The sequence below is a fragment of the Streptomyces sp. NPDC047022 genome, assembly GCF_040644155.1.
Taxonomy (GTDB): Bacteria; Actinomycetota; Actinomycetes; order Streptomycetales; family Streptomycetaceae; genus Streptomyces.
In genome coordinates this window covers 1-56604 of record NZ_JBEYVV010000025.1, presented here as the reverse complement: position 1 = coordinate 56604, position 56604 = coordinate 1, and the positions used below count along the sequence as shown (strand labels likewise).

Sequence of the window (56604 nt, the reverse complement as noted above, 5' to 3'; positions counted from 1 at the left end):
GCGAGACCGTGCAGCATCGCCTGGACGCCGCCGCCGACGAGGGCGAGCACGAGGATGTCGTACGACTCCTTCGCCATCTCGCGCAGGAACTCGACGGCGGTGACCTCGCGGAGCGAGTCCGCGCGGACGCCGACCTCATTGAGCTGGCGGGCGGTGGGCGTGGCCCGGCCCCGCAGGAGGAAGCCGTCGAGCCGGAGGTCCGCGTCAGGCACTTCGGACACTTCAGCGGATTCGGACAGCTTTGCGGACTTCGCGGATTCCTTCGGAGAAATGCGATTCGCGGTGAGCGCGCCCCATTTCCACCGGGTGTCGGAATCGGCTAGGACGGCGACCCGCAGGGACTTCGAGGTACTTGCTGGCACATCGAAGACGCTAGGAACCCATTCCGAGGACGAGCCCAACCGGAATGCAACAAAGGGTTAACAGCACATCGCCGAATGGCGAATCGGCTTGCGAAACGCCGGGGAAACAGTTGGGTTCACTATTCCGCCACGCGTCGTTCACCTGACATCAAGCCGCCGGTCAAGACGAAATCCGGGCCGCCGCCTAACGTCACAGGCGTGGTCAAGCTCTCCGTCATCGTGCCGTTCTACAACGTGCAGCAATACGCGCCCGACACCCTGAAGAGTCTGCGTGCGAACGCACGCGACGACTTCGAATTCATTCTCGTCGACGACTGCTCCCGCGACGAGACCCCGGACATCCTCGCGCGCGCCGAGCGCGAGCTGCCAGGCGCGGTGTATGTCCGGCACGAGAAGAACGGAGGGCTGGCGACCGCGCGCAACACCGGGATCGACAAGGCGCGCGGCGAGTACCTTACGTTCCTGGACGGGGACGACTGGCTCGCACCCGGCTACTACCCTCGGCTCGTGGCCGCCATGGACGAGCTGGGCTGCGATTTCGTCCGCACGGACCATGTCCAGTGCACCGGGCGGACGCGCGCCATCCACCGGGTGCCGCACGGACGGCGCGGCGTGGTCATGAACCCGCGTGACGCGATCCTGCCCGCCGACCGTTCGACCTCCGTCGACTATGCGTACGCATGGGCGGGCGCGTATCACCGCCGGCTGGTGGACCGGGGCCTTGTGCACTTCACCGACGGACTTCGCACGGCCGAGGACCGGCCGTGGATCTGGAAGCTGCACCGGGAGGCGGAATCCTTCGCGACGGTGAGCCTGATGGGCGTCTTCTACCGGCGCGGCGTCGCGTCCTCGCTCACCCAGATCGGTGATGTGCGGCAGCTTGATTTCATTCGTGCGTTCGACCAGGTGGTGGCCGAAACCGCGAAGGACCAGGATGCGGAGAAACTGCTCCCGAAGGCCGTTCGCACATATTGCGCAATCATTTCCCATCATCTGGGATCCATCGAAAGGTTCGAGCCAGCGGTGGCACGGAAACTGAAGTCGATGAGTGCTGTCGCGTTGCGGCGCATGCCGCAGGACGTGCTCGAGGACGCCCTCGACTCCATGGACATCGAGCGGGCCTCGCGCCTGCGCCGACTGCGCCGCCGGCCCGTCTCCTCGGGGGTGGCGGCGTGACGACGCAGATCTTCATGGCGTCGACGCTTTACGGCACGGCGACGCTGGCCGCAGCGCTGGACAGCGAGTGCTTCGGGCCCGCCGACCGGCGCATACTCCTGGTCTCCAACAACGCGGCGACGCCCGAGACCTCGGCCGCCCTGGACGAGATGCCGGGCTTCGAGCAGCTGCGGGGACGCTTCGGCGAGGTGATCTCCTGGAACGAGACCATCTCCCCCTTCCACCCGGGCGGCTGGGCTCCCCGTCCGGACGACGCACCGCTGTGGGAGAGGTACCTCAGGCTCCTGTGGGACCTCGGTGACGACGAAATCGAACTGATCGTCGAGTCGATCCAGGTCAACCCCGCGCTCGGCTTCTGCCAGATCTTCACCGGGGCGCCCGTGACCGTCTACGCGGACGGTCTGATGAGCTACGGCCCCACCCGCAACAAGATCGACCCGCTGGTCGGCACCCGGGTGGACCGGCTTCTGCACCTGGACCTGGTGCCGGGCCTGAAGCCGCTGCTGCTCACCGAGTTCGACGTCGAGCCGGAGATCGTCCCCACGGACGCGTTCTCCAAGGTCCTCACGGAGCTCGAGGCGACCGGGGACGCCCTGCCGTCCCTCGACGCCCCGGCACTGCTGCTCGGGCAGTACCTGTCGGCGCTGGAGATACTGACCGCCGAGGAGGAGGAGAACCTCCACGTACGGATGCTGAAGGGCGCCGTGGCGCTCGGCCACACGCGGATCGTGTTCAAGCCGCACCCCTCCGCGCCGGCCCGCTGGTCACGCGCGCTGGAGAGGGAGGCCGAGAAGCTGGGCGCCGAGCTGAGCGTGCTCGACACCCCGGTCCTCGCCGAAGTCCTCTACCAGCGGATGCGTCCCGCGCTGGTCGTAGGCTGCTTCTCCACCGCCCTGCTGACCGCGTCCGCGTTGTACGGCCTGCCGGTGGCCCGGATCGGCACCGGCCCGCTCCTGGACCGCCTCGCGCCGTACGAGAACAGCAACCGCGTGCCGGTGACCATCGTGGACGCGCTGCTGCCCGACCTGTCCGACCGCGCGGCGGTCGAGGAGCAGCGCCGGGCCATGGACGTGGCGGACCTGGACGCGCTCGTGCGCGCCGTCGGGTACGCGATGCAGCCCAAGATCTACCCGGATCTGCGCCCGGACGCCGAGCGGTATCTGACGCGGCACCTGACGCAGTACACCTGGCGCTACTTCAAGCGCAGGCGCCTGACGTCGCTGGCCCTGCCGGGCGCGGTCCCGTCCCAGCTGGCCTTCATCCCGCGCAACGCGACGGTACGCCGGGTGGCCCGCCGAGCCCGCTCGTTCAAGCGTGCGGTGCGCGGCTGAGGCGCGGATCGGCACATCCGAGAAGGCGGGGCCGGGTCACCACGACCCGGCCCCGCCGCTCTTGCTCGGGGCTCCCCCGACGCACCGGTCGCTCATAGGTGAATTCCTGTCAACGGCGAGGCGAAGACCCCCCTTGAGGGGGTAAGTAACCCCGAATATCGGACTAACGTGCTGTGGTCTGGCCGAGTCCCATCGAGGGGAACCCTGTGATCGACACGCCTGCCGACCCTCTTGGGGCCTCAACGGGCACCGCAGTCCGCACCGTTCTTCCGCCCGCCGCCGAGGCATCCTCCCAGGCGTCCTCCGCCGTGTCGCCGGCCGCGCCCTCCGTCGCGTCGCACACCGCCGGGCCGCCCGCCCCGGCCAAGCCCGCGAAGCCCCGTGAGTCGCGGCTGCGCGCCCTGGACGGGCTGCGCCTGGTCGCGGCGCTCATGGTGGCGTGCTATCACTACGGCGGTCGCGACGGCGATGTCTCACGGGCCTGGGGCACCTCACCACGGCACCAGTTCCCCGCGCTGCACCACCTGTTCGCATACGGCTGCCTGGGCGTGCAGGTGTTCTTCGTGATCAGCGGCTTCGTGATCTGCATGAGCGGCTGGGGGCGCCCGCTGCGCTCCTTCTTCGCCTCCCGCGCCTCCCGGCTGCTGCCCGCGTACTGGGCCGCGATCCTCATAATCACCGCGGTGTTCTCGCTGCCGATGGTCGCCTACAAGGCCCTCTCGCCGAGCGACACCCTGGTGAACCTGACGATGCTCCAGATGCCCCTGGGCGTCAACCGCGTGCTGGGCGTGTGCTGGACCCTGTGGGCCGAGGTGCGCTTCTACGCCCTGTTCGCGCTGTGCATCGTGCTGCCGGGCGCCAGCCGGCGCCGGGTCATCCTGTTCTGCGCCGGGTGGACGCTCGCCCTGGCGATGGCTCAGGGCGCCAAGATGCCGCTGCTCGACATCGTCCTTATGCCCGAGTACGCGCCCTTCTTCATCGGCGGTGTCGGCCTGTACCTGGTGCACCGCAACCGGCGTGACGCGTACGCCTGGGGCATCGTCGCGATCAGCTGGCTGATCGGCCAGCACTACGCGGTGGCGGGCCTGTGGCACTCCCCGAGCGTGCACGCGTTCTCCTACCGCAGCGCATGGAGCATCATGCTCATCGTCAGCCTCGGCTTCGCCGCCGTCGCGGCGATCGCACTCGGCTGGCTGGACTGGGCCAACTGGCGATGGCTGACGGTGGCGGGCGCGCTGACGTACCCCTTCTACCTCGTCCACGAGCATCTGGGCTGGGTCGTCATCAAGGTGCTGCACCAGACGCTCGGCATCCCGTCGTACGGCACCTTCCTGCTGACGGCCGCCCTCATGCTGCTGCTGGCGTGGCTGCTGAACCGGTACGTGGAGAACTGGCTGACTCCGAAGCTGCGCACGGTCCTGTCCCGGCCGCTGTAGAGCTTCACCCCGGGGAGTTGGCCCGCCGTTCACCTCATCGCACGTTTGGGCGAGTATCCACGGGCAGACGCTGAACAGTCCCGCGCAAGCTCTGTTCGAACCAGCACAAAGGAGTGCTACGTCCTCATGGCGACAGCAGCAGAAACGATCCGACCGCCCCACCGGCTCGACGACGTCCCCGGGTGGTTCCCCGTGCTCGACCAGACGCTCTTCGCATGGTTCCTGGAACGGCAGGAGTCCGCGGGGCTGCGGGGCGACCTGCTGGAGGTCGGGGTGTACATGGGCAAGAGCGCGATATTCACCGGTCTCCACCTTCAGGACGGCGAGCGGTTCACGGTGTGCGACCTCTTCGAGGGCGACGCGCCGGACGAGGCCAACAACGCGGAGGCGACCAAGTCCTACAGCTCGCTGACCCGGCGTGCCTTCGAGGAGAACTACCTCTCCTTCCACACCGCGCTCCCCCGTGTCCTCCAGGGCCCCAGCTCCCTGGTGCCGGGCGAGGTCGCCGCTCGCTCCTGCCGGTTCGTACACATCGACGGCTCACATCTGTACGAGCATGTGCGCGACGACATCACTGCCGCCCGTGACGCGCTGCTGCCCGGCGGAGTCGTCGTCCTCGACGACTTCCGCTCGGAGCACACTCCCGGCGTCTCCGTGGCCGTCTGGGAAGCGGTGCTCAACAACGGACTGCGCCCCGTCTGCCTCAGCACCCAGAAGCTGTACGCGACCTGGGACGATCCCGAGCCGGTCCAGGAGCAGCTGCTGACGATGGTGCGGGGGCGCGACGACCTCCACCTCAGCGTCCAGCATGCGGCCGGGCACCGCCTCGTGCGCGTCAAGTCCAAGAAGGGCATGCGAGCCCCGGACTTCCCGGCCTCCCGCCACGCAGAGGCTCCCGCACCCGCGACGCCGGAGCCCCTCTCCCCCAGGCCCGCGCCCGCCGCGCCGCAGCGCACAAGCGGACACGGCCGCAGCCGCGCCCGCCGCCTCGCCGTCGATCTGCTGCCGCCCCTGGTAACCCGGGCGATCCGCACCGCCCGCGCGAACAGGCACGCCACGGCACGATGACGCGGTTCGGGGGCGGCTCAGCCGCCCCCGTACGCCGCCCGCACGGCCCGCGGAACCGGCGTCCTCCTGATCCGCCCGGACGGCTGTGCGGGCCGGGCGGGCGAGACCGCCGAGGGGCCGGCTGAGTACGCGGCGCGGGTCGCCGCCTGCCCGGCCCCTTGAGGACGGCTCAGGTGCTCGCCATCGACAGCTTGACCGCGAAACCCAGGAAGAGGGCGCCCGCGGCCGAGGTGGCTCCCGCCGACAGCCGCTTGCGGCGGCGGAACGCATCCGCGAGGCGCGTACCGCTGAATATCAGTGCGCTCAGATAAAGGACGCTGACGAGCTGGGCGAAGGCGCCGAGCACGACGAAGGACAGGGCCGGGTAGGCGTACCCGGGGTCGACGAACTGCACGAAGAAGGCGACGAAGAACAGGATCGCCTTGGGGTTGACCAGGCTGACGACCAGGGCGCGGCGGAAGGGCCGCTCCTCGGCGGGGGCCCCGCCCGTGCCCGGGTCCGTCTCCTCGGCCTGCTCCCGCCGGGCACGCCACATCCCCCAGGCGGCCCGCAGCATCCCTATCGCGAGCCAGGTCAGATAGGCGGCGCCCGCGTACTTCACGATCCCGAACAGCACGGCGTTCGCCTTCAGCAGCGAGGCGACCCCGGCCGCGGACAGCGTCATCAGCACGGTGTCCCCGCACCAGACACCCGCCGCGGCGGTATATCCGGACCGCACCCCGCGGCGGGCCGCGACGGAGAGGACGTACAGCGAGTTGGGCCCTGGGAGGAGGACGATCAGAACGAGTCCTGCCAGGTAGGTGGGAAGGTCGATGACGCCGAACATGGAAAGGAGTCTCGCACGGGGGTCTGACACCGCTGCCTCGGGTCCCAGTGGGCGAGACCGCCGGCCGCCGTCGCGAACGATGCCGACGCAGAACCGACGCCGACACCGACGCTCCGCGGCAGCGGCACACTCCGGCCAAGGGCAGGTCAGAAGACGTCCGAGGGCACGTACGACCCCCAGACCTCCCGCAGCGCGTTGCACACCTCGCCCACCGTGGCGCGGGCTTTGAGGGCCTGCTTCATGGGGTACAGAACGTTGTCCGTGCCCTCCGCCGCCTTCCTCAGCTCCGCGAGGGCCGCGTCGACCGCTCCCTGGTCCCGCTCGGCGCGCAGCCTCGCGAGGCGCTCCGCCTGCTGGGCCTCGATCGCCGGGTCGACGCGCAGCGGCTCGTACGGCTCCTCCTCGTCCAGCTGGAAGCGGTTGACGCCGACGACGACCCGTTCGCCCGAGTCCGTCTCCAGGGCGACGCGATAGGCGCTGCGCTCGATCTCGTTCTTCTGGAAGCCCTGCTCGATCGCCGCCACCGCGCCACCGAGGTCCTCCACCCGCTGCATCAGCTCCAGCGCCGCCGCCTCGACGTCGTCCGTCATCCTCTCCATCACGTACGAGCCCGCGAAGGGGTCGACCGTCGCCGTCACATCGGTCTCGTAGGCCAGGACCTGCTGGGTGCGCAGGGCCAGGCGCGCGCTCTTGTCCGTGGGCAGCGCGATGGCCTCGTCGAAGGAGTTCGTGTGCAGCGACTGGGTGCCGCCGAGCACTGCGGCCAGGCTCTGGACGGCGACCCGGACCAGGTTCACCTCCGGCTGCTGCGCCGTGAGCTGGACACCCGCCGTCTGGGTGTGGAAGCGCAGCATGAGCGACTTCGGGTTCTTCGCCCCGAACTCGTCCCTCATCACCCGGGCCCAGATCCTCCGGGCCGCGCGGAACTTGGCGATCTCCTCCAGGATCGTCGTGCGCGCCACGAAGAAGAAGGACAGCCGCGGAGCGAAGTCGTCCACGTCCATGCCCGCCGCGACGGCCGTACGCACGTACTCGATGCCGTCCGCGAGCGTGAACGCGATCTCCTGCGCGGGAGACGCCCCCGCCTCGGCCATGTGGTAGCCGGAGATCGAGATCGTGTTCCACTTCGGGATCTCGGCCTTGCAGTACTTGAAGATGTCCGCGATCAGGCGCAGTGAGGGCTTGGGCGGGAAGATGTACGTCCCGCGCGCGATGTACTCCTTCAGGACGTCGTTCTGGATCGTGCCCGTCAGCCGGCCGGCCTCGACGCCCTGTTCCTCGGCCACCAGCTGGTACAGCAGGAGCAGCAGGGCCGCCGGTGCGTTGATCGTCATCGACGTCGACACCTTGTCCAGCGGGATGCCGTCGAACAGGATCCGCATGTCGTCTACCGAGTCGATCGCGACACCCACCTTGCCGACCTCGCCGTGCGCGATCGGCGCGTCGGAGTCGTGGCCCATCTGGGTGGGCAGATCGAAGGCGACCGACAGTCCCGTCGTGCCGTGGGCGATCAGCTGCTTGTAGCGCGCGTTCGACTCCACCGCCGTGCCGAAACCGGCGTACTGGCGCATCGTCCAGGGCCGCCCGGTGTACATCGACGGGTAGACGCCGCGCGTGAACGGGTATGCCCCCGGTTCCCCCACCTTCTCGCGGTGGTCCCAGCCGTTGAGGTGGTCCGGCCCGTACACCGGCTCGATGGGCAGTCCGGACTCCGACTCGCGCGCCATGTTGTGTGCCTCCGCGTTCCCTCGATACCCGTCTCTGGTGGCCTGGGCTCCTGACTCACAGCCATGCCCCGTGCTCACAACCATGCCCCTTGGTTCGCGAGCGGTCACGCGTGGGGAGCATCTCAGGTGACACGGCGGGACACCGGGACCGGTGAGACGACGGGGGTGGGCATGCGCGGCAAGGGCATGGGAAGTCGGACGGCCGTGGCAGCCTGGGGCTGTGCGCTCGCCGCGCTCGCCGCGGTCACCGCGGTCGCCGGCTGCACGGCGGGGCCCGCGGACGCGAAGGGCGGGCAGCGTTCCGCGGTACACATCGGGATCCCGCACTCCTCGCCCGCCACCGGCGGGGCGGTCACCAAGCCGAAGCCCTCACCCGGCGCCCTGTGGAAGCGGGACGACTCGGGTCCGGGCGTGCGCAAGCTCCAGGCCCGGCTGCGTCAAGCCGACTGGCTGTTCGACGGCCCGACCGGGACGTACGACGACCTGACCGAGAACGCCGTCAAGGGCTTCCAGGGCAAGCGCCGACTGCCGCGGACGGGGCAGGTCGACTCCGTCACCTGGCAGAGGCTGCTGCGGATGACGCGCAAGCCCGGCACATGGGAGCTGTACCTGATGGGCGGTCAGCCCGCCGCGGCTCCGGATCCTCGCTGTATGACGGGCCGGGTGCTGTGCATCAGCAAGAGGAGCCGGACGCTGCGCTGGATGGTCGACGGACGGACACTCTCGACCATGGCGGTCCGCTTCGGCACCCAGTACTCACCCACCCGCGAGGGGGTGTTCCACGTCTACTGGAAGTCGCGCCACCATGTGTCCACGCTCTACCACTCGCCCATGCCCTACGCGATGTTCTTCAGCGGGGGCGAGGCGGTGCACTACTCGTACGACTTCGCGGCACGCGGATACGCCGGGGGTTCGCACGGATGCGTGAACGTACGGGACGAGGCGGCCGTCTCCGCGCTGTTCTCCCAGGTGCGGACCGGCGACAAGGTGGTCGTCTACTGGTGACAGCAGCCATGTGCGGGGCGCGGGCGGGACCGGGGGAACGTGTCCCGCCCGCGCCGAGGTGCACTGAGCCGTGGGTACGGGGGGAACCCCGGCTCTGTGCGGCAGCCGATGACCAGTCGGCTCACTCAGTACTGCGCCTCGGCGCCCGAAAGTGTCACACCCACCGCGAGAAATTTCTGGGAACCCAGAAAACCGCAGGTCGGATGGGGGTCGGTGGGGCGTGGCTCAGCCCGCTGAGGTGCTGGTCCCGGAAGGCCGCGGCGCGCTGAACGACGGGCTCGGGTACTTCGTCCCACCCGGCACGAGCGGAGCCAGAGGGTGGAATGCGCCCGGCAGAGGGCTGGCCATGCCGTTGCCGCCCGGCCATATGTGGCCCTCGCCGTCATCGCCGCCACTGTGGTCACCGCCCTGGTCACCGTCGCCGCCGTGGTGGCCCCTGCCGTCCCCGTCGCCACCGGAACCGTGGCTGCCTCCGGAGCCCGGACCGCCGTGGTCGCCGAGAGCGAGCTTGCAGAACGTCTTCACCCGTCCGCTGCCGCCTGCCGCGTCTTCCAGACCGCGCATCCGCTGTGCGCCGACGTCCTTGCCCCCGGCCATGTCGCGGCAGGCGGAGCGCACGGACGCCCACCACTCCTGGCTACGGCCCGTGGTGTCGTGCGTGCCCTCGAAGCCGGGCCGGCCGGTGGCCATGGAGCCGCCGCTCGCCTCGCCGGCCGAGGAGCCGTCCCCCGTCGGCACGCCACTGACGCCGCCCGGGTCCGCCGGCCGTGTCGGCAGGCCGTCGGCCTCGTTCGTGCCGGGCGTCGGGGAGTTCACCAACTGTCGCGCGGTCGCGTCCGTCGACACGGACGCGGCGGGCCCCGGATCGTCGCTGAACGGCGTCGGCAGCACTCCGCTTCCGGCCGCTACGGCGACTCCGCTGATCATCCCGGCGGCCATCGCCGCGGCGAGGCCGAGGCGCAGGGGGCGGCCGAAGCGAGCCTTGCGGCGGTCCGCGACGGGACGCCCGAGGCGGACCAGCCCGGCGTCCGCGGCCTCAACCGCGTGGTGCCCGTGGGCACCCCGGCCATCGGCGGACGCCGCGTCCACTGTCCGGGCCTCGCGCGCGGCGCGGAACGCGGCCAGCGCGGCGGCCTCGCCCGGGAGTTCGGCACCGGCCCGCGGGGGTGCCGGGACGAGTGCGTCGAGGGCCTCGGTGAGCCTGTCGGCGCGGGCGCGGGTGTCGTCGTCGACGAAGTTCAGCGGCTCCCCACGCAGCACCTGCTCCGCCGCGTCACTACTCAGCCATCTGTGCTGCTCGTCGGCCATCACATGTCCTTCTGCGTCCGCGAACGCATATGCGTCACACCGGCGGACGTCACCGTGCGCCGGTGGGCGCCTCTCTGGGGTGGCATCGCGCCGAGAGCGCCCACCGATTCCGGATCCCCCTCCGCGCCCGGGCCGATCAGCTCCGCGAGGCGCCTCAGGCCGCGGTGCGCCGCGGTGCGCACGGCTCCCGGGCGCTTGCCGAGCGTCTCGGCGGCGGTCTTGGCGTCGAGGCCCACGACCACGCGCAGCACGACGGCCTCCGCCTGGTCCTGCGGGAGCTGCGCTATGAGGGAAAGGGCACGTCCTGTGGCGAGCGCCTCCAACGCCTCACCGGCGGTGTCCGACTCGGCCGCCCTCCCGGTCAGTTCCGTCTCGTCGCCGCCCACCGCCGGGCGCCGCCCGCGCATGCGTATGTGGTCGAGCGCGCGGTTGCGGGCGATCCTGGCCGCCCAGCCGCGGAACCGGTCGGCGTCACCGCTGAACCGGTCGAGGTCACGCGAGATCTGGAGCCACGCCTCGGAGGCGACGTCCTCCGCGTCAGGGTCGCCGACCAGTGTCCGTACGTACCCCAGCAGCCTCGGATGCACTGCTCGATACACGGTCCGGAACGCGGCCTCGTCCCCGTCCTGTGCCGCTAGCACCGCGGCCGTCAGCTCCGCGTCGTCCGCCAGCACCCCGAACTGCCCCTCCGTGCGCCCGATCCGGCACCGCTCGCGCGGAACGGATTCTCGCTCTCGTGATTCCTCATCGTTGGTGCGGTCTGAGTCCGCTCGTGGTCTGCGGCGGTTGTATCACCCGTTTTACTGGTCGTCCGCGGTCGGCGCGAAAGGCACGTTACGGCGTGAAACCGGTCCACGTCCATGTTCGTACAATGTGCAACCAACCCGTGACGCGGCGAGGTGTGACACAAAACGCATCCACGGCGCTGTAGAGAGTACGGGCCGCCGCGCGACCCGTGACGCGCGACGGCCGGGGCCTCTCCTGTGGGGGGTGGTGGCCCCGGTCGTTGCCATCTAAGGCCAGGAGCCCGCGCGTTGAGCGGTCCGGCCGGCGCCCGGTCCCGCGGGGACGGTGCGCGTCTTCTCTCCCCCTTCTTACTCCGTTCCGCCTATCCGCTCCGCTTCTTCACCGGTTCGCGCGGACTTCTTCGCCGATGCTCCGCACGGGCTTCGCAGTGGGCCTGGCGTTCGTGGGCGGGTTTCGCCGGGAAGCGACGGCGGCCCCCGCCGAACGCGCCGCCCGGGAGCACCACGAGCAGGGTGCGCGGCGTGCGCCCCGAACCGCGCCGCGCACGCGGGCGCCAGTCGTCGCACCGCCGGATACGCACGGGCCGCGCGCGCTGGTGCTCCCCGCGCGCCTCCCGGAAGGCGGCGGGGGCGCGCGCCACCGTTCGCCCATGACCGTGCCCGTCCCTGACCCTGCCGGGCTCGCGCTCATTCCGGCTCCCCCAGCGTCCCCGCGCCGCCATCCGTCACACCCGGGGTCCCGAACTCGCGCGCCAGCCGCTTCAGTCCCCGGTGGGCGGCGGTACGGACCGCGCCGGGTCTCTTTCCGAGCACACGGCCGGCCGCGGGCGCGTCGAGGCCGACGACCACGCGCAGCAGCACCGCCTCCGCCTGGTCGCGCGGCAGCCGGGATATCAGCTTCAGCGCATGCGCGGTGGAGAGGGACTCCAGCGCCTCGTCGTGGGTGTCGTGGCCGCCGGGCAGATCGAGGACGTCGCTGTCGAGCGTGGTGGACCGCGGGCGGACACGCCGGCGGCGCAGATGGTCCAGCGCCCGATGCCGGGCGATGGTCGCCGTCCAGCCGCGGAAGCCCGCACCGTCGCCCCTGAAGCGGGTCAGATCGCGGGCGATCTCCAGCCAGGCGTCGGACGCCACGTCCTCCGCGTCGTCACCGACCAGCCCGCGCAGATAGCCGAGCAGCCCCGGCTGCACGATCCGGTAGGCGACCGCGAAGGCGGTCTCGTCCCCCTGCTGCGCGCGAGCGACGGCCGGACCCAGCTCCGCGTCGTGCGCCCCCGCGCGGCGGGGCTCCCCTCCCTGGCCCAACGCTGTCCTCGTCCGTGGCGATCGGTCCCGCGTCCCCGGACGTGGCCCACTCCGTTCGGACCACGCCCCCCAGGGGCATCAGCGTCGGCGCACGGGGAAACGTCACTGGCCGCCACACGGCCACGTCCGCCCGGAGGAGCCTCAGGCCCCGGCGCCACGCACCGCGTCCCGGCACAGCAGCCGCAGCGAGCCGTCGCCCCGGTAGCAGCGGCGGGCCTCGTCGACGGGGTCCCACAGCCGGCCGTCCGGCGTGCGCACCCAGTGGTCGCCGCCGGTCGCCCACCACTCTCCGCCGGTCAGCCGCACCACCACCTCGCCCGCGTACGCCCCGAACCCGCGCAGCACGGTCTCCACGGCGGCGTACGGCGCGCCCTGACTCCGTATCTCCTCGATCGTCCGGTCCACCCGCCACAGGCTCTGCGCGGAGTAGTCGAGCCGCAGCCGGGCGCCCTCGCGCATGGCCGTGACGACGTCGGCGGCCCAGCGCGCAGGCTTGTTCGCGGCGTGGGGCCTGATCACCTCAGTTGCGTTCACAACCGGAAGAGCGTCCGCCGGGCGCCGCGCGTCACGCCGTTCGGAAGGGGTTTCCCACACCGGCGCAGGACCGCCGCACGGCGCTACAGGACGGCCACAGGATCCTTGCACGGACCGGGTTTACGCGGGCCGGTCCACACAGGCGGGAAGCGCCCAGGGCGCGACACCGCCCACCACTGCCTACGCGCGGCCGCGCGCCCGCCGGGAGACCACGGCCCGCAGCACCCGGCGGCCCTCGGTCGACAGGTCCAGGGCCTGCCGCAGCCCGGTCGTGCCATGGCTCGTGACCAGTTCCAGAATGGCCGCCTGGCGCCGCAGTTCGGCGGCGACGAGCGGCGACATGCCGTCCGTGCGGCCCTCTCGGCGCGCGGCCGCCGAGGACTCGTCGTCGTTGTCGGTGGGGTCCAGCAGCCGGTGGATCCGGAGCGCGGCCACCGAGCAGGCGTCGGCCCACTCTCGTACGGCGTCGGCGGAGGGCCGGGCGGGAACCTCATCGAGCATGCGGCGGGCGAGCTGCGCGGCCTCGGCCTCCGAGGCGCACTCCGCTTCGCCCTCCGTCTTGTCCGCGTCCGCCAGTTCGGCCCGCGCCTTCGTGAGCCGTTCCTCCCACTCATGGCCCTCGACGAGGCTCGCCCACAGCGGGCGCAGGACCTCGTCGTCACCCCCGAGAAGCGGAACACACCGATCCAAACAAGCCAGCCCGCTCGCCGCGAGCGCACGCTCATCGGCCCCCGCGATCAGGTCCACCAGACTCATCACGCCTCCTCGAAACGCCGCTTCGGGGGCGCCTCACATCTACGGAGCCCGTACTTCCCCTTACTGCGTGCAACCTACCGGGAGTGTCACAGGGACACCACGCCCTGTCGCAGCGGAGTTCGAATGAGAGCGTTTTCGGCCAATCCAGGTTGCCCCCCTGTTCACTTCAGGGGCCCCTCACCCGTCCAGCAACCGCCGCGAAACTCTCCCATCCGGGTGAAATCCGGTCAGCCGTTGGACGGCGCCCCGACCGCCACGGATAACGTGGCCGCGCACTCCCGCACCTTCCCCTGCCGATCCCCACGTGCCGTCCCCACGACGACACGCCGCCTCACGCCGAGGACCCACGCTGCCTTCGCACCGTCTTCCGCATCTCCCCGGCTCCGCCACCCTGCCGGCGCAACGCCGCTCCCAGGTCCCCGCCGGCCTCGAGCGGTTCAACGCCGCGCCCGCCGACGACGTCCGGCGCGCCCTGCTCGCCTGCTGCGGCAGCCTGCGCTGGGCGTGCCGCGTGGCCGACCACCGGCCCTACCCGGACCTGGACTCGCTGCTCGCCGCGGCCGACGAGGCGGCGTACGACCTCGCACCCTCCGACCTCGCCGAGGCGCTGTCCTGCGAGTCGATCACCCCGCTCCCGGCCGACATCTACTCGGCCGCACGTACCGCCCTGAGCGCGGCCCACGCCGCCTACGAAAGCCGTTTCGGACACGTATTCGTCATCTGTCTGGACGATGTGTCACCCGACGAGGCGGCCGACCGGGTACTGGCAGCCATCCGGTCACGATTGGCGAACGATCCCGAGGACGAGCGCCCGCTGGCGGCGGACGAGCTGCGACGCCTGGCGCGGGGCAGGCTGATCCGCCTGGTGCGCGACTACTCGGGCGCGCCCGCGCGGACGGAACACGCCCACTGAGGCGTCCACCCGGGTGGAACACGGGTGGAATATCCGACCGGCCAATAGCCCGTCCGTGCTCGTTTGATTGCCAGTTTGATCACATAGGTAGGGCCGCCGTAAGAGTCAGGACAACACGTCGCTACGATGCTGGGGGCCGGTGGACCGTACCCGGCCGGGCCCGACCGACACAGAAGCCGGCGCGGCCCTAGTCCCCGCTCCCGGAGGGTTCTTCCGTGCCGGCTGGAACGCTGTACCGCGGCCGGGAAGGAATGTGGTCCTGGGTGGCTCACCGAGTCACCGGCGTCCTCATCTTCTTCTTCCTGTTCGTACACGTGTTGGACACCGCACTCGTCCGTGTCTCCCCAGAGGCCTACGACAAGGTCGTGGCCACGTACAAGACGCCGATCGTCGCGTGCCTGGAGTACGGCCTCGTCGCCGCCATCCTCTTCCACGCGCTCAATGGCCTCCGCGTCATCGCCGTCGACTTCTGGTCGAAGGGCCCGCGCTACCAGAAGCAGATGCTCTGGACCGTCGTCGGCGTCTGGGTCCTGCTGATGATCGGGGCCATCTACCCCGTCCTCGGCCACGCCGCTCGTGAAGTGTTCGGGAGCTGACGCGCATGTCCACGACTGAAACCACCGCCTCGGGCATCGGCCCCGTCGAGGGCGCCTCGCTGTACGACGTCGACAACCCGGCGCCGTTCATCGAGCCCCCGCGCAAGCGGACGGTCAAGACCCCCAAGTCGACCCGCGGCAACTTCGAGATGTACGGCTGGCTGTTCATGCGCCTGTCCGGCATCGTCCTGGTCGTCCTGGTCATCGGCCACCTGCTGATCCAGCTCGTGCTGGACGGCGGTGTCTCCAAGATCGGCTTCGCCTTCGTGGCCGGCCGCTGGGCCTCCCCCTGGTGGCAACTGTGGGACCTCGCGATGCTGTGGCTCGCCATGCTGCACGGCGCCAACGGCCTGCGTACCGTCGTCAACGACTACGCGGAGCACGCGAGCACCCGTCTGTGGCTGAAGGGCCTGCTGTACACCGCGACGGTGTTCACCATCCTGCTGGGCACGCTGGTGATCTTCACCTTCGACCCGAACATCCGCTAGGCACGGGGCTGCGAGAATCATGAAGATCCACAAGTACGACACCGTCATCGTCGGCGCCGGCGGCGCCGGCATGCGCGCCGCGATCGAGGCGACCAAGCGCAGCCGCACCGCCGTGCTGACGAAGCTCTACCCGACCCGCTCCCACACGGGCGCCGCGCAGGGCGGCATGGCCGCCGCGCTCGCCAACGTGGAGGAGGACAACTGGGAGTGGCACACCTTCGACACGGTCAAGGGCGGTGACTACCTGGTCGACCAGGACGCCGCCGAGATCCTGGCGAAGGAGGCCATCGACTCGGTCCTCGACCTGGAGAAGATGGGCCTGCCGTTCAACCGGACGCCCGAGGGCCGGATCGACCAGCGCCGCTTCGGCGGCCACTCCCGCAACCACGGCGAGGCCCCGGTCCGCCGCTCCTGCTACGCGGCCGACCGCACCGGCCACATGATCCTCCAGACGCTGTACCAGAACTGCGTCAAGGAGGGCGTGGAGTTCTTCAACGAGTTCTACGTCCTGGACCAGCTGATCACCGAGGTCGACGGCGTCACGAAGTCGGCCGGCGTGGTGGCGTACGAGCTGGCGACCGGCGAGATCCACGTCTTCCAGGCGAAGGCCGTGATCTACGCGTCCGGCGGCTGCGGCAAGTTCTTCAAGGTGACGTCGAACGCGCACACCCTGACGGGTGACGGCCAGGCGGCGGTGTACCGCCGTGGCCTGCCGCTGGAGGACATGGAGTTCTTCCAGTTCCACCCGACCGGCATCTGGCGCATGGGCATCCTCCTGACCGAGGGTGCGCGCGGTGAAGGCGGCATTCTCCGCAACAAGGACGGCGAGCGCTTCATGGAGAAGTACGCGCCGGTGATGAAGGACTTGGCGTCGCGTGACGTCGTGTCCCGCTCCATCTACACGGAGATCCGCGAGGGCCGCGGCTGCGGCCCCGAGGGTGACCACGTCTACCTGGACCTCACCCACCTGCCGCCGGAGCAGCTGGACGCCAAGCTGCCCGACATCACCGAGTTCGCCCGCACCTACCTGGGCATCGAGCCGTACACGGACCCGATCCCGATCCAGCCGACCGCGCACTACGCGATGGGCGGCATCCCGACGAACGTCGAGGGCGAGGTCCTGTCGGACAACACCACGGTGGTCCCGGGCCTGTACGCGGCCGGCGAGGTCGCCTGCGTGTCCGTCCACGGCGCCAACCGTCTGGGCACCAACTCCCTGCTGGACATCAACGTCTTCGGGCGCCGTGCGGGCATCGCCGCGGCGGAGTACTCGCAGACGGCGCAGTACGTCGAGCTGCCGGAGAACCCTGCGGAGCTCGTGATCGGCCAGATCGAGAGCCTGCGGGCCTCGACGGGCACCGAGCGCGTGGCGGAGCTGCGGCGCGAGCTGCAGGAGACCATGGACGCGAACGTCATGGTGTTCCGCACCGAGCAGACGATCAAGACGGCCGTCGAGAAGATCGCCGAGCTCAGGGAGCGCTACAAGAACGTGGCGATCCAGGACAAGGGCAGGCGGTACAACACGGACCTGCTGGAGGCCGTCGAGCTCGGCAACCTGCTGGACCTGGCCGAGGTCATGGCGGTCTCGGCGCTGGCCCGCAAGGAGTCCCGCGGCGGTCACTACCGCGAGGACTACCCGAACCGCGACGACGTCAACTTCATGCGCCACACCATGGCGTACCGCGAGGTGGGCGACGACGGTACCGAGTCCATCCGGCTCGACTACAAGCCCGTCGTCCAGACCCGCTACCAGCCGATGGAGCGTAAGTACTGATGGCAACGCCCGTTATGGACAAGGTGGAGGCGGACGCGAAGGCCTCTCCCTACATCACGGTCACCTTCCGGATCCGCCGGTTCAACCCGGAGGTCTCGGCGGAGGCGACCTGGGAAGATTTCCAGCTGGAGATCGACCCCAAGGAGCGCGTCCTCGACGGTCTGCACAAGATCAAGTGGGACATCGACGGCACGCTGACGTTCCGCCGCTCCTGCGCGCACGGCATCTGCGGCTCGGACGCCATGCGGATCAACGGCAAGAACCGTCTGGCCTGCAAGACGCTGATCAAGGACATCAACCCCGAGAAGCCGATCACGGTCGAGCCCATCAAGGGCCTCACGGTCCTCAAGGACCTCGTCGTGGACATGGAGCCGTTCTTCCAGGCGTACCGGGACGTGATGCCCTTCCTGATCACGAAGGGCACCAACGAGCCGACGCGCGAGCGTCTGCAGTCGGCGGAGGACCGCGAGCGCTTCGACGACACCACGAAGTGCATCCTGTGCGCCGCCTGCACGTCGTCGTGCCCGGTGTTCTGGAACGACGGCCAGTACTTCGGCCCGGCGGCCATCGTCAACGCGCACCGCTTCATCTTCGACTCGCGTGACGAGGCCGGCGAGCAGCGTCTGGAGATCCTGAACGACAAGGACGGCGTGTGGCGCTGCCGCACGACGTTCAACTGCACGGACGCCTGCCCGCGTGGCATCGAGGTCACGAAGGCGATCCAGGAGGTGAAGCGGGCGCTGATCACGCGCCGCTTCTGAGGTACGTCTTCCTGTTCGACGGCTGAGGGCCCCCGTTTCCACTGAAACGGGGGCCCTCAGCCGTGCGCGCCACGATCGGGTGAAGCATCGTGATCGGGACGAATCCGGGGTCCCCCGCCTACGATGATGCTCTCGACACCAGCGCCCAGGAGGCACCCGATGTCAGCAGCAGCTGTCGAGCGGCCTCATGACGATTCACTGATCGATGAGGTCGAACCGGATCATGGACCGCCTCCCGGGCTACCGAGTCGAGATCATCGGAGGCCTGATCCTGTTGTCTCCGCCACGGGACGGCGCCCACGCTCGCGCGCTGACCACGCTCATGCGCCCGTTCATCACGGCAGGTCTCGACGACGGCGAGACGGCGGTGCTCCAAGGAATCGGCCTGTGGCTCCGCTCCGGCGAGGACTGCTCCATCCCCGACCTGGCCGTCATCGATGCCGACTTCGAGGAACACCTCGTCGAGAACAACTGCTACGACCCCCTGGCCTTCCGCCTCGTGCTGGAGGTGACCTCCAGCAATCACCAGAATGATCTGCGCGCCAAGGTCGCCGCATACGCCCACGCCGGGGTCCCGGTGTACGTCATCGTCAACAGACAGCACCAGAGCGTCCACATCCTCACCGACCCGCGAGACGGCGACTACACCACCCACCGCGTCCATGCCCCCGGCGAACTGGCCACCCTCCCCGACTCCCTCGGCGCCAAGGTCACCCTGGATGTCGCGGAGATCCTCGACGCTGGACGGCGAAGGCAGCAGCCCGTCTAGGCACTCCCTCCGCCACCCCCTGCCGAACCGTCAGATCCAGCTCAGCCGCCACAGCCGGAAGACGCCGGTGCCGTCCGACAGATACTGTCCGCCGCCGATGTCCTCGCTGGTGACCACGTACTCTTTGCGCTGCCACAGGGGAATCACCGGAGCGTCGCGGGCCACTTTCTCCTGGATCTGCTGGAAGTCGGCGGAGGTCCGGCTGCGGTCCGAGTACCGCTGGCTGTCCAGGATCAGATTGTCGACGTCCTTGTTGCTGTAGCCGTTCTTCATGCTGTTGCCGGTGCCGATGAGCGGGGCGCCGAAGGTGTCGGGGTCGGGGAAGTCGGCGACCCAGCCGATGGCGAACGCGTCGAGCTTGCCGCTCGCGTACACCTTCTGGAAGGTGGTCCACTCGTACCCCTTGAGGTCCACCTTGAACAATCCGCCCGCTTCGAGCTGCCGCTTCAGCTCGGTGGCCTCGTCGGTGGCGACACCGGTGCTCTTGGCGTAGCCGTAGGTGAGGTGGACGGGCAGCTGTACTCCCGCTTCGGTGAGCAGGGCGCGGGCCTTGCTCGTACTGGGCTTGGGGTACGCGTCGAAGAACGAGGTGGTGTGCCCGGTGATGCCCGCCGGGATGAGCGAATACAGCGGGTCGGTGGTGTTGTCGTACACCTTGTCGACCAGTTCCTCGCGGTTGACCAGCGTGGCGGCGGCCTGACGGACGTGAAGGTCGTGGAACGGCGAGCCTGCGTTGGTGTTCAGGACCAGATTGCGGATCTCCGCGCTGTCCGCCTCGCTGACCCGCTGATTCGGGTCGCTCGGTGAGAGACCGGCCAGCATCGAGGGCGGCAGCTGCTGCGTGGCGACGTCGACGTCCTTCGCCTTCCACGCCTTCTCCAGGGCGGCGGAGTCGGCGTAGTAGCGCATCACGACGGGACGGCCGGTGTTCTTGACATCGCCCCGGTAGTGCGGGTTCGGCGCGAGGTCGGCCTCCTTGTTCTTCGTGTACGCCGTCAGGGTGTACGGCCCGCTCCCGTCGACCGCGTTGTCGGTCCGCAACGCGTTGGCCGGGTACTTGGTGCGGTCGACGATCGAACCGGCGCCGGTGGCCACCCTGAACGGGAACGTGGCATCGGGCGAGACCAGATGGAAGGTGACGACGAGCCCGCTCGCGTCCACCGAACGCAGGGTCTCCAGCACGGACGCCGGGCCCACGAGCGAGTTGATGCGCTTGACCCGGTCGAAGGAGTACTTGACGTCCTCCGCGGTCACGGCGCGCCCGCTCGGGAACGTCAGGTCCTTGCGGAGGGTGCAGCGGTACGTCTTCAGGTCCGTGCCCACGAACTGACAGCTGCCGGCGGCGTCCGGGACGGGTTCGACCCCGTCCGATTCGAAGGTCATCAGCGACTGGAAGACGCTGCTGTACAACGCCCAGGACGCCGCGTCGTAGGCTCCCGCCGGATCGAGTGATGTCACGGCGTCCGACGTGCCGACCGTGATGGTCTTGTTGGTGTTCTCCTTGGCCGGCAGCAGTTGCCACCCGCCGACTCCCGCAGCCGCAAGTACCAGCACGATCGCGAGAATCCGCATGCGAGCCGATCGCATCGGCGCCCCTCCCCAGGCCCTCAGCGCACGCCACTCCCCAGTGGCGTAGATCACCTAATCACAGGAGTTTCATCCGGGGGAAGAGGGATTTGTTGAGATGAGAAAGAACTTACCGTGACGCATTTTTCCCCTGTTTTCCGGCGTTCGCGGACTGCCGGGACCCGCCCCCAGCCGTCGCCCGCGCCGGTGCGGGTCACATACTGGCAGGGCACCAACCTCTCCGCCCGAAGGACGATTCATGAAGCTCACTCGACCCGTCTCCTGGTTCCTCGCGGCGTTCGGCGTGTGGTCATGGGTGATCTGGGTCACCTTCACCAAGAACCTCTTCGCGGACGCGAGCGGGCTCGCTTTCGACCACGGCAAGCCCACGGCCTACCTCTGGGTTCACCTGACGCTGGCGGTCGTCTCCTTCGCCCTGGGAACCGTCATCGGTGTCATCGGCCTCCGCGGGATCCGCGCGTCACGCCGCGAGAGCGACTGAGCGCTCCGCTGGAATCGCTTCGCCGGTCCCGCTCAGGTCCTTTCGTCCGGCTCAGGAAAGGCTCATCGTGGGGGGATCGCTCCCTGGGCGGACAGCTCGGCGATCTCGGCGGGGCCGAATCCGAGCTCGGCGAGGATCTCGTCGTTGTGCTCGCCCAGGTCCGGGGCCCGCCTGGCCGGGACCTTCTCGACGCCGCGCACGTTGACCGGGGCATTGATGGTGTACTCCATCCCGCTGACCCCCTCCATCGGTACGACGATGTCGTTCGCGCGCAGCTGCGGGTCCCGTGCGGCCTCCTCCGGACTCTGGATGAGACTGAACGTGACACGTTCCCGGGTCAGGGCGTCCTTCCAGTAGGCGAAGGGCTGTGAGCGGAATCCGGCGTCGAGCAGCCCGGTCAGCGCGACGGAGTTCTCGGCGAAGCCCTCGATGCCGGCGAACCGGGGATCCTCGAGCAGCTCGGGATGGCCGATGACCCGGGTCAGTCCCGGCCAGTGCGAAGACGAGGCGGCCAGCATGAACCACTTGCCGTCCGCGGTCCGGTAGGAGTTGCTCAGAGGGTTCGCCGGCGCCGTGCGGTCGTGCAGCTGGAACGGCGTGCCGCCCGCGAGCGCTCCGGCCACGAGCGTTCCCGTGGCCCAGATGCCCGCGGCGAGCAGCGACGTCCCGACGCTGGCCCCTTCCCCGGTCCGCTCGCGCCGGTACAGGGCGGTCACGATCGCGGCGTAGATCGCGATCGCCGACATGTAGTCCCCGCTGCCCCAGACGGGCACTGTCGGCGGGGCTCCCGCGTCCCTGGTGGAAGCCAGCAGCCCGCTGCGCGACCAGGCGGCGGTCACGTCGAAGCCCGGCTGCCCGGCGTCGGGACCGGCGTCCCCGTAGCCGGTGATGTCGGCGTAGACGACGGACGGGTTCCAGCCCGCGACCTCGTCGTAGCCGAGGTGCAGCCGCTCGCGCGTTCCGTGCGGGAAGTTGGTGATCACCACGTCGGCCCACTGGACGAGCCGCTTGAGTACTTCGGTGGCCGCCGGGGACTTCAGGTTGATCGCCATGCCGCGCTTGTTGCGGTTGGTGAGGTGCCAGCCGTAGTTGGCGTCGGCCCGGGGGCTGGGCGGCACAGAGCTCAGCATCCGCTGGGGGTCGCCCCGTCCCGGAGGCTCGATCTTGATGACGTCCGCTCCGAAGTCGGACAGCACGGTGGCCGCGGCCGGTGCCGCGATGAAGCTCGACGCGTCGAGCACCTTCAGGCCGGTGAAGACGGATTCGGCGGCCATGCCCGTCACCTCACGAAAGCGCTCAGGCCGCCGGTCACGGCTCGTCCGACGATGAGGGCCTGGATCTCCCGCGTGCCCTCGTACGAGTAGATGGCCTCCGCGTCGGCGACGAAGCGGCCGATCTTGTAGTCGAGGACGATCCCGTTGCCGGCCATCAGCTCCCTCGCCCAGCCCACGCTCTCGCGCATCCGCACCGTGCACTGGGCCTTCGCGAGCGCGGACTGCTCGTCCCGGTAGACCGAGGCGTCCTGCAGCTGGGCCAGGCGCGTCACCATTCCGCACGAGGCAGTGGCGTTGCCGAGCATCTTCACCAGCAGGTCCTGCACGAGCTGGAAGCCCGCGATCGGACGTCCGAACTGCTCGCGCTCCTTGGCGTACTGCAGGGCGATCTCGTAGGCGGCGAACATCACTCCCACCGCCTCCCACGCCACCCCGCTGCGCGTCTGGCGCAGGATCGTGGCGGTGTCCTTGAACGAGTTCGCGTTCTGCAGCCGGTTGGCCTCCGGAACGCGGCAGCCGTCCAGCACGATGTCGGCGTTCTGCACGATCCGCAGCGCCATCTTGTTCTCGATCTTCGTCGCGGTGAACCCGGGTGTGTCCTTCTCCACGACGAATCCCAGAACATGGTGCGTCTCGGCATCGCGGGCCCAGATGACGACCAGGTCGGCGAAGGTCGCGTTGCCGATCCACCGCTTGGCTCCGTCGAGGATCCATCCATCGCCGTCGCGGCGCGCGGTGGTCAGCAGGCCGCCGGCCACGTCGGAGCCGCCGTGCGGCTCGGTCAGTCCGAAGGCACCGATCTTCTCGAAGCGGCTCATCGCCGGCAGCCACCGCCGCTTCTGCTCCTCGGAGCCGCAGGCGAGGACGGTGCCCATCGCCAGCCCCGTGTGCACGCCGAAGAACGTCGCCAAGGAGGCGTCGAAGTGCGCGAGCTCCAGCGCGATGAAGCCCGAGAAGAGGTTGCTCGGCCTGGATTCCGCGGAGTCGGGGTCGGCCCAGGCCGTCAGGCCCAGGTCCCGGAAGCCCTCGACCAGCTGGAAGGGGAACTCGGCCCGGGCCCAGTAGTCGTCGACGATCGGTGCGGCCTGCGTGTGGAGAAACTCACGGACGGCCTCGATCTTCTCCCGCTCGCGTTCCGACAGCAGATCCTCGTAGGCGTAGAAGTCCGAGGGGAGCAACCCCTTGTCCAGATAGGGACCGGATGGAGTCGGCAAGGTGGTGATCCCGCTCAATGCGCTCTCCCTCGAGACTGTGTGCAGGGCCAGGAGATCCGTGCCGGCCGGCCCGCTCCTGCGCGGCGGCTCGGTTCGCCGGCACGATTCAACGCCGATCCGGGCCGGTTTCCCGGATCCGCGCCGCGAGGGGTGGCCGTTGTCACCCTCAATCACCCCAGTGGCTCGTCGCAGTCCGGTACGGCAAGGGCCGGTACGAGAGAGCGGGAGTGAACTCGCAGAGACGACAGTGGCGTTGGCGCCGCACGATGCCGGGGTCGCAAGCCGACCGCTCACGGTGCTGTTGTTCCTGATCGGCCCGCGCCGCCATGAGTTCTTCGAAGCCGGGCGCACGACCTCGGATCCGAACCGGGCTTTTCGTCGTCTTCAGACCTGTGCGCAACCACGCAATCCCGGCTGCCCGCCGGTCACTCCCGGTAGCCGACCGTGCCGGTGCCATTGGTGCAGTGATCAAGTTGTACGTCCTCAGCAGCGCAGAGAAAGGGATCCGGATGACCCAGCTCCACGACCCGGAGCCGAGAAGGAACCAGCAGACCGGGCGGCTGGGCCTCATGGATCCCGTATCGCGGCCGTCCGCCGGACGCCCCGCGCGGAGTACGGGGCCGGGGCCGGACGAAACGCCCCGGCACGCGCCCGGTACCTTCGCGTCCGTGTCCGCCTCGAAGACCCCGAAGACCTTGAGAGCCGCGAAGACCTTGCGAACCTGGAAGAAGCCCGCCGGGAGCCGCCTGGCGCTGGCGTCCGCCGCAGCCGTGTCCCTCTCGCTCGCCACCACGCCCGCCATCGCCCTCGCGGGCACGCGGAGCCCGGATGTGTCGCCTCCGGCCATGATGTCGACCGTCGGCGGTGTGCAGCTGGGCAGGCCCGGCACCCAGGCGAACCTCGGCAGTGGTGCCCCCGTGCTCCCCAAGGACGTCACCGCGCGCTCCTGGATCGTCGCCGACGCCGAGTCCGGCGACGTCCTGGCGGCCCACAACGCGCACTGGCGGCTGCCCCCCGCGAGCACGCTGAAGATGCTGTTCGCCGACACCGTGCTGCCCAGGTTCCCGAAGACCGAGCAGCACAAGGTGGTCCCCTCCGACCTGGCCGACATGGGCGAGGGGTCCAGCCTGGTCGGGGTCAAGGAGAACGAGACCTACTCGGTCCACGACCTGTGGCTCGGCGTCTTCCTGCGCTCCGGCAACGACGCGGTGCATGTGCTGGCCGCGATGAACCACGGCGTCGGGCAGACCGTCAAGGACATGCAGGCCCACGCCGAGGAACTCCAGGCCCTCGACACGCACGTGGTCACCCCGGACGGCTACGACGAGACGGGGCAGGTCTCGTCCGCGTACGACCTGACCCTGTTCGCCCGCTCCGGGCTGCAGAAGAAGGACTTCCGGGAGTACTGCTCGACGGTCCGGGCGCAGTTCCCGGGCGCGACCACGGTCAAGAAGGGCAAGAAGTCCCGCGGGAGCTTCGAGATACAGAACACCGACAGGCTGCTGTCGGGCGACTACGACATCACCCCCTACCGGGGCATCGCCGGCGTCAAGAACGGCAACACCACCAACGCCGGAGCGACCTACACCGGGGTCGCCGAGCGCAATGGCAGGGTGCTGCTCGTCACCGTCATGAACCCGGAGAAGAAGGATCACAACGAGGTCTACCGGGAGGCCGCCCGGCTGCTCGACTGGGGCTTCTCCGCGGCCGGCAAGGTGAAGCCGGTGGGCGAGCTCGTCGCCCCCAGGAGCGCGCAGCCCGGTTCGGGGCCCGGGGCGAAGCCGTCCGGCGCGAGCGCGGGCAAGGGGTCCGCCGGGCAGACGGCCGCCTCGGCGGACAAGGACGGCTCCCGCGGCATCGGGGTGGCCCTCGGCATCACCGGCGGCGTGCTCGCGCTGCTCGCGGCGGGGGTGTTCCTGGTCAACCGCCGCTGGCCGCTGCCCGACCTGGTGCGCCGCCGGTCCCGTCCCTGACCCAGGGGTTCGTGCTGCCGCGCGTCGCCGTCCAGGCGGCGCAGTACAGCACGAGTTTCGCGGTGAAGTTGATCCACAGGAGCAGCGCCACGGGCACTCCGAAGGCGCCGTACATGCTCTTCGAGGCGACGCCCTGGATATAGCCGCTGAGCAGCAGCTTGAGCAGTTCGAAGCCCACGGCGCCGATCAGGGCGGCCATCAGCACCCGGTTCCGTGGGGGTTCGACCCCGGGCAGCAGGGTCAGGACGTACAGCAGGACCAGCAGGTCGGCGAGCACGGCGACGACGAAGGCGGCGATGCGCAGCAGGATGCTGCCCCAGCCGCCGCTGCTGAGGCCGATCTCCTTGGCGATCCAGTCGACCAGCGCGGAGGCGACGGCCGAGAGGGCGAAGGTGACCAGGATCGCGCCGCCGAGGCCGATCAGCACCACGGCGTCCTTGGCCTTGCGCAGGAAGGGGTTCTCGTCGCTGTCGGGCAGTACCCACACCGCGCGCAGACAGCCCCGCATCTGGGCGACCCAGCCGAGGCCGATGAGGAACAGCGTCACACCGGCGATGACGCCGACGGTGCCGGCGTTCTGGGCCAGGCCATGGATGTTGAGCTGGTCGGAGATGCCGGGGAACTGCTCGGCGACCTGGTGCTGCAGCTTGTCCTGCCGCGCCGGGCTGAGCGTCGCGGCAGCGATCGCGGCGGCGACGGTGAGCAGCGGGAAGAGCGCGATGAAGCTGACGAACGTCATCGCCGCCGCGAGCCGGGTCCACTTCACCTGGTCCAGGCGTTCGTACGAGCGCCAGGCGTGCGTGGTCATGAGACTCACGACCAGCGGACCGATGACGGGGAGTCTCTTCAGCCAATCCATGATCAGACTCTCCCCTCATCGCCCTCGTCCAGTCTCCGGATACCCCGCGAACGCGAGATAACGGCACGCTCGAACGCGTTCGCTTACTCACCCGTTCGATGAGGGACGGCGGGGGCGCGTGGGACCGGCGCGCGTGGGACCGGGGCGCCGGGAACCGCGCGAGAACCGGCTGACCGTCTGATCCAAAAGAGAGGCCCTAAGCCAGCGGCAGCGTCACGTCCGCCGGTGCACTGGCCTGCGGCGGCACCACGGCCCCTCCGAAGGCGAACTCCCGCAGCTTGCGCCAAATCCCGTCCGGCCCCTGCTCGTACAGCGCGAACCCCAGGCACGGCCACTCCGCGTCGTACCCGGCGAGCTCCTCGTACGCGCGGTCCATTCCCGCCTCGTCGATACCGTGCGCCACCGTGACATGCGGGTGGTAGGGGAAGAGCAGGTCCCGAGCGACCGGCCCGGAGGCGTCACGGACCTGCTTCTGCAGACGGGCGCACGCATCGGCGCCGGCGACGACCCGGACGTACACCACCGGCGACAGCGGCCGGAACGAGCCCGTCCCGGACAGCCGCATGGGGAAGGGCCTGCCGACCGCCGCGAGCTCGGCCAGATGCGCCTCGATCGCGGGCAGCTCACAGGCGTCGACCTCGGTCGGCGGCAGGAGGGTGACATGCGTGGGGATGCCGTGAGCCGCGGCGTCGCCGAAGCCCGCGCGCAGCTGCTGGAGCTCGCTGCCGTGAGGCTCCGGGACCGCGATCGACACACCGATCGTTACGGTCCCCACGTCGTCTCCTGTCGTCGTGTTGGTGTGCGTGCCCGGGGGTCGGAACGTGCTGCCGATCCGGTGCTCGGCGTCCGATTCGACTGTACGACCACGCCCCTGCCGCCGGGCAGGCGCAAGAGGAGTGGAGTGCGGCATTCCACAACGCGCCGGTTCCCCGCCGGAGGCGGAGCGGCCGGGGCGGGTCAGTGCTTGGCGGGCAGGAAGCCCACCCTGTCGTACGCCTGGGCGAGGGTCTCCGCGGCGACTGCGCGCGCCTTCTCGGCACCCTTGGCCAGGATCGAGTCGAGCGTCTCGGAGTCGTCCAGATACTGCTGGGTGCGCTCCCTGAACGGCGTCACGAAGTCGACCATGACCTCGGCGAGGTCCGTCTTGAGCGCCCCGTAGCCCTTGCCCGCGTACTTCTCCTCCAGCTCCGGGACACCGGTCCCGGTGAGCGTCGAGTAGATGGTCAGCAGATTGCTGACGCCCGGCTTCAGCTCCGTGTCGTACCGGACGACGGTGTCGGTGTCCGTGACGGCGCTCTTGACCTTCTTGGCGGTCGACTTCGGCTCGTCGAGCAGGTTGATCAGGCCCTTCGGCGTGGACGCCGACTTGCTCATCTTGATCGACGGGTCCTGAAGGTCGTAGATCTTCGCCGTTTCCTTGAGGATGTACGGCCGCGGGACGGTGAACGTGTCGCCGAAGCGGCCGTTGAAGCGCTCGGCGAGGTCCCGGGTGAGCTCGATGTGCTGCCGCTGGTCCTCACCGACCGGGACCTCGTTGGCCTGGTAGAGCAGGATGTCGGCGACTTGGAGGACCGGGTAGGTGAACAGGCCGACGCTCGCGCGGTCGGCGCCCTGCTTGGCGGCCTTGTCCTTGAACTGGGTCATCCGGCTGGCCTCGCCGAAGCCGGTGAGGCAGTTCATGACCCAGCCGAGCTGGGCGTGCTCGGGGACATGGCTCTGCACGAACAGCGTGCACCGCTCCGGGTCCAGCCCGGCCGCGAGGAGCTGGGCCGCCGCCAGACGCGTGTTCTCGCGCAGCTCCTTCGGGTCCTGGGGGACGGTGATCGCGTGCAGGTCGACGACCATGTAGAACGCGTCATGGCTGTCCTGCAGGGCCACCCACTGGCGCACGGCGCCGAGGTAGTTGCCGAGGTGGAACGAGCCTGCCGTGGGCTGGATCCCGGAGAGCACGCGGAGCGGGCGGTCTGAAGCCATGTTCACCATTCTCTCAGGTCCGGGAGGCTTCCCCGGAACCGGAGGGCAACAGGTACGACCCGAAGCGTCACCGAGGGTGTAACGAACCGCATGACAACGCGGGGCGCAGGAGTCCGGCCCGCGGGCGATGCCGGCGGAACACGCTCCGGCACGCCGCCGAGCGGCGGTCTCCTCGGTGGGGTTCACCATCGAGGAGACCGCCACCGCGTCAGCCGAGGTCGATCTCCGGGTACAGCGGGAACGGGGTCAGCAGGTCGCTCGCGCGGTGGGCGATCTCGTCCGCGATCTTCGGGTCCAGGACGTGCTGTGCCTTGGACGGGGTGCCCTTGCCGGTCGTGCCGGGGACGGCAGTGGTGAGGACGCGGTCGATCAGGCCCGCGATTTCGTCCATCTCCTCCGTGCCGAGCCCCCGGGTGGTGAGCGCGGGCGTGCCGATGCGGATGCCGGAGGTGTACCAGGCGCCGTTCGGGTCGGCCGGGATGGCGTTGCGGTTGGTGACGATGCCCGACTCCAGCAGGGCCGCCTCGGCCTGGCGGCCGGTGAGACCGTAGGAGGAGGCCACGTCGATCAGGTTCAGGTGGTTGTCCGTGCCGCCCGTGACCAGGGTCGCGCCCCTGCGCATCAGGCCTTCCGCGAGCGCGCGGGAGTTGTCCACGATCCGCTGGGCGTAGTCGCGGAAGGAGTCCTGCCGGGCCTCCGCCAGGGCCACCGCCTTCGCGGCCATCACATGCGGCAGCGGGCCGCCCAGCACCATCGGGCAGCCGCGGTCGACCTGGTCCTTGAGCGAGTCGTCGCACAGGACCATGCCGCCGCGCGGGCCCCGCAGGGACTTGTGGGTCGTGGTCGTGACGATCTGGGCGTGCGGGACCGGGTCGAAGTCACCGGTGAGCACCTTGCCCGCGACCAGACCCGCGAAGTGCGCCATGTCGACCATGAGCGTCGCGCCGACCTCGTCGGCGATCTCCCGCATGATCCGGAAGTTCACCAGGCGGGGGTAGGCGGAGTAGCCGGCCACGATGATCAGCGGCTTGAACTCGCGGGCCGAGGCGCGCAGGGCGTCGTAGTCGATCAGGCCGGTGGCCGGGTCGGTGCCATAGGAGCGCTGGTCGAACATCTTGCCGGAGATGTTCGGGCGGAACCCGTGGGTGAGGTGGCCGCCCGCGTCCAGGGACATGCCGAGCATGCGCTGGTTGCCGAAGGCGTGGCGCAGTTCGGCCCAGTCCGCCTCGGAGAGGTCGTTGACCTGGCGCACGCCCGCCTTCTCCAGCGCGGGGGCCTCCACGCGCTGGGCGAGCACGGCCCAGAAAGCGACGAGGTTGGCGTCGATGCCGGAGTGCGGCTGGACGTAGGCGTGGCGCGCGCCGAACAGTTCCCTGGCGTGCTCGGCGGCCAGGGACTCGACGGTGTCGACGTTGCGGCAGCCGGCGTAGAAGCGGCGGCCGATGGTGCCCTCGGCGTACTTGTCGCTGAACCAGTTGCCCATGGCGAGCAGGGTGGCGGGGGAGGCGTAGTTCTCGGACGCGATCAGCTTGAGCATCTCGCGCTGGTCGGCGACCTCCTGGCCGATCGCGTCGGCCACGCGCGGCTCGACGGCGCGGATCACGTCGAGGGCGGCGCGGAAGGCGGTGGACTCGGTGGAGAGAGGCTGCTCGGGCATGGGGACCTCCGGACGGCGTGCGTTCAGTGTTCTCGGTCGGCCCAGGCGCACGGCACACGATCGCTCGGCTCAGGCCGCTCCCCGATGGTCGGTCCCATCCCAGCGCGCCAGTCACGGCCCACCGATCACCCTACCGGCCACGCGGGCGGCTTGATCTCCCGTCCGCGATGCGGGCGTCGGGTGAGTCGAGCGGTGGGCCCCCCGGGGTACTCCGATGAATCTTCAGGCTGCCCCCGCGCAACTCGCGGCAGTGAACTCCATATGATCGTTCGTGTTGTTCACCGATCGGCCAACAGAGGGGGAGACGGCTGGTCATGGACGGCGAGGGCGCCCACTGAGCCCATGGTTCGACTGGAGAGACGATGATCAAGCGAGTGGGCTTCCACCGGGAACTCGGTGGGCATAACGCCCCGTGGGCCTCCTGCCCTTCACTCCGCGACGCGGTCAGGGGTACCGGTGAACGGGACGAGGACCAGATCGTCGCCTATCTGGAATCGTCCACCGAGATCTACTCCACCATGGGCGCCGAACGGGACGTCATCACCGGCGACGCCTGGATTCCCGGCGCCGGATCGCTGGTCACGGACGGGACTTGGTTGTGGCCCGTCGAACTGGCGCACTACGTGCGCAACCATCACGTCGCTCTCCCCGGCGGCTTCGTCGAACACATCCGCGCAGGCGGCTACGTCAGTCCCGCGGTGTCCCCCGGGCAGGTCCGTGGAATCCTCGGGGAGCAGATGGGCTGGGGCACCCCGGACGGCGCCGCCTCACCACGTTCCGTCCCGAGACCGTTCTTCACGTGGTACCTGCCCGCGCCGACCGGCACGTCGAGCCGGGCGCTTCTCGCGCGGCTCGAAGCGGCGGGCCTGTCTGCCGCGCATCCGCTCACGGGCGCTCTGATCGGTTTCCAAGAGACCGCGGAGAGCAGGAGGACGCCCCTCGTAGGCGGTCCCGACGTGCTGGCCGCGTCCCTGGCCGACGGTCGGTACCGCGACGTCGAGATCCATTGCTGGATGGGCCCCGACCAGTGCCTCGCGGCACAGGTACGGCGCATCGGCCCGACCGTCCAGAGGTTCACCTTCCAGATCGCCGATGTGCCGGAGGCCGACCGGGGGCAGGCCGTCGCCGCTCTGGTACGAACGCTCGACCAGGACGCGGCGCATTGCCTCGGATTCGTCATCGACCGCTCGGGAGCCTCCGAAGGACAGGACTGGGACGGCATCCTCACCGGTTCCGGCGGGCGACTGGCCGTCTGGCCGGACATCGTCGGGATCCAGCGGGACCGCCTGCCCAGCCATCCGGAGCTCGCCGCCGCGAAGCCCACGGAGTACGGCGGGCTCGCGGTGTTCCACCGGCGTGAGCGGTGACAACCGCGGCTCTGATATCTCGTCGCGGCTCCGTCTAAAGGATCACGTGGGGTACGAACCGCGCGTACTCGTCCGTCACCAGGCCCGACGACTCACGGATGCCGAGGCCCGCCGACTCGTTCTCGACCACCCAGGCGCCGAGGACCACGTGGTTGTCGTCGAAGGACGGCAGCGGGGCCAGTTGCTGGTAGCAGACGGGTTCGTCGGGGTCGGCCGTCGTGCCCGGACTGTGGATCGTCACGCCCTCGCCCTCGCGGCCGAGCAGGGGCTTGGTGACGTAGCCCGTGGTGCGGGCCAGTTCGTGGGGGCCGTCGAGGTAGGCGGGGAGCAGGTTCGGGTGGTCCGGGTACAGCTCCCACAGGATCGCCAGGAGCGCCTTGTTGCTGAGCAGCATCTTCCAGGCGGGCTCGATCCACAGGGTGCTGCCCGTGCCGCCGCCGTTGTCGAGGGTGGCCAGGACGTGCGGGCCGAAGTCGTCCGTGGTGAGCCACTCCCACGGGTAGAGCTTGAAGCAGCTGCGGATGAAGCGGAGCCGGTTGTCCACGAACCGGCCCGACAACGGGTCCCAGCCGATCTCCTCCATGGAGATCCAGTCGGTGTCGATCCCCGCCTGTTCGGCGGTCTCCTTGAGATACGCGACCGTCATCAGGTCCTCGCCCAGCTCGTCGTCGGACGAGTGCGCGAAGTGGAGCGGGCTGCCGGGCGGGAGGAGGGCGGCCTGCTTCTTCCAGGCGGCGACCAGGCGTTCGTGCAGGGAGTTCCACTGGTCGGCGCCCGGGAAACGGTCCTGCATCCAGAACCACTGCGGGCTGGCGGCCTCGACCAGTGACGTGGGCGTGTCGGCGTTGTACTCCAGCAGCTTCGCGGGGCCCGTTCCGTCGTAGCGCAGGTCGAAACGGCCGTAGACGGAGGGGAGTTCGGCGCGGCGGTGCCATGCCTCCGCGCCCGCCCGGGCTACGCGCGGGTCCCTGATGCCGAGGTCCGCGAAACGGTTCGCGGCAACGATGTGTCCGGCCGCGGCCAGGCACATGCCGTGCAGTTCCTCGACGGTCTCCTCCAGGGCCTCCACCTCGGGGAGCGAGAAGACGTAGTAGGCGCTCTCGTCCCAGTAGGGGCGCAGCGAGTCGTCCGGGTGGCGGGTGAGCGGGTAGATGAGGCCCTGTGCCTCGACCGTCTGCTGCCAGCCGGGGCGAGGCTCGATGGTGCGGCGTTCCACGAGTGCTCAGCCGCCGCTCGAACCGTGGTGGCCGCCGAAGCCGCCCCGCTTCACCCCGCTGTGGCTGCCGGACGAACCGCCGGACCCGCGCCCGGGCTTGGTGAAGGTTCCGCCGTCGACCCAGCCGCTCTTCTTGTTGCCGCCGTAGTACCAGCTGCTGTGGGTGCCCGTCGTCGATGATGTGCAGTTCTTGTCGGCGATGACCCTGTAGCCCTGGCCGAGCCTGTAGCTGTCGGAGTCGACGCAGCGCTTGTCCGGCGCCGAGGAGCAGGAGGTGAGGGCTGCCGCGAGCAGCCCCATACCGCCGAGGACGACCGTGCCCGAGCGCATCGTGCGGTGCGTGTCCGCCATGTTCGCGTTCCCCCGTGAGTGAGACTTCGGATAGATCGTGGTGAGGATTTTCCTGGACGACACACTAGAGAGCGTCACTCTGGCGTTCGAGCCCGCCCCGCCCTTCCCACGGTCCCCTACAGTCACTTCGTGTTCTTCGGCATGGTGTGCGCGCTCGGCGCGGCGGTCTGTTTCGGTACGGCGACGGTGTTGCAGGCGGTCGCGGCACGCGCGGCGGGCGGGGGCGGAGGCGGGGAAGCGGCGCTGCTGCTGCGAGCCCTGCGGCAGTGGCGGTATCTGGCGGGGCTCGCGCTGGACGGGGTCGGGTTCCTGCTCCAGATCGCGGCGCTGCGGTCCCTGCCGATCTACGTGGTGGGGGCGGCGCTCGCGGCCAGCCTCGCGGTGACGGCGGTGGTGGCGGCCAGACTGCTGCGGGTACGGCTGACCGGGAGCGAGTGGGCCGCCGTCGCCGTGGTGTGCGCGGGGCTCGCGATGCTCGGCCTGGCGTCCGGCGCGGAGGGAGACCGGGCCGGGTCCACCGGGCTGAAGTACGCGATGCTGGGCACGGCGGTGGCGGTGCTGCTGCTCGGGCTCACCTCAGGACGGCTGCCCGCGCGGGGGCGGTCGCTGCTGCTGGGCCTCGGTGCCGGGTTCGGGTTCGGCGTGGTCGAGGTGACGGTTCGGCTGATCGACTCGCTGGCGCCCGTCTCGCTGCTCACCAACCCGGCGACGTACGCACTGCTGCTGGGCGGCGGCGCGGCGTTCCTGCTGCTGACCACGGCGCTGGAGCGGGGCTCGGTGACGGTGGCGACGGCGGGCCTGGTCGTCGGCGAGACGGTGGGGCCAGCTGCGATCGGGGTCGTGTGGCTGGGCGACCGCACCCGCGAGGGTCTGGCCTGGCTGGCGGTGCTGGGCTTCGCGGTGGCGGTCGCGGGGGCGCTGGCGCTGGCGCGGTTCGGGGAGGCGCCGGTCGCCGAGGAGGGGTGAGCGGGGCCGGCCGTCAGCCGCCGGAAGGCCGGAGAAAGCCGGTGAAATCCGGAGACGGCCGGAGGGCTGGTGAAGCACTGCCGGAGGAACACTCACGGCAGCACCCTGCACAGCGCCTGCAGCGCTCCCGCCCACGCGTGGTCCGGCGGCGTCGCGTACCCCACTACCAGCGCGTCCAGCGGGCCGGCGGTCGCGTCCGGGTGGCGGTGGCGCTCCAGACCGTGCAGGGCCAGGCCCTCCCATGCCGCCGCCTGCACCACGGTCCGCTCGGTTCCGGGCGGCAGCCGCAGCACCGCGTGCAGTCCCGCCGCGATCCCCGTGACGCGGACATCGGGGGCGCGTTCCGCAACGGCCCTCACCAGGGCGTCGCGGCGGCGCCGGTAGCGCAGCCGGGCGGCGCGTACGTGACGGTCGTACGCGCCCGATGTGAGGAACTCCGCCAGCGTCAGCTGGTCCAGCGCTCCGCAGGAGTCGACCGCGCCCTTCAGGCCGGCGACCTCCTCCACCAGCTGCGGCGGGAGCACCATCCAGCCCAGGCGCAGCCCCGGGGCGAGGGACTTGCTGGCGGTGCCCAGGTAGACCACATGGCCGGGGTCGAGTCCCTGCAGCGCCCCGACCATCTGGCGGTCGTAGCGGAACTCTCCGTCGTAGTCGTCCTCGAGGACCAGCCCGCCGGTGCGCCGCGCCCACTCCACGACGGCAGCCCGCCGGTCGGGGTGCAGCGGCACGCCCATCGGGAACTGGTGGGCGGGGGTGAGCAGTACGGCGCCCGCGCCGGACAACTCCTCGATGCCGGTGCCCCGTTCGTCGAACGGCAGGGGGACGGTGCGCAGTCCGGCCGCCGAGAGCACGTTCCAGTACGCCTCGAGCCCGTAGGCCTCCACGGCGATCGTGCGCACCCCACGGGCCCGCAGCAGCGCGCCCAGGATCCTCAGGCCCTGCGCGAACCCGGCGCACACCACGATCCGGTCGGGGTCGGCGCGCACACCGCGCGCCCGGGACAGGTACTCGGCGAGGGCGGTGCGCAGCTCGGTCCTGCCGCGCGGGTCGCCGTAGCCGAGTGCGTCGTTCGGGGCCGCCGTCAGGGCGCGGCGGGCCGCCTTGAGCCACTCGGCGCGCGGGAAGGAGGCCAGGTCGGGGCTGCCGGGCTCCAGCCGGTGGACGGCGGGCCTGCGCTCCCGCGGCCGGGCCGCCGCGGGTTCGGCGCGCGGCGCGGACGCGGCGCGCTCGGCCACCCGGGTGCCCGAGCCCTGGCGCGCGGTGAGCCAGCCCTCGGCGACCAGGTCGGCGTACGCGTCGGCGACCGTGTTGCGGGCGATGCTCAGGTCGGCGGCGAGCGCCCGGGAGGAGGGCAGTCGTGTGCCGGCGGCCAGCCGGCCGCTGCGCACCGCCTCGCGCAGCGCGTTCGTCAGTCCCCTGCGCAGGCCGGGTCCGGTCGGCTCGACATGGAGATCGACTCCCAAAGTGGCCCAAGAATCCGCCATGGAAATGGACCATACTCCTGGGCTGCCCGCTTCGTAGGGTCGAAGACATGGCAACGAACACGACCAGCGTTGACAACAGCGGCACGGACGTCACATACGCCCCCGAAGAGCCCGCCCGCCTGCAGTGGACCCAGTACGCGCCCGAGGTCTACAAGGCGATGGTCCGCCTCGACGCGGCGGCCCGGCAGGGTCTCGACCCCAAGCTCCTGGAGCTGGTGAAGATCCGCACCTCCCAGATCAACCACTGCGCGTTCTGTCTGGACATGCACACCAAGGACGCGCTCGCGGCGGGCGAGAGCATGGAGCGGATCGTGCAGCTCAGCGCGTGGGAGGAGTCGAAGCACTTCTACACGGGGAAGGAGCTCGCGGCGCTGGCGCTGACCGAGGCGGTGACCGTGCTCACGGACGGCTTCGTGCCCGACGAGGTGTACGAGCGGGCGGCCAAGCACTTCGAGGAGGCCGAGCTGACGCGGCTGATCGCCGCGATCACGGTGATCAACGCGTGGAACCGGTTCGGGGTGACCACCCGGATGACGCCGGGGCACTACGAGCCCGGGCAGCACCGTTGACCGGACCCGGCGGATACGACACGTTCCGTGCCCTCCATCACGGCCGCCTGCCCGGTGAGCCGCTCGTCCTGCCCGGACCGTGGGACGCGGCCAGCGCCCGGGCCTTGGAGGACGCGGGGTTCCCGGCCCTCGCGACGCCCAGCGCGGGCATCGCCGCCTGCCTCGGGTACGAGGACGGGGGGACCCCCGCCGACGAGATGTTCGCGGCTGTCGCGCGGATCGTCCGGGCCGTCGACGTACCGGTGTCGGCTGACTTGGAGGGCGGATACGGACTCGCGCCCAAGGAGCTGGCGGAGCGGCTGCTGGAGACGGGGGCGGTGGGCTGCAATCTCGAGGACTCGCACGGGGGTGTCCTCAAGGACCCGTACGAGCACGCCGACTGGCTCGCCGAGGTGAGGGCGGCGGCCGGTGGCCGGCTGTTCCTGAACGCGCGCGTCGACACGTTCGTCCGCGGTGTCGGCGACCCGCTCCGGGCCATCGAACGGGCCGCGCTCTACGTCGCGGCGGGCGCCGACTGTGTCTATCCGATCCTCGCCCCGGTCGGCGTACTGCCACTGCTGAGGTCCGGGATCAGGGGACCGCTCAATGTGCTCGCCCAGCCGGGCGCGGGCCCCTCGCCCACCGGACTCGGTGAACTCGGGGCCACGCGCATCACGTTCGGACCGGGCCTGCAGCGGCGGGCGATGTCCGCGCTCGCGGAGATCGCCGCGCCGCTGCTGCCGGTGGATCAGGGCAGTCGTCCCTGAGGGGCCGCCAAGGTCAGGACAGCCACTCCTTCCAGGTGGAGCGGTGGCTGTCCACCCACTTCTTCGCGGCGTCCTCGGGGGACATCTTCTGGTCGGCGATCATCAGCGAGACCTCGTTCTGGTCCTCGGTGGTCCACTTGAACCTCTTCAGGAACCGGGCCGCCTTGCCGCCGTGCTGCGCGAAGCCCGCGTTGAGGTACTTCTGCAGCGGCGTGTTCGGATACGCGCAGGTGATCTTCGCCGTGTCAGCGTCGCAGCCCTCCTTGTAGGCCGGCAGCTTCACCTCGGTCATCGGGATCCTCTTGAACAGCCACTGCGGTGAGTACCAGTAAGTGAGGAAGGGCTTCTTCTCCTTCGCGAACTGCTTCATCTGCGTGATCTGCGCCGCCTCGGAACCCGCGAAGACCACCTGGTAGTCGAGCTTCAGGTTGTCGACCAGCGCCTTGTCATTGGTGACATACGACGGCGAACCGTCCATCAGCTGGCCCTTGCCGCCGCTCTCGGCGGTGCGGAAGAGGCTCGAGTACTTGTTGAGGTTGTGCCAGTCCGTGATGTCCGGGTGCTGCTTGGCCAGGTACGTCGGGACGAACCATCCGATGTGCCCGGTGACCCCGAGGTCACCCGCCCCCGCGATCGTCTTCTTGTCCTCGACGTACCGCTTCTCCTGGTCGGGGTGGCCCCAGTCCTCCAGGATCGCGTCGACCCGGCCCTGGCTGAGCGCGTCCCAGGCGGGGATCTCGTCGACCTGGACGGTGTCGACGCGATAGCCCAGCTCGTGCTCGAGGATGTACTGGGCCACGGCCACGTTCGACTGGGCGCCCACCCACGACTGCACGGACAGGGTCACGGTCTTCGCACCCTGGGCACCCGCGAAGGGCGAGCTCTGCTTGGTCATGTCCGCCGCGCCGCAGCCGGTCGTCAGGCTCAGGCCCACCACGGCGGCCAGCGCGGCCACGATCTTCGTACGTATACGAGGCATGTCAGGCTCCCTTCTTCGCGCGTCGCTCGGTCGGCTGAGTCACCCGGTCCAGCATCAGGCCGAGGCAGACGATCGCCGCGCCCGCCACCAGACCGGTCGCGAGGTCGCCCTGGGCTAGGCCGAAGACGACGTTGTAACCGAGCGCGCCACCACCGACCAGGCCGCCGATGATGACGACGGCGAGGACCAGGACGACGCCCTGGTTGACGGCGAGCAGCAGCGCCGGGCGGGCCAGCGGGAGCTGGACCTGGCGCAACTGCTGGGCGCTCGACGCCCCGAGGGAGCGCGCCGACTCCAGCGCGGCCGGGTCGACCTGGCGCAGGCCCTGCGTGGTGATGCGGACCACGGCCGGCAGCGCGTACACGATCGCCGCCACGGCGGCGGGTGCGCGGCCGACGCCGAACAGCGCGACGACCGGGATCAGATAGACGAACTGCGGCATCGTCTGGAAGACGTCCAGGACGGGACGCAGCAGCCGTTCGAACCGGTCGCTGCGCGCGGCGGCGATACCGGTCGCGACGCCGAGGACCAGGGTGACGGCGACAGCCGCGAGCACCTGGGACAGCGTGTCCAGGGACGGCTTCCACACTCCGAGCACACCGGTCGCGGCCATGGCGAGGACGGCGGTGAGCGCCGTGCGCCAGGTGCCGATCACCCAGGCCAGCGCGGCGACGATGAGCAGGACCGACCACCAGGGCAGCCACTGCAGCCCGGAGCGCAGGGGGTCCAGGACCCAGGTCGTGAAGTGGGCCGCCCAGTCGGCGGTGCCGCCCACGACCGGAACTCCGGAGTACAGGTGGGCGGTCATCCAGTCGACGGCGCGGTTCACCGGTTCGGCGAAGTGCACGGTCCACGACCGCGGCCAGTCCTGCCGCCCGGCGAGGCGTCCGGCCACGGCGACGGCGACCGCCGCGACGGCGACGTACACCCAGCCCATGCGTCCGCCGGGACGCTCCAGGCCCTCGCCCGCGCCCGCCGCGCCGGTGACGCGGTCCAGGACGATGGCGAGCAGCACGATCGGGATGCCGGCGGTGAGCGCGGCGCCCACGTCCACGGAGGCGAGCGCCTGGTAGACGCGGTCACCGAGGCCGCCCGCGCCGATCACGGAGGCGATGACCGCCATGGACAGCGCCATCATGATCGTCTGGTTGAGCCCGAGGAGCAGTTCCTTGCGGGCGAGCGGCAGCCGGGCGGTGAGCAGACGCTGGCGCGCCGTGGTGCCGAGCGACTCGACGGCTTCCAGGACCTCCCTGTCGGCGCCGCGCAGGCCCAGCGCGGTGAGCCGGGCCATCGGCGGGGCGGCGTAGACGACGGTGGCGAGCACCGCCGCCGGCACGCCGATGCCGAAGACGAGGACGACCGGCAGGAGGTACGCGAACGCCGGGAGCACCTGCATGGTGTCGAGTACGGGGCGCAGGGCACGGTAGACGCGGTCCGACAGGCCCGCCGCGAGCCCGAGCAGCGCGCCGAGCACGACGGAGGAGAGCACCGCGACGACCATCACGGCCAGCGTCTGCATGGTGGGGACCCACATGCCGAGCAGACCGCAGGCGAGGAACGCGACCGCCGTGCCGAGCGCCAGCCGCACTCCCGCGACACGCCAGGCCAGCAGGCCCGCGGCGGCCGTGACGCCCGCCCAGCCCGCGGCGAGCAGGACGAGGTAGACGGCGCGCACGGACAGCACGATGGCGTTGCTGATGTAGCCGAAGAAGTAGAGGAACAGGGGGTGGCTGTCCCGGTTGTCGATGATCCAGTTACTGGCGCTGGTGAGCGGCTTGGACAGGTCGACGGTGAGCGCGGCCGGCCAGCTGCCGCTCGCCCAGTGGGCGTTGGCGAGCGGTACGAGGACCGCCGCGACGACGGCGAGCAGTACGAGCTTGCCGACGGCGCGGTGCCTGAGGAGGCCGGGCAGGCCGATACGGGGCGGATTCGCGGTGACGGTCGCCATTACGCGGCCTCCTTGCCGTTCTCCTTGCCGTTCGCCCCGGCCCGCTCCTTGCCGTGGGCCGTTCCGGCCACTACGCCGAGCAGCCGTTCGTGGTCGACGACACCCAGGCAGCGGCCGTCGTCCATGACCCGGGCCGCACAGCCGGTGCGGGCCACGGCCTCGATCGCCTCCGCGACGGTCGCGTCCGGGGAGACCGCGGGGCCCGCGGCCGCTTCCTCGGCGGTCGCGGGGCGCATGGCCGAGCGCACGGTGATGACCTGCTCGCGCGGGACGTCACGGACGAAGTCGCGGACGTAGTCGTCGGCCGGGGAGCCCACGATCTCCTCGGGGGTGCCGAGCTGCACGATCCGGCCGTCGCGCATGAGCGCGATGCGGTCGCCCAGCTTGAGGGCCTCGCTCAGGTCGTGCGTGATGAAGACCATCGTGCGTCCCTCCTCGCGGTGCAGCCGGACCACCTCCTCCTGCATATCGCGCCGGATCAGCGGGTCGAGCGCGCTGAACGGCTCGTCGAACAGCAGCACCTCGGGGTCCACGGCGAGTGCGCGGGCGAGCCCGACACGCTGCTGCTGACCGCCCGACAGCTGGGAGGGCCGGCGCTGCTCCATGCCCTCCAGGCCCACCTTGGTGACGAACTCGGCGGCCCGTGCGCGCCGTTCGCTCTTGCCCACGCCCTGGACCTCGAGGCCGTAGGCCACGTTGTCGAGGACCGTGCGGTGCGGCAGCAGGCCGAAGTGCTGGAAGACCATCGCGGCGCGGTGGCGGCGCAGTTCGCGCAGCCTGGAGCGGTCCATGGCGCGTACGTCCTCGCCGTGGAAGGCGATCGTGCCCGCGGTCGGCTCGATGAGCCGGGTCAGACAGCGCACGAGCGTGGACTTGCCGGAGCCGGACAGACCCATGACGACGAACACTTCGCCCTTGCGGACGTCGAAGCCCACATCGCGCACGGCGGCCGTACAGCCGGTGCGTTCGCGCAGTTCGGTGGGGTCGAGCGCGCCGAGTTCGGCATCGGCCGGGACGCGGTCGGCCTTGGAGCCGAAGACCTTCCACAGGTTCTCGACGGAGAAGACCGGAGTGCTCGTATCCGTAGTGGTGCTGGTGCTGGTGCTGGTGGTCGTGCTGGTGCTCGTACCGGCGCTCATCACGCGGCACCTCCGATCAGTTCGACGGCTTTCTCCCCGACCATGAGCACACCGATCATCGGGTTCACTGCGGGCATGGTCGGGAAGACCGACGCGTCGGCGATGCGTATGCCCTCCAGACCACGGATGCGCAACTGCGGGTCCACAACGGCGAGGTCATCGGTCTCGGCGCCCATCTTGCAGGTGCCCGCCGGGTGGTAGACGGTGTGTGCGACCTTGCGTGCGTACTCGCTCAGTTCCTCGTCGCCCGTGATGTCCGGGCCGGGGCACACCTCGCGCTTCAGCCAGTGCGCCAGCGGCTCGGTCTTCGCGATCTCACGGGCGATCTTGATGCCGTCGACCAGGGTGCGGCCGTCGTAGTCGTCCTCGTCGGTGAAGTACCGGAAGTCCAGCGCGGGCTTGACCTCCGGGTCCGCGCTGGTCAGGTAGAGACGGCCGCGGCTCCTGGGCTTGGGGATGTTCGGGGTCATCGAGACCCCGTGTTCCGGCCGCTCGTAGCCGAGGCGCTCCGGGTTGTCGGTGAACGGGACCTGGTAGAAGTGGAACATCAGGTCCGGGCCCGCGTGGTCCGGGTCGCGGCGCACGAAGAGACCGGCGTCGCTGTCCATCGCGGAGTTCTCCGGGATCGGGCCGTCGGTCTCCCACGCGATCACCGACTCGGGGTGGTCGAGCAGGTTCTCGCCGACGCCCGGCAGGTGGTGCACGACAGGGATGCCGAGCTTCTCCAGGTCGTCCTTCGGACCGATGCCGGAGTGCATGAGCAGGCGCGGCGAGTCGACGGCGCCCGCGCACAGCACGACCTCGTGGCGCGCCTGTACGAGGATCTCCTCGCCGTCCTTGGTGCGTACATGCACGCCGCGTGCCCGGGTGCCGTCGAGCTCCAGCCGGTAGGCCCAGGTCTCCAGGAGGATCGTCAGGTTCGGGCGCTGGTCCATCACCGGGTGCAGATACGCCACCGACGCGCTGGAGCGCTTGTTGTTCTCGGGGTGGTAGGCGAGGTCGAAGAAGCCGACGCCCTCGGTGAACGGCTTCTTGTTGAAGCCCTCGACGCGCGGAACACCGAGCGCGGTCCCGGCCGCGTCCACGAAGTCGCGGGCGATGGCGTTGCGGTCCTTCTCGTCGACCGAGACGACGTTGTTGAGGAGCCGGGCGTAGTACGCCTCCATCGGGACGGCGCCCCAGCCGTCGGCCCCGGCCGCCTCCCACTCGTCCCAGTCGGACGGCAGGGGCTTGAAGGAGATCAGCGTGTTGTGCGAGGAGCATCCGCCGAGCACCCGGGCGCGGCTGTGCCGGATGTGGGAGTTGCCGCGCGGCTGCTCGGTGGTCGGGTAGTCGTAGTCGAGGTCGCCGCCGAGCAGGCCCATCCAGCGGCGCAGGGTGAGGACGTCGTCGCGGCCGACGTCGCTCGGGCCTCCCTCGATGACGGCGACGGTGACATCGGGGTTCTCGGTGAGGCGGGAGGCGATGACGGAGCCCGCCGTGCCGCCGCCGATGACGACATAGTCGTAGGTGTGCTGCTCGGGCATGTAAGTGCTGCTCCTCGGGGATCTACGAAGGTGCTGCGCGTAGAAGTGCGGGGGGTGAGGTGGGGACGGGGTGGGGGGACGGGTACGCGGGCCGGGTCAGCCCGCGAACCAGCGGACCGGGCTCGGTGCGAGGTTCTGGTAGACGTGCTTGGCCTCGCGGTACTCGGCCAGGCCCGCGGGGCCCAGTTCGCGGCCGACGCCGCTCTTGCCGAAGCCGCCCCACTCCGCCTGCGGCAGGTAGGGGTGGAAGTCGTTGATCCAGACGGTGCCGTGGCGCAGCCGGCCCGCGACGCGGCGGGCGCGGCCCTGGTCGGCGGTCCATACGGCGCCGGCGAGGCCGTACTCGGTGTCGTTGGCCAGGGCGACCGCCTCGTCCTCGGTGCGGAAGGTCTCCACGGTCAGGACCGGACCGAAGACCTCCTCCCGTACGACCTTCATCTCGCGGTGGCACTGGTCCAGGACGGTCGGCTCATAGAAGTAGCCGCTCTCGGGCCTGGTCGCGTCGGGTTCGGGGCGCTTGCCGCCGCAGCGCAGCACCGCGCCCTCGGAGAGCGCGGAGGCGACGTACGCCTCGGTCCTGGCGCGCTGCTGGGCGGAGACCAGAGGGCCGCATTCGACGCCCTTCTCGGTGCCACGGCCGAGCCGGATCCTCTGGGCGCGACGTGCCAGCTCGGTGACGAATCGGTCCCGGACGGACTCCTCGATGATGAGCCGGCCGCCCGCCGAGCAGACCTGGCCGCTGTGAATGAAGGCGGCGTTGAGTGCCTGGTCGACGGCGGTGTCGAAGCCCTCCTCGGTGGCGCAGGCGTCGGCGAAGACGACGTTGGGGTTCTTGCCGCCCAGTTCGAGGGCGACCTTCTTCACTCCGATGGCGGCGGCCTGGGCGACCTTCGTACCGCTGACGAGTCCGCCGGTGAAGGAGACGAGGTCGACGCCGGGGTGCTCGGCGAGACGGGCGCCGACCGAGTGGCCGGGTCCGGTGACGATACCCGCGACGCCTGCGGGCAGTCCGGCCTCGATGAGCAGGTCGATCAGCGCGATGGTGGTCATCGGGGTGATCTCGCTGGGCTTGATGACGAAGGCGTTGCCCGCCGCCAGCGCCGGAGCGATCTTCCAGCTCGCCTGGAGCAGCGGATAGTTCCAGGGCGTGATCATGGCGCACACGCCGACGGGCTCGTGCACGACGACGCTGTGGATGTCGGCCGAACCGGCGTCCACGACCCGCCCGGCGCCCTCGGCGACGACAAGATCCGCGAAGTAGCGGAACGCGTCGGCGACACAGTCGATGTCTATTCGGCCCTCTTCGACGGTCTTGCCCGCGTCGCGGCTCTCCAGCAGGCCGAGCTCTTCGCGATCGCGTACGAGGAGGTCGGCGACGCGGCGCAGCAGCGCGGCACGCTCGGCGACGGGCATGTGCGGCCAGGGCCCCTCGTCGAAGGCGCGTCGGGCCGCCTCGACGGCCGCGTCGACATCGCGGCCGTCACCCTCTGCAACAAGCGCGAACGTCGACGCATCCGCCGGGTCGAGGATCTCGCGGGTCGCCCCGGAGAGTGCCGTACGCCATTCCCCGCCCACATGAATGGTCTGTTCTGCCTGCCGTGCCTGCTGTCCGGCCATGATCGGTGTTGCCTTCCGTTCCTGTTCGACGCCCCTGTGTCACACGCGTGTCACCCTCAGAGGCCGGGTGCACCTGCCCCCCGACCGGCGATGCATGCCTGCCCTTTGGCCGAAAGTGCGCGGCGTCACTGAAAATGCGGTCGAAAAGGGTGAAAAGTACGCTGTCGATCACGTACTCATGGAGGTGATGGGATGTCCCGGACCCGAGGCTTCACGATCGCGACGTGCACGGCGACGACCAGTGCGGCGCTGGGCCTGCTGTTCTCTCCCGGGCTCGGCGGTGCGGCGTCGGCCCAGGGCGGGGGAAACCCGGACCCGCAGAAGCTGGCCGCGCAGGCGCAGCAGAGCCTGCGAGACGCGACGTCGGTGCGGCTGGGCTACTCGGACCGGAGCGCGGTGGTTACCTCGAACAGCCGACTGCCCACCTCGATGAACCTCGCGATCGACCGGCAGGGCAACTGCGTCGGCTCGATGACCCTGGGCGGGCACGGGGGCAGCGTCGAGATCATCAAGCGGGGCACCGCGGTCTGGCTGAAGCCCGACCAGACGTTCTGGAAGGCGGAGCTTCCGGGTGAACGAGGTGTCACCGCGAGCCGGCAGTTCAAGGACCGGTACATCCACGGATCCACGTCCGACCAGATGCTGAGCGGCATCGCCAACACCTGCGACCTGGGCGCGCTGCAGCAGGCGGCCACGGTCAGTGCGCCGTCGTCCCTGAAGGAGGGGCTGGCGACGACACTGGGCCGGACGCGGGTGGTCCCCCTCACCTTCAAGGTGAACGGCCTGACGTCGACGCTGTACGTCACGGTGGGCAAGCCGCACCGGCTGTTCCGCGCGGCGCAGAGGGGGCCGGGCACGAATCTGTCGCTGACCTTCACGGACTACAACAAGCCGGTGAAGGCGGTGGCTCCGCCTGCGAGCCAGACCGTGGACATCTCGGCGGTACCGAAGCTGCCGGCGTCCTGACGGTTGCGCCGCGGCCTGCGGCCCGCCGTGGGGTATTGCGCAGTTCCCCGCGCCCCTGACGGGTGGGTTGCGGCACGTCGCCACCTGCCAGTCCACGGTGGGGTTTGCGCAGTTCCCCGCGCCCCTATCGGGTAGGTTGCGGTGCTCGCCACCTGCCGGCCCGCCGAGGGTTTTGCGCAGTTCCCCGCGCCCCTGACGGGTGGGTTGCCGCACGTCGCCACCTGCCGGCCCGCCGAGGGTTTTGCGCAGTTCCCCGCGCCCCTATCGGGTAGGTTGCGGCACGTCGCCACCTGCCGGTCCGCCGTGGGATTCGCGTGGTTCCTCGTGCCCCTGTCGGGGCGTTTCCGGGGCGGGTGTCCGCGGGCCCGTCGATGCGCGAAGCGCGCTTTATAGGGGCGCGGGGAACTGCGCGACCAGCCACGACGTGCTCGCAGACGACGACGCACCTCCATCAGGGGCGCGGGGAACTGCGCGAAACCGTCGACTCCCGCGCGCCGCACAGCTAGGCGCGCCCCGTCATCAGATCCCGCACACACCCCCGCAACCACGCATGCGCCGGATCGGCGTCATGCCGTGGATGCCACGCGATCCCCATCGACAGTGGCGGCAGCGCCAGCGGAACCTCGAACGTGACGAGCCCCAGATCCAACGCCAGCGGCCGCCCCGTCGAAGCGATCAGGCCCACCAGATCGGTGTCGCGGATGACGAAGAGCGAGGCCGGGAAGGTCCCGACCGAAGCCACCACCTTGCGCTCCAGACCCAGCTCGCCCAGCGCCGAGTCGACCGGGCCATACAGCCTGCCCCGGCGCGAGACGGTCAGGTGACCGGCCTCCAGCGCGAAACGCTCGGCCGTGAGTTCTCCGTCGAGCAGGGGATGACCGGCCCGCACGACGCCCACCATCCGGTCCTCGCGCAGCGTCTCCACATGCACTTCGGGCGCGGTGGTGTCCACGACCCCGATCTCCAGGTCGGCGGTCCCCTGGCGCAGGAACGGCGCGTCCACATGGCTCTCGGACAGGAAGCGGAGCCGGATGCCCGGCGCCTCCTCGGCGGCGCGGGCGAGGAGCCTCGCGCCGTATGCGGAGGCGATCAGATCGGTCCCCAGGATCGCGAGCGTACGGCTGACAGTCCGCAGGTCCGCGTCGCGGCCGCGTGCGAACAGGGCGCGGGCCCGCTCCACGACCGCACCCACCTCCGCGCGCACGGCCAGTGCGTGCGGCGTCGGCACCATACGGCGTCCGGCGCGGACCAGGACGGGGTCGCCGAGCGCCTTGCGGATGCGGCCGAGGGTGCGGCTCATGGCCGGTTCGGAGAGATGGAGCCGCCGGGCGGCACCCTGAACGCTCTGCTCCTCCAGGAGCACGTCCAGGGCGACCAGCAGATTCAGATCGAGATCGGCGGATTGCGTCACACGCATTCATCCCTTGCAAAGGTTGCACTGGAAAGCAGGTAGGCGCCGAGCCTACGGTGACAGGGCACCCCACACCACACCGAACTCCCCGACTCCCAGGAGGAGCCGTGCCTTCGCACGCCCTGAAACGGTCGACACTCCTCGCGCTCTGCGCCTGCGTCCTGGCCGCCCAGAGCATGGTCGCCGCCATCAACCTGCTGATTCCGCAGCTCGGTTCGTCGTCCCTGCACCCCTCGCACAGCGAGATGCTGTGGATGGTCGACGCCTATGTCATCGTCTTCGCCGGACTCCTCATCCCGGCCGGCGCCCTCGGCGACCGCTACGGCCGCAAGGGCGCCCTGCTCACCGGGCTCGCCCTGTTCGCCGCGGGCGCCGCCACCAGCGCACTGGCTTCGTCCCCGGCGCTCCTGATCGCAGGCCGGGGCCTGTCCGGCGCGGGCGCCGCACTGATCACGCCCGCGACCATGTCGATCATGATGCATCTGGCCGCCCCGGAGCGCCGGGCACAGGCCATGGCCTCCTGGACCCTCGCACTCGGCCTCGGCGGACTGGCCGGGAACCTCGGCGGCGGCCTGGTCGGCCAGTTCCTGAACTGGCGCGCACTGTTCGCCGTCATGGTCCCGCTGGCCGCGCTCCTCGCCATCACCGTGGCCTTCACCACCCCGCGCACCGACCGCGCCCCGGGCAACAACCCCGACCCGCTCGGCGCCCTTCTGCTCACGACCGGGCTGATCGCCGTCCTCTTCGGCATCATCGAGGGCCCGGTGTACGGATGGGGCTCGCCCCGCATCCTCGGTGCCTTCGCGGCGGGTGCCGTACTGGTCGCGCTGTTCACCGTCCACGCCCTGAGGTCGCCCGCCCCGCTGTTCGACCCCCGGGTCCTGTCCTCGTCCCGCCTGCGCTCCGCCACCCTCGGCATGGCCACAGGCTTCTTCGGCCTCTTCGCCCTGTTCTACGTCAACTCGCAGTACCTGCAGGTGGTGAAGGGCTACAACGCCGCCCTCACCGGTATAGCGATCGCGCCGCTGCCTCTCGGCATGGCCCTCGCCCAGAAGCTCGCCGCCCGCTGGGCGGGCCGCCCACGAGGTGTCATCGGCGTCGGTCTCGCCCTCATCGGCGTCGGTCTGCTCGGCGCGTCCACCGCGACCGCAGGCACGTCCTACTGGTCGTACGCCTGCTGGCTGCTGGTCATCTCGTTCGGCACCGGGCTCAGCATGCCCGCGCTCACGATCGGGGTCGTCAGCTCGCTCCCGGCCCATCAGACGGGCCTGGGTTCCGGACTCGGCACCTCGGCACGGGAGATCGGCGCGGCCCTGGGCGTCGCCGTCACCGGTACGGTCCTGGCCGCCCACCCCGGCCTTCCGCACGGCATGGGCCCGGCCCTGCGCACCGTGGCCATCGTGGTCCTGGCGGCCACCGCGCTGGTGGTGGCGGGCTACGGCGGCCGTACCCGGACCCGTACCGCGGCCCCGTCCGGCCCGGAGCGCGCGCTGTCGCCCTCGGCACGTTCGTGACCGGTCGCCAGGAAGGGCCGTACCGCACGAACATGGCCCCGTTCCGGAACGAACCGGAACGGGGCCACTGCCCGGATCAGCCGGACTCGCCGGCGATCAGAGGATCTGCCGATCAGATGAGGCCGAGCGAGCGGACCGCGTCGCGCTCCTCCTCGAGCTCCTTGACGGAGGCGTCGATACGGGCGCGGGAGAACTCGTTGAGGTCCAGACCCTGGACGATCTCGTACTTGCCGTCCTTGGTGGTGACCGGGAAGGAGGAGATCAGGCCCTCCGGGACGCCGTAGGAGCCGTCCGACGGAATACCCATGGAGGTCCAGTTGCCCTCGGCGGTGCCGTTGACCCAGGTGTACACGTGGTCGATCGCGGCGTTGGCGGCGGAGGCGGCGGAGGACGCGCCACGGGCCTCGATGATCGCGGCGCCGCGCTTGGCGACGGTCGGGATGAAGTCGTCGGCCAGCCACTTCTCGTCGTTCACGACCTCGGCGGCGTTCTTGCCGGCGACCGTGGCGTGGAAGATGTCCGGGTACTGGGTGGCGGAGTGGTTGCCCCAGATGGTCAGGCGCTTGATGTCGGCGACCGTCGTGCCCGTCTTCTTCGCGAGCTGGGTCAGCGCGCGGTTGTGGTCCAGGCGGGTCATCGCGGTGAAGCGCTCGGCCGGCACGTCCGGGGCGGCGGCCTGGGCGATCAGGGCGTTGGTGTTGGCCGGGTTGCCGACGACCAGGACCTTGATGTCGTCCGCGGCGTGGTCGTTGATGGCCTTGCCCTGCGGCTTGAAGATGCCGCCGTTGGCCTCCAGCAGGTCACCGCGTTCCATGCCCTTGGTGCGCGGGCGGGCGCCCACGAGGAGGGCCACGTTGGTGCCGTCGAAGGCCACGTTCGGGTCGTCCGTGATGTCGATGCCCTGCAGGAGCGGGAACGCGCAGTCGTCCAGCTCCATGGCCGTACCCTCGGCGGCCTTCAGCGCCGGGGTGATCTCCAGCAGGCGGAGCTTGACCGGCACGTCCGCGCCGAGCAGCTGGCCGGAGGCGATGCGGAAGAGCAGGGCGTAACCGATCTGGCCGGCCGCGCCGGTGACGGTGACGTTCACGGGAGTGCGGGTCATTGCGTTCTCCGTATGACAGCTGGCGGGTGGGGCGTCCCTGCCCCTGGGGTACGGATCCCCGCCCCGGCTTGTGGCCAGTGCCCGCCGCGATGATCGATCACGGGTATGGATGATCGATCTCTTGGCGTCAAGAGAGATCCAGCGGTCAGGCTATCGCGCCTCCGGTATCGCGGGCGGCCGGGTCCGTGTGGCCCGCCCCACAAAGAGCGACAAAGAGCGACACGGCGGCCGCCCGCCCGGGAGAGGGGGGCTTGAGAGGCGACCGCCGTGGGGGGGCGTCCCGCCGGAAGGCGTACCGATGCCTTCCGGCGCTGCCGGACTCCCGTGGGGGTACCGTCCGCCTGCCCCGCATCACGAAGGTCATGCCTGCCGTGGGGCGGTTCTTTTCGCCGGCACCGCGCGCGAGGCCCGTACGCCCTCGCTGCACCCGATCGGCAGTCGCTGTACGCACTCACTTCCTGCTTCTTCCTACTTCGTACACCCCTTCCGGCCCGATACGAGCGTCACGCATGCCTTCGCCAGGGCCGCTTCCCTGACGGCCACCATCGGGGTGTACGCGTCCGTGTCCCCGGCCGCCGTGACCGACCCGGTCTGCCGCGCGGCGCCGCTCGCGGACACCTCGACCGTGTCGCCCCGCACTGCCCGGGTGACGCGCGCCCACGCCGTGCCACACGTCTTGCTGTAGCGAACCTCGACAAGGGCCGTGCCCACGGTGGCGCTGGTGGTGCTCTTCGCCAGTGTGCCGCCGCAGCCCATTGCCTCCGGATCCCTGCCTGTGCAACTCGCTCCGGCGCACTTGACGCCGGGCGGCAGATCGGTGACCGCACTCGGCGCCGTCGCGGACGGCTTGGGCGCGCCATCCGCCTTCCCGCCGTCGCCGCCGCCGGTGAGGAAGTAGGCCGCCGCAATCAGGACCAGGGCTCCAGCCACCCCCGCGAGGAACATCGTCACGCGCCGCCCGCGGCGCGCCCCGCCGTCCGAACCGCCGCCCGCCGCACCGCCCGGGCCCGGCCCGTCCTCGCGTGGCGGTGCGGGGGCGACGGCGGCACCCGGCGCCGCCGTCGCGCCTCGGCCCCCGGACCCGCGGACCGGCCCTGGCTCCCCTGAGTCCCCGGACGCCGGGCGGCCCCGGGACATCCGGATGGCCTCCAGGGCCAGGTCGTGACGTGTCTCGGAGCGCCTCCAGGCGTGCTCCGCCAGTTCCCACAGGGTGGTCAGACGGGCCGAACCGGTGCCGGTCGCCTCCGCCAGGGCGACGACAGCGCCCTTCGGCGCGAGCAGTCGGCCGCCCAGGTAACGCTCCCAGGACGCCTTGCTGTACCCCGTGCGGTCGGCCACGGCGGAGAGACTCAGACCGCTGTCGTCCACGAGCCGCCGCAGTTGCTGGGCGAACTCCTTGACCTGCGGATCGAGTTCATCGGGCAATGCCTTCCAGCGGGACATCGCTTCCCCCTCTTCCCCCCAGCGCAGGCCCTCCCCCGTGCGAGCCGCGTTCCCCATCCCCGGTGGCTTGCACCGTCCCACACCGGCCGGTCCCCGGCCAGTGTTCCGCCGGCGTTGGGGCAGTGCTGCCGCCATGTACCGGATCAGTCACCTCTGTGCCACAGCGAACTGCTGGAGATTGCATAGCTTGGCCTGTACATGAACGATGTTGCGGACGGCCCCACCGCCTGGGGTACCCGGCCCCCCTCGGGGGAGGGGCCGGTCGCCCAGGGCTCGACGCCCCAGCGAGCGAGCGCCGTGCACGGCTGTCGCCGGGGCCGCGCACAACGACGGCGGGCCGCCCCTGGGACAAGGGGCGGCCCGCCGTCGTAACCGACTTCTTCGTATCCGTCTTCTTCGTATCCGACTTCTTCGTTGCCGACTTCTTCGTATCCGTCTGCGCCTGCGCCGCGTGGCGTCCGCCTTCGGAAGCGGACGTCAGCTGCGGACCGTGAAGTGCAGCGTGTCGTCGAGGAACGGTATCTCCAGCCACGGATGCGGCTGGGCCATCATCGCGAGCAGCACGATGGCCAGGCCCAGGACTCCGTAGGTCAGCATGTCCGTGAATCGGGAGCGCACGGCGAGCATGCCCACGTCGGGCAGCGCCCAGCGCATGACGGCGCCGCCCAGAAGCGCGACGCCGATCAGGATCGTGCCCAGGCGGAACGCGTCCAGCGCGGTCAGCAGCAGCCCCAGGGCGACCAGGGCCAGCACCGTGAGGATCGGCCACTGCCGCGCGGGCGCGGGCGCGTCACCCGACGCCGCCCTGCCACCGCCCTCGGGCCGCGCGGTGTCCCGTGTCACGCGGGGGAACCGGCGGGTCGTACGCCTCGGCGTGCCGTCGGCGTCGGGGGCGCTCACCGCGTCCGACACGACTGCCTCGGCCTTGGCCTCGGCGTCGGCCTTGCGTCGCTTTCCTGGGCCGCTCTCGGGCCTGTGCTCAGCCGACACCGCGCTCCGCCGCCTCGACCACGTTGACGAGCAGCTGGGCACGGGTCATCGGGCCCACGCCGCCCGGGTTCGGGGAGATCCAGCCGGCCACCTCGGCCACGCCCGGATGCACATCGCCGACGATCTTGCCCTCGGCGCTGCGCGACACACCGACATCGAGGACTGCGGCGCCCGGCTTCACGTCCTCGGGGCGGATCAGGTGCGCGGAGCCCGCCGCGGCGACGATGATGTCGGCCCGCTTGAGGTGGGCGGAGAGATCGCGGGTGCCGGTGTGGCACTGGGTGACCGTGGCGTTCTCGCTGCGCCGCGTCAGCAGCAGCGGCATCGGGCGCCCGATCGTCACACCCCGGCCGACGACCACGACCTCGGCGCCCTTGATCTCCACGCCGTAGCGGCGCAGCAGGGTGAGTACGCCGTTCGGGGTGCAGGGCAGCGGCGCCGGCTCGTTGAGGACCAGGCGGCCGAGGTTCATCGGGTGCAGGCCGTCCGCGTCCTTCTCCGGGTCCATCAGCTCCAGGATCCGGTTCTCGTCGATGCCCTTGGGCAGCGGCAGCTGGACGATGTAACCGGTGCAGTCGGGGTCCTCGTTCAGCTCGCGGACCACCGCCTCGATCTCCTCCTGTGTGGCGGTCGCGGGCAGTTCACGCTGGATGGAGGCGATGCCGACCTCGGCGCAGTCGCGGTGCTTGCCCGCGACGTACTTGTGGCTGCCGGGGTCGTCCCCGACCAGGATCGTGCCGAGGCCGGGCGTGACGGCCTTCTCCTTGAGCGCCGCCACGCGGGCGGTCAGATCGGACTTGATCGCGGCTGCGGTGGCCTTGCCATCGAGAATCTGGGCGGTCATGGATGCCATCCTCCAGGATGAACCGCCCCGGGTTCCAATCCGGACGCCACCCGGCGTTCCGGCCCGCCCCGGCCCGTGGTCGGTGATGTTGCACTTGTACAACACCTGTGAATAGTCACTGGACAAAGTTACGAAACCTTTAGAACGATGAGGCCACGGTACCGCGTGCAGTATCCGGGGGGACGGACCGTGTCCGTGATGCCCTCCTCCGTACCTGCCGCGCTCGTCCCCGCACTTGAGGCAGACGGAGGAAGGCCCCTCATGAGTTTCGGCGACCCGAACAACCCCTATGGCGCGCCCCAGGGCCAGCAGCCGGGCTACGGCTATCCGCAGGCGCCACCGATGCCCCAGGGCGGCTACGGCGAGCAGCCCTTCCTGACGACGATGCCCAGCACGGTCAGCACGGCCCGTGTGCTGCTGTGGGTCATCGTCGGCCTGCAGATCATCGGTGTGGCCCTGTACTCCTTCGCCGCCGTCGCCACCAAGAAGGACGACTCGGCCTTCACGCGGTTCGGCAGCGCCTCCAGCGGCCTGCTCTGGGCGATCGTGGTGTTCGCCGCGGCCTGGGCGGTGTTCGCGATCGTGCTGGCGGTCAAGTTCAGCACGGGCGGAAACGGCCTCAGGGTGACGACCCTGGTCTTCGGGATCATCACCGCGATCCTCGGCATCTTCCCCTTCGTCATCATCGGCCTGCTGCACACCGTGCTCGCCATCCTGATCGCCGTCTTCGTCGGCAACTCCAACGGCGCCGCGTGGTTCAACCGCCCGCGGCAGCCTGCCTACTGACGGACGCCACGACGGCATCCGCGCCACGCAGACGACGAGGCCGTGTCCCCCACGTGAGGGGGACACGGCCTCGTCGTATTGCCGCGGGTCCTGCGTGCTCAGTGGAAGAAGTGGCGCGTGCCCGTGAAGTACATGGTCACACCCGCCTTCTGCGCGGCCTCGACGACCAGCTCGTCACGGATCGAACCGCCAGGCTGGACGATGGCCCTGACGCCCGCGGCGATCAGGATCTCCGGGCCGTCGGGGAAGGGGAAGAAGGCGTCCGAGGCGGCGTACGAGCCCCGTGCCCGCTCCTCGCCCGCCCGCTCGACGGCCAGCTTGCAGGAGTCCACGCGGTTGACCTGGCCCATGCCGACGCCGACCGAGGCGCCGTCCTTGGCGAGCAGGATGGCGTTGGACTTGACGGCGCGGCAGGCCCGCCAGGCGAAGGCGAGCTCCCGCAGCTCCTCGGAGCCGAGCGCCTCCCCCGCCGCCAGGGTCCAGTGGGCGGTGTCGTCGCCCTCGGCCTGGAGGCGGTCGGTGGCCTGGAGAAGCGCCCCTCCGTCGATCTGCTTGATCTCGGCGGGCTGAGACGGCCCGTCAGGAGCCTTGAGGACGCGGATGTTCTTCTTCTTGGCGAGGAGCTCCAGCGCGCCCTCCTCGTACTCCGGCGCGACGATGACCTCGGTGAAGATCTCGGCGACCTGCTCGGCCATCTCCTTGCTCACCGGCCGGTTGACGGCGATGACCCCGCCGAACGCGGACAGCGGGTCGCACGCGTGCGCCTTGCGGTGCGCCTCGGCGACGTCCGCGCCGATCGCGATGCCGCAGGGGTTGGCGTGCTTGATGATCGCGACGCACGGCTCGTCGTGGTCGTACGCGGCACGGCGCGCGGCGTCCGTGTCCGTGTAGTTGTTGTACGACATCTCCTTGCCGTGCAGCTGCTCGGCCTCGGCGAGGCCGCCGCCGCTGCCGTCGACGTAGAGGGCGGCCGGCTGGTGAGGGTTCTCGCCGTAGCGGAGGGTGTTCTTACGCTGGTAGGTGGCGCCCAGGAAGTCCGGGAAGCCGCCCGACGTCTCGTCGGCGGGGGCGTACGAGGACGCGAACCAGGAGGCGACCGCGACATCGTAGGAGGCGGTGTGCTGGAAGGCCTCGGCGGCGAGGCGCTTGCGTGCGGAGAGGTCGAAGCCGCCGCCGCGGATCGCCGCGAGCACGTCGGCGTACCGCTCCGGGCTCGTGACCACGGCGACGGAGGGGTGGTTCTTGGCCGCCGCGCGCACCATCGAGGGGCCGCCGATATCGATCTGCTCCACGCACTCGTCGGGCGAGGCGCCGGACGCGACGGTCTCCCGGAAGGGGTAGAGGTTCACGACGACGAGGTCGAACGGTGCCACGCCCAGCTCGTCGAGCTGCTGCCGGTGGCTGTCGAGGCGGAGGTCGGCGAGGATGCCCGCGTGGACCTTGGGGTGCAGGGTCTTCACCCGGCCGTCCAGGCACTCGGGGAAGCCGGTCAGCTCCTCGACCTTGGTGACGGGGACGCCCGCTGCGGCGATCCTCGATGCGGTGGACCCGGTGGAGACGAGCTCGACGCCCGCCTCGTTCAGCCCACGGGCCAGCTCTTCGAGCCCCGTCTTGTCGTAGACGCTGACGAGCGCGCGCCGGATGGGCCGCTTGGTGCTCTCGGCGGTCACAGGATTACTACCTTTCGTCCCTCAATGCGATAGCCGTTGCGGGCGATCCGCCCCACGACCTCGACGAGCAGCCTTCGCTCGACTTCCTTGATGCGCTCGTGCAGAGCGCTCTCGTCGTCCTCGTCCCGGACCTCGACCACGCCCTGGGCGATGATCGGTCCGGTGTCGACGCCGTCGTCGACGAAGTGGACGGTGCAACCGGTGACCTTGGCTCCGTACGCGAGAGCGTCGCGCACACCATGGGCTCCGGGAAAACTCGGGAGCAGAGCCGGGTGGGTGTTCACGAGCCGCCCGCCGAACCGCGCGAGGAACTCCTTGCCCACGATCTTCATGAACCCGGCGGAGACGACGAGGTCCGGCTCGTAGGCGGCGACGGCCTCGGTGAGGGCCGCGTCCCACGCCTCACGGCCGTCGTAGTCCTTGACCCGGCAGACGAATGAGGGCAGTCCGGCACGCTCGGCACGGGCGAGGCCCTCGATGCCGTCGCGGTCGGCGCCTACGGCCACGACCCGGGCCCCGTAGGCGGCGCCGGTCTCGGCGATGGCGTCGAGGAGCGCCTGCAGATTGGTGCCCGACCCGGAGACCAGGACGACGAGGCGCTTGGCCGCGGACTCGGTGACGGTCTCGGCCACTGACTCGGCCACGGCGGGGCCCTTTCTCGGGAAAGCGTTATGCGGTTCAGGCGGTCCATGCGGACGCCCGGGGGGAGCGTTCGTGTGATCGCACGAATGCTTCGCAGCCCCGGATACGGGGAAGTCTACGAAGCGGACGACCGTCAGCAACGATACCGGCACACAAGAAGACCCCCACGGGACGGGGGCGTGGCCGGGAGGTAGCGTCTGTGGAGGAGCCACCCGGGGATCAGGGGAACGGGCGAGGGGAACGCCATACCCGCGCGAGACGTTGATCCAGGACAGGCACACTGTCCGAGGCACGGCCGCCTCGCGGTGGGCTCCGTGGCCAGGCCACCCGCCAGTACGACCAAGGGGAAGACGCACACCTGATGCCGGACCGCAGTCTCCGACTCCCTCCGCTGCTGCTGCGCGAGCGGCACTCTTCGCCGCCGTCGCGCGAGAGCGAGGGAGCACCCACGAGCGGGGGCGGCTCCGCGGGCGGTGGTTCCACGAACGGTGACTCCACGAGCGGCGGGCAGGGCCAGGAGGCCCCGAAGGACGACAACCCCTTCGCGCCACCGCCGGAGGGGACTCCGGACCGGCCCTGGCAGCCTCGGCGTCCCGCACAGGGACAGGGACAGGGACAGGAGGGCTCCGGGAACGGGGAGCACTCTCCCTGGGGCAGTCAGTGGAGCGACCGGCAGCCCGGCCCGTCCTCGGGCGGCCCCTTCGGCGAACGCCCCAGGAACAACGGCCCCGGTGGACCGGGGGGACAGGGCGGTCCCGAGGGACAGCGCCCCGGCCCGGGCCTGCGCTGGGACCCCACGGACCCGGCCCAGCGCCGGGCGCGCTATGCGCTGCTCGCCGGTATGTGGGCCTTTTTCTTCGCCCTCTTCAGCTGGCCGTACGTCGCTCTGCTGCTGGGCGCGCTTGCGCTGTACTGGGGCGTGAGCGCCCTGCGCGCCAAGCCCCGCCAGTCCGGTCCGGACGCACCCCGTCCGGCGAGCGGCGCGGGACGCCCGCAGACCTCGGCCGCCATCAGCGGTCTGGTCACGGCTGCCCTGGCACTGGCGATGGTGGCGGCCACCTTCACGGCACAGCTCGTCTACCGCGACTACTACACCTGCCTCAACGACGCCCTGACGACCTCGGCGAAGCAGTCATGCTCCGACCTGCTGCCGAAGGACCTACGAGGCGTACTGGGAACCCAGGGCTGACCCCGAACACACCTGCCGCACGACATCACCACCCATATCCCACGAGGCAACCAACACAGGCACGCGAACTGCGCGGCCAGGTACGCGGCCAGGGGCGAGGGGAACTGCGCGGACAGGGGCGCGGGGAACTGCGCAAAAGCCCCCCCCCGTTATGTTTTGCGCGGTCCTGCAAGAGGGCCGCTGGCCTCCGGGCCCGGCATGACTGTTCCCCCCTGTCGAACGGATGACCTGGGGGGTGG

At 70.4% G+C, this 56604-nt stretch carries 50 protein-coding genes, 1 pseudogene and 1 riboswitch (1 of these 52 only partly in view); of the genes and pseudogenes, 21 read left to right on the top strand and 30 right to left on the bottom strand.

Features of this window, described 5'->3' with window-relative positions; genetic code table 11:
• Positions 1-362, bottom strand: partial view of a DUF6716 putative glycosyltransferase gene (locus tag ABZ845_RS23295; RefSeq protein ID WP_360982677.1) — the 5' portion only. Its footprint begins 1000 nt before the window's first position; the window shows 362 of its 1362 coding nt (coding positions 1-362); the start codon lies at positions 360-362; its stop codon lies beyond the left edge, outside the window.
• 198 nt (positions 363-560) lie between these two features.
• On the opposite strand from ABZ845_RS23295, the gene ABZ845_RS23290 reads away from it, so the two are divergent.
• The 4 genes from ABZ845_RS23290 to ABZ845_RS23275 all read left to right on the top strand — a co-directional run bounded on the left by ABZ845_RS23290 (position 561) and on the right by ABZ845_RS23275 (position 5373).
• Complete coding sequence (locus ABZ845_RS23290; protein ID WP_360982763.1) at positions 561-1538, top strand: glycosyltransferase family 2 protein; 978 nt, start codon at positions 561-563, stop codon at positions 1536-1538.
• A complete protein-coding gene (locus tag ABZ845_RS23285) occupies positions 1535-2869 on the top strand; it encodes an alpha-2,8-polysialyltransferase family protein (protein ID WP_360982675.1) in 1335 nt (444 codons plus the stop codon). Before ABZ845_RS23290 ends, ABZ845_RS23285 begins: the two co-directional genes overlap by 4 nt.
• 206 nt (positions 2870-3075) lie before the next feature.
• Positions 3076-4305, top strand: a complete 1230-nt coding sequence (locus ABZ845_RS23280; RefSeq protein WP_360982673.1) for an acyltransferase — start codon at positions 3076-3078, stop codon at positions 4303-4305.
• A 126-nt stretch (positions 4306-4431) separates the two neighbouring features.
• A complete protein-coding gene (locus ABZ845_RS23275) occupies positions 4432-5373 on the top strand; it encodes a class I SAM-dependent methyltransferase (protein ID WP_360982672.1) in 942 nt (313 codons plus the stop codon).
• Between the two features lie 169 nt (positions 5374-5542).
• Here the strand turns inward: ABZ845_RS23275 and leuE are convergent, their stop codons facing one another.
• Together leuE and ABZ845_RS23265 are read right to left on the bottom strand one after the other, a co-directional pair.
• Positions 5543-6199, bottom strand: coding sequence for a leucine efflux protein LeuE (leuE, locus tag ABZ845_RS23270; protein WP_360982670.1), 657 nt, complete (start codon positions 6197-6199; stop codon positions 5543-5545).
• Positions 6200-6345: 146 nt separating this feature from the next.
• Entirely contained in the window at positions 6346-7926 is a 1581-nt protein-coding gene (locus tag ABZ845_RS23265) for a methylmalonyl-CoA mutase family protein (protein WP_360982668.1), read from the bottom strand.
• 186 nt (positions 7927-8112) lie between these two features.
• Here ABZ845_RS23265 and ABZ845_RS23260 point away from each other — a divergent pair, with 186 nt between their 5' ends.
• Positions 8113-8931: a L,D-transpeptidase family protein gene (locus tag ABZ845_RS23260; protein WP_360982761.1), complete on the top strand. Its 819-nt coding sequence runs from the start codon at positions 8113-8115 to the stop codon at positions 8929-8931.
• 225 nt (positions 8932-9156) lie between these two features.
• On the opposite strand, the gene ABZ845_RS23255 is transcribed toward ABZ845_RS23260, so the two are convergent.
• The 5 genes from ABZ845_RS23255 to ABZ845_RS23235 form a co-directional block, all read right to left on the bottom strand.
• A complete protein-coding gene (locus ABZ845_RS23255) occupies positions 9157-10239 on the bottom strand; it encodes a hypothetical protein (protein WP_360982666.1) in 1083 nt (360 codons plus the stop codon).
• Positions 10239-10913, bottom strand: a complete 675-nt coding sequence (locus ABZ845_RS23250; protein WP_360982664.1) for an RNA polymerase sigma factor — start codon at positions 10911-10913, stop codon at positions 10239-10241. Before ABZ845_RS23250 ends, ABZ845_RS23255 begins: the two co-directional genes overlap by 1 nt.
• 759 nt (positions 10914-11672) lie before the next feature.
• Positions 11673-12290: an RNA polymerase sigma factor gene (locus ABZ845_RS23245; protein WP_360982663.1), complete on the bottom strand. Its 618-nt coding sequence runs from the start codon at positions 12288-12290 to the stop codon at positions 11673-11675.
• A gap of 141 nt (positions 12291-12431) precedes the next feature.
• Positions 12432-12824, bottom strand: a complete 393-nt coding sequence (locus ABZ845_RS23240; RefSeq protein ID WP_360982661.1) for a hypothetical protein — start codon at positions 12822-12824, stop codon at positions 12432-12434.
• 180 nt (positions 12825-13004) lie between these two features.
• On the bottom strand, positions 13005-13580 hold the full coding sequence (locus ABZ845_RS23235) for a hypothetical protein (RefSeq protein ID WP_360982659.1): 576 nt from the start codon (positions 13578-13580) through the stop codon (positions 13005-13007).
• Positions 13581-13884: 304 nt separating this feature from the next.
• Here ABZ845_RS23235 and ABZ845_RS23230 point away from each other — a divergent pair, with 304 nt between their 5' ends.
• The 6 genes and pseudogenes from ABZ845_RS23230 to ABZ845_RS23205 all read left to right on the top strand — a co-directional run bounded on the left by ABZ845_RS23230 (position 13885) and on the right by ABZ845_RS23205 (position 18881).
• A complete protein-coding gene (locus tag ABZ845_RS23230) occupies positions 13885-14493 on the top strand; it encodes a 2-oxo-4-hydroxy-4-carboxy-5-ureidoimidazoline decarboxylase (RefSeq protein WP_360982657.1) in 609 nt (202 codons plus the stop codon).
• A 215-nt stretch (positions 14494-14708) separates the two neighbouring features.
• Positions 14709-15089, top strand: coding sequence for a succinate dehydrogenase, cytochrome b556 subunit (gene sdhC, locus ABZ845_RS23225; protein ID WP_360982655.1), 381 nt, complete (start codon positions 14709-14711; stop codon positions 15087-15089).
• 5 nt (positions 15090-15094) lie between these two features.
• A complete protein-coding gene (locus tag ABZ845_RS23220) occupies positions 15095-15577 on the top strand; it encodes a succinate dehydrogenase hydrophobic membrane anchor subunit (protein WP_360982653.1) in 483 nt (160 codons plus the stop codon).
• Between the two features lie 19 nt (positions 15578-15596).
• Complete coding sequence (gene sdhA, locus ABZ845_RS23215) at positions 15597-17351, top strand: succinate dehydrogenase flavoprotein subunit (protein ID WP_360982651.1); 1755 nt, start codon at positions 15597-15599, stop codon at positions 17349-17351.
• A complete protein-coding gene (locus ABZ845_RS23210; protein ID WP_360982649.1) occupies positions 17351-18112 on the top strand; it encodes a succinate dehydrogenase iron-sulfur subunit in 762 nt (253 codons plus the stop codon). The genes sdhA and ABZ845_RS23210 overlap by 1 nt, the downstream gene beginning before the upstream one ends.
• 159 nt (positions 18113-18271) lie before the next feature.
• A pseudogene (locus tag ABZ845_RS23205) lies at positions 18272-18881 on the top strand (Uma2 family endonuclease).
• Positions 18882-18911: 30 nt separating this feature from the next.
• On the opposite strand, the gene ABZ845_RS23200 reads toward ABZ845_RS23205, so the two are convergent.
• On the bottom strand, positions 18912-20468 hold the full coding sequence (locus ABZ845_RS23200) for an ABC transporter substrate-binding protein (protein ID WP_360982647.1): 1557 nt from the start codon (positions 20466-20468) through the stop codon (positions 18912-18914).
• A 238-nt stretch (positions 20469-20706) separates the two neighbouring features.
• On the opposite strand from ABZ845_RS23200, the gene ABZ845_RS23195 reads away from it, so the two are divergent.
• Entirely contained in the window at positions 20707-20949 is a 243-nt protein-coding gene (locus tag ABZ845_RS23195; protein WP_360982645.1) for a hypothetical protein, read from the top strand.
• 62 nt (positions 20950-21011) lie between these two features.
• On the opposite strand, the gene ABZ845_RS23190 is transcribed toward ABZ845_RS23195, so the two are convergent.
• The gene (locus tag ABZ845_RS23190; protein ID WP_360982643.1) at positions 21012-22223 is read right to left on the bottom strand and encodes a CoA transferase; all 1212 of its coding nucleotides are present in this window, start codon (positions 22221-22223) and stop codon (positions 21012-21014) included.
• 5 nt (positions 22224-22228) lie between these two features.
• The gene (locus ABZ845_RS23185) at positions 22229-23437 is read right to left on the bottom strand and encodes an acyl-CoA dehydrogenase family protein (RefSeq protein WP_360982641.1); all 1209 of its coding nucleotides are present in this window, start codon (positions 23435-23437) and stop codon (positions 22229-22231) included.
• A 668-nt stretch (positions 23438-24105) separates the two neighbouring features.
• Here ABZ845_RS23185 and ABZ845_RS23180 point away from each other — a divergent pair.
• Positions 24106-25410 (top strand): D-alanyl-D-alanine carboxypeptidase, encoded by a 1305-nt coding sequence (locus tag ABZ845_RS23180; RefSeq protein WP_360982639.1) that lies wholly within the window; start codon positions 24106-24108, stop codon positions 25408-25410.
• Here ABZ845_RS23180 and ABZ845_RS23175 read toward each other — a convergent pair.
• From ABZ845_RS23175 to ABZ845_RS23160, 4 genes are all read right to left on the bottom strand, one after another.
• The gene (locus ABZ845_RS23175; RefSeq protein ID WP_360982637.1) at positions 25358-26269 is read right to left on the bottom strand and encodes a YihY/virulence factor BrkB family protein; all 912 of its coding nucleotides are present in this window, start codon (positions 26267-26269) and stop codon (positions 25358-25360) included. The two genes, ABZ845_RS23180 and ABZ845_RS23175, sit on opposite strands and share 53 nt — an antisense overlap.
• A gap of 196 nt (positions 26270-26465) precedes the next feature.
• Positions 26466-27044 carry a 2'-5' RNA ligase family protein gene (locus ABZ845_RS23170; RefSeq protein ID WP_360982635.1) on the bottom strand — a complete coding sequence of 193 codons (579 nt, stop codon included), beginning with the start codon at positions 27042-27044 and terminating at the stop codon, positions 26466-26468.
• Between the two features lie 182 nt (positions 27045-27226).
• Entirely contained in the window at positions 27227-28243 is a 1017-nt protein-coding gene (trpS, locus tag ABZ845_RS23165) for a tryptophan--tRNA ligase (RefSeq protein ID WP_360982634.1), read from the bottom strand.
• Between the two features lie 208 nt (positions 28244-28451).
• Positions 28452-29900 carry a glycine hydroxymethyltransferase gene (locus ABZ845_RS23160; RefSeq protein WP_360982632.1) on the bottom strand — a complete coding sequence of 483 codons (1449 nt, stop codon included), beginning with the start codon at positions 29898-29900 and terminating at the stop codon, positions 28452-28454.
• Between the two features lie 32 nt (positions 29901-29932).
• Positions 29933-30025, bottom strand: a riboswitch (ZMP/ZTP riboswitch).
• A 237-nt stretch (positions 30026-30262) separates the two neighbouring features.
• Between ABZ845_RS23160 and ABZ845_RS23155 the strand changes: the two genes are divergently transcribed.
• A complete protein-coding gene (locus tag ABZ845_RS23155) occupies positions 30263-31267 on the top strand; it encodes a hypothetical protein (protein WP_360982630.1) in 1005 nt (334 codons plus the stop codon).
• 34 nt (positions 31268-31301) lie between these two features.
• Here ABZ845_RS23155 and ABZ845_RS23150 read toward each other — a convergent pair whose 3' ends face one another.
• Both ABZ845_RS23150 and ABZ845_RS23145 read right to left on the bottom strand, forming a co-directional pair.
• Complete coding sequence (locus ABZ845_RS23150) at positions 31302-32483, bottom strand: glutathionylspermidine synthase family protein (protein WP_360982628.1); 1182 nt, start codon at positions 32481-32483, stop codon at positions 31302-31304.
• Positions 32484-32489: 6 nt separating this feature from the next.
• Positions 32490-32834, bottom strand: coding sequence for a hypothetical protein (locus ABZ845_RS23145; protein WP_360982626.1), 345 nt, complete (start codon positions 32832-32834; stop codon positions 32490-32492).
• 141 nt (positions 32835-32975) lie between these two features.
• Here ABZ845_RS23145 and ABZ845_RS23140 point away from each other — a divergent pair, with 141 nt between their 5' ends.
• Positions 32976-33800, top strand: a complete 825-nt coding sequence (locus tag ABZ845_RS23140) for a hypothetical protein (protein WP_360982759.1) — start codon at positions 32976-32978, stop codon at positions 33798-33800.
• Between the two features lie 92 nt (positions 33801-33892).
• Here the strand turns inward: ABZ845_RS23140 and ABZ845_RS23135 are convergent, their stop codons facing one another.
• Positions 33893-35284 (bottom strand): PLP-dependent aminotransferase family protein, encoded by a 1392-nt coding sequence (locus ABZ845_RS23135; protein ID WP_360982624.1) that lies wholly within the window; start codon positions 35282-35284, stop codon positions 33893-33895.
• Between the two features lie 47 nt (positions 35285-35331).
• Between ABZ845_RS23135 and ABZ845_RS23130 the strand changes: the two genes are divergently transcribed.
• Together ABZ845_RS23130 and ABZ845_RS23125 are read left to right on the top strand one after the other, a co-directional pair.
• The gene (locus tag ABZ845_RS23130; RefSeq protein ID WP_360982622.1) at positions 35332-35853 is read left to right on the top strand and encodes a carboxymuconolactone decarboxylase family protein; all 522 of its coding nucleotides are present in this window, start codon (positions 35332-35334) and stop codon (positions 35851-35853) included.
• The gene (locus ABZ845_RS23125) at positions 35850-36599 is read left to right on the top strand and encodes an isocitrate lyase/phosphoenolpyruvate mutase family protein (protein WP_360982620.1); all 750 of its coding nucleotides are present in this window, start codon (positions 35850-35852) and stop codon (positions 36597-36599) included. The genes ABZ845_RS23130 and ABZ845_RS23125 overlap by 4 nt, the downstream gene beginning before the upstream one ends.
• A 13-nt stretch (positions 36600-36612) precedes the next feature.
• On the opposite strand, the gene ABZ845_RS23120 is transcribed toward ABZ845_RS23125, so the two are convergent.
• From ABZ845_RS23120 to ABZ845_RS23100, 5 genes are all read right to left on the bottom strand, one after another.
• Entirely contained in the window at positions 36613-37578 is a 966-nt protein-coding gene (locus ABZ845_RS23120; RefSeq protein WP_360982618.1) for an ABC transporter substrate-binding protein, read from the bottom strand.
• Between the two features lies 1 nt (position 37579).
• Positions 37580-39526 (bottom strand): ABC transporter permease subunit, encoded by a 1947-nt coding sequence (locus ABZ845_RS23115; RefSeq protein ID WP_360982616.1) that lies wholly within the window; start codon positions 39524-39526, stop codon positions 37580-37582.
• The gene (locus ABZ845_RS23110; protein WP_360982614.1) at positions 39526-40665 is read right to left on the bottom strand and encodes a glycine betaine/L-proline ABC transporter ATP-binding protein; all 1140 of its coding nucleotides are present in this window, start codon (positions 40663-40665) and stop codon (positions 39526-39528) included. The genes ABZ845_RS23115 and ABZ845_RS23110 overlap by 1 nt, the downstream gene beginning before the upstream one ends.
• Positions 40665-42191 (bottom strand): GMC oxidoreductase, encoded by a 1527-nt coding sequence (locus ABZ845_RS23105; protein ID WP_360982612.1) that lies wholly within the window; start codon positions 42189-42191, stop codon positions 40665-40667. The genes ABZ845_RS23110 and ABZ845_RS23105 overlap by 1 nt, the downstream gene beginning before the upstream one ends.
• Positions 42192-42287: 96 nt before the next feature.
• Positions 42288-43808 carry an aldehyde dehydrogenase family protein gene (locus tag ABZ845_RS23100; protein WP_360982610.1) on the bottom strand — a complete coding sequence of 507 codons (1521 nt, stop codon included), beginning with the start codon at positions 43806-43808 and terminating at the stop codon, positions 42288-42290.
• A 192-nt stretch (positions 43809-44000) separates the two neighbouring features.
• Between ABZ845_RS23100 and ABZ845_RS23095 the strand changes: the two genes are divergently transcribed.
• Complete coding sequence (locus tag ABZ845_RS23095) at positions 44001-44774, top strand: hypothetical protein (protein ID WP_360982608.1); 774 nt, start codon at positions 44001-44003, stop codon at positions 44772-44774.
• Positions 44775-45276: 502 nt separating this feature from the next.
• Here ABZ845_RS23095 and ABZ845_RS23090 read toward each other — a convergent pair.
• Complete coding sequence (locus ABZ845_RS23090) at positions 45277-46191, bottom strand: LysR family transcriptional regulator (protein ID WP_360982606.1); 915 nt, start codon at positions 46189-46191, stop codon at positions 45277-45279.
• Positions 46192-46292: 101 nt separating this feature from the next.
• Between ABZ845_RS23090 and ABZ845_RS23085 the strand changes: the two genes are divergently transcribed.
• Positions 46293-47699 carry an MFS transporter gene (locus ABZ845_RS23085; protein WP_360982604.1) on the top strand — a complete coding sequence of 469 codons (1407 nt, stop codon included), beginning with the start codon at positions 46293-46295 and terminating at the stop codon, positions 47697-47699.
• Positions 47700-47811: 112 nt separating this feature from the next.
• Here the strand turns inward: ABZ845_RS23085 and ABZ845_RS23080 are convergent, their stop codons facing one another.
• The 4 genes from ABZ845_RS23080 to ABZ845_RS23065 form a co-directional block, all read right to left on the bottom strand.
• Complete coding sequence (locus ABZ845_RS23080; RefSeq protein WP_360982602.1) at positions 47812-48801, bottom strand: malate dehydrogenase; 990 nt, start codon at positions 48799-48801, stop codon at positions 47812-47814.
• Positions 48802-49269: 468 nt separating this feature from the next.
• A complete protein-coding gene (locus ABZ845_RS23075; RefSeq protein ID WP_360982600.1) occupies positions 49270-50244 on the bottom strand; it encodes a DUF2690 domain-containing protein in 975 nt (324 codons plus the stop codon).
• A 477-nt stretch (positions 50245-50721) separates the two neighbouring features.
• Positions 50722-51156, bottom strand: a complete 435-nt coding sequence (locus ABZ845_RS23070) for a DUF3017 domain-containing protein (RefSeq protein WP_360982757.1) — start codon at positions 51154-51156, stop codon at positions 50722-50724.
• Between the two features lie 67 nt (positions 51157-51223).
• Complete coding sequence (locus ABZ845_RS23065; RefSeq protein WP_360982598.1) at positions 51224-52078, bottom strand: bifunctional methylenetetrahydrofolate dehydrogenase/methenyltetrahydrofolate cyclohydrolase; 855 nt, start codon at positions 52076-52078, stop codon at positions 51224-51226.
• A gap of 261 nt (positions 52079-52339) precedes the next feature.
• On the opposite strand from ABZ845_RS23065, the gene ABZ845_RS23060 reads away from it, so the two are divergent.
• Positions 52340-52864, top strand: coding sequence for a hypothetical protein (locus ABZ845_RS23060; RefSeq protein WP_360982596.1), 525 nt, complete (start codon positions 52340-52342; stop codon positions 52862-52864).
• A gap of 98 nt (positions 52865-52962) precedes the next feature.
• Here ABZ845_RS23060 and purH read toward each other — a convergent pair whose 3' ends face one another.
• A complete protein-coding gene (purH, locus tag ABZ845_RS23055) occupies positions 52963-54534 on the bottom strand; it encodes a bifunctional phosphoribosylaminoimidazolecarboxamide formyltransferase/IMP cyclohydrolase (protein WP_360982594.1) in 1572 nt (523 codons plus the stop codon).
• Positions 54531-55178 (bottom strand): phosphoribosylglycinamide formyltransferase, encoded by a 648-nt coding sequence (purN, locus tag ABZ845_RS23050; RefSeq protein WP_360982592.1) that lies wholly within the window; start codon positions 55176-55178, stop codon positions 54531-54533. Before purN ends, purH begins: the two co-directional genes overlap by 4 nt.
• Before the next feature lie 359 nt (positions 55179-55537).
• Between purN and ABZ845_RS23045 the strand changes: the two genes are divergently transcribed.
• Entirely contained in the window at positions 55538-56365 is an 828-nt protein-coding gene (locus ABZ845_RS23045) for a hypothetical protein (RefSeq protein ID WP_360982590.1), read from the top strand.
• Positions 56366-56604 lie beyond the last annotated feature (239 nt).

What these genes read in the sequence shown, in the direction of transcription:
- ABZ845_RS23275 (WP_360982672.1), top strand. Translation starts at nt 4,432, where the DNA reads ATGGCGACAGCAGCAGAAACGATCCGACCGCCCCACCGGCTCGACGAC.
- leuE (WP_360982670.1), bottom strand. Translation starts at nt 6,199, where the DNA reads ATGTTCGGCGTCATCGACCTTCCCACCTACCTGGCAGGACTCGTTCTG.
- ABZ845_RS23265 (WP_360982668.1), bottom strand. Translation starts at nt 7,926, where the DNA reads ATGGCGCGCGAGTCGGAGTCCGGACTGCCCATCGAGCCGGTGTACGGG.
- ABZ845_RS23260 (WP_360982761.1), top strand. Translation starts at nt 8,113, where the DNA reads ATGGGAAGTCGGACGGCCGTGGCAGCCTGGGGCTGTGCGCTCGCCGCG.
- ABZ845_RS23255 (WP_360982666.1), bottom strand. Translation starts at nt 10,239, where the DNA reads ATGGCCGACGAGCAGCACAGATGGCTGAGTAGTGACGCGGCGGAGCAG.
- ABZ845_RS23235 (WP_360982659.1), bottom strand. Translation starts at nt 13,580, where the DNA reads ATGAGTCTGGTGGACCTGATCGCGGGGGCCGATGAGCGTGCGCTCGCG.
- ABZ845_RS23220 (WP_360982653.1), top strand. Translation starts at nt 15,095, where the DNA reads ATGTCCACGACTGAAACCACCGCCTCGGGCATCGGCCCCGTCGAGGGC.
- sdhA (WP_360982651.1), top strand. Translation starts at nt 15,597, where the DNA reads ATGAAGATCCACAAGTACGACACCGTCATCGTCGGCGCCGGCGGCGCC.
- ABZ845_RS23210 (WP_360982649.1), top strand. Translation starts at nt 17,351, where the DNA reads ATGGCAACGCCCGTTATGGACAAGGTGGAGGCGGACGCGAAGGCCTCT.
- ABZ845_RS23200 (WP_360982647.1), bottom strand. Translation starts at nt 20,468, where the DNA reads ATGCGATCGGCTCGCATGCGGATTCTCGCGATCGTGCTGGTACTTGCG.
- ABZ845_RS23195 (WP_360982645.1), top strand. Translation starts at nt 20,707, where the DNA reads ATGAAGCTCACTCGACCCGTCTCCTGGTTCCTCGCGGCGTTCGGCGTG.
- ABZ845_RS23190 (WP_360982643.1), bottom strand. Translation starts at nt 22,223, where the DNA reads ATGGCCGCCGAATCCGTCTTCACCGGCCTGAAGGTGCTCGACGCGTCG.
- ABZ845_RS23175 (WP_360982637.1), bottom strand. Translation starts at nt 26,269, where the DNA reads ATGGATTGGCTGAAGAGACTCCCCGTCATCGGTCCGCTGGTCGTGAGT.
- trpS (WP_360982634.1), bottom strand. Translation starts at nt 28,243, where the DNA reads ATGGCTTCAGACCGCCCGCTCCGCGTGCTCTCCGGGATCCAGCCCACG.
- ABZ845_RS23160 (WP_360982632.1), bottom strand. Translation starts at nt 29,900, where the DNA reads ATGCCCGAGCAGCCTCTCTCCACCGAGTCCACCGCCTTCCGCGCCGCC.
- ABZ845_RS23155 (WP_360982630.1), top strand. Translation starts at nt 30,263, where the DNA reads ATGATCAAGCGAGTGGGCTTCCACCGGGAACTCGGTGGGCATAACGCC.
- ABZ845_RS23145 (WP_360982626.1), bottom strand. Translation starts at nt 32,834, where the DNA reads ATGGCGGACACGCACCGCACGATGCGCTCGGGCACGGTCGTCCTCGGC.
- ABZ845_RS23140 (WP_360982759.1), top strand. Translation starts at nt 32,976, where the DNA reads ATGGTGTGCGCGCTCGGCGCGGCGGTCTGTTTCGGTACGGCGACGGTG.
- ABZ845_RS23135 (WP_360982624.1), bottom strand. Translation starts at nt 35,284, where the DNA reads ATGGCGGATTCTTGGGCCACTTTGGGAGTCGATCTCCATGTCGAGCCG.
- ABZ845_RS23130 (WP_360982622.1), top strand. Translation starts at nt 35,332, where the DNA reads ATGGCAACGAACACGACCAGCGTTGACAACAGCGGCACGGACGTCACA.
- ABZ845_RS23120 (WP_360982618.1), bottom strand. Translation starts at nt 37,578, where the DNA reads ATGCCTCGTATACGTACGAAGATCGTGGCCGCGCTGGCCGCCGTGGTG.
- ABZ845_RS23115 (WP_360982616.1), bottom strand. Translation starts at nt 39,526, where the DNA reads ATGGCGACCGTCACCGCGAATCCGCCCCGTATCGGCCTGCCCGGCCTC.
- ABZ845_RS23110 (WP_360982614.1), bottom strand. Translation starts at nt 40,665, where the DNA reads ATGAGCGCCGGTACGAGCACCAGCACGACCACCAGCACCAGCACCAGC.
- ABZ845_RS23105 (WP_360982612.1), bottom strand. Translation starts at nt 42,191, where the DNA reads ATGCCCGAGCAGCACACCTACGACTATGTCGTCATCGGCGGCGGCACG.
- ABZ845_RS23100 (WP_360982610.1), bottom strand. Translation starts at nt 43,808, where the DNA reads ATGGCCGGACAGCAGGCACGGCAGGCAGAACAGACCATTCATGTGGGC.
- ABZ845_RS23095 (WP_360982608.1), top strand. Translation starts at nt 44,001, where the DNA reads ATGTCCCGGACCCGAGGCTTCACGATCGCGACGTGCACGGCGACGACC.
- ABZ845_RS23090 (WP_360982606.1), bottom strand. Translation starts at nt 46,191, where the DNA reads ATGCGTGTGACGCAATCCGCCGATCTCGATCTGAATCTGCTGGTCGCC.
- ABZ845_RS23080 (WP_360982602.1), bottom strand. Translation starts at nt 48,801, where the DNA reads ATGACCCGCACTCCCGTGAACGTCACCGTCACCGGCGCGGCCGGCCAG.
- ABZ845_RS23075 (WP_360982600.1), bottom strand. Translation starts at nt 50,244, where the DNA reads ATGTCCCGCTGGAAGGCATTGCCCGATGAACTCGATCCGCAGGTCAAG.
- ABZ845_RS23065 (WP_360982598.1), bottom strand. Translation starts at nt 52,078, where the DNA reads ATGACCGCCCAGATTCTCGATGGCAAGGCCACCGCAGCCGCGATCAAG.
- ABZ845_RS23060 (WP_360982596.1), top strand. Translation starts at nt 52,340, where the DNA reads ATGAGTTTCGGCGACCCGAACAACCCCTATGGCGCGCCCCAGGGCCAG.
- ABZ845_RS23045 (WP_360982590.1), top strand. Translation starts at nt 55,538, where the DNA reads ATGCCGGACCGCAGTCTCCGACTCCCTCCGCTGCTGCTGCGCGAGCGG.